The sequence below is a fragment of the Aestuariibaculum sp. M13 genome (assembly GCF_024723255.1).
Taxonomy (GTDB): domain Bacteria; phylum Bacteroidota; class Bacteroidia; order Flavobacteriales; family Flavobacteriaceae; genus Aestuariibaculum; species Aestuariibaculum lutulentum.
In genome coordinates this window covers 139,548-197,218 of record NZ_JANIAC010000001.1, presented here as the reverse complement: position 1 = coordinate 197,218, position 57,671 = coordinate 139,548, and the positions used below count along the sequence as shown (strand labels likewise).

Genomic DNA, 57,671 nt, shown 5'->3' with positions numbered 1-57,671 from the left:
TCCAACTAATATTTTGAATATCTCTATCAAAATCTTTAGAAATCAATTCAGAATCGGTTCCATCTATATTCATTACATGAAGGTTAACAATTTGATACCCTTGGTATGTGTCGTCAAATCCTAAATAAGCTATTTTTGTTCCGTCTGGTGATAACACAGGGTGATAATCAGGTCCATAACGTTTGGTTAATGGTTTAATAGTTCCATCATTTATGGTAATTTGATGAATTTCTCCATCTAGGGGTTCTATTTCTTCTGGTTTATGATAATTAGCACTGAAATAAAGAATTGTGTTGTCCTTAGACCAAATCGGTCCACTATGATTAAAATTAGTAAAAGTCAATTGTCTTGGGGTACCCCCTTCAATTGGCAAAGTAAATAATTGCACATTACCACTTTTTAAATACCCTTGTCCATCGCCACGATATCTAATATCGTCAATGTAAATAGGAGGTGTGTTCCATTTGGCACCTTCAGGTTTGTCTGGCATTTTTACAATTGACACGTGCTTTTTAGGTACAAACATGTTAAATGCTAAAGTCTTGTCGTCATATGACCATGTAATATCATTTGGTACCTCAGTTGTATTGGTCAGCGGGACAGATTCTTTTGTATCCACCCACATCATATAAACCTTCATTTTCTCATCGGCTTTATTCGATTTAAAAATTAATTTTTCTCCATCATGTGACCACCTTGGGTATAAGTCGTTGTGATTTCCGGTTGTAAGTGGTCTATTATTGGAACCGTCAAAATTCACAATCCATAGATTTGATAAGTTTCTATCTGTCATGACATCTTTAAAATTTCGAACATAGACAATTTTTGAACCATCAGGAGAAATTTGTGGATCAGACACATATTCCATATTAAATATGTCAATAAGTTCTAAGTTCGATTTTATTTGACTATGACTGAGTGGTACACTGGTAAACAAGAGGAGGACTGTGAAAAATAAATGTTTCATCATTTTAAGTTTTTATTTATTTCTGTGATCGGTTAATTAAGTTATTCTTGAATAGAGGTTAAGGTTTGTATAAAAGCAATTCAGTTACTCAATTCAGATTTATTGTACTAAATATAATAAATATTCTTACGATTTTACGTGTAATTATTTGATTTGTATGTGTTTATGGTTTTTGTGTTTCCGTTTACGCAGGTAAAGCGGTGTTCACTTATGGCTTCATTTAGTTCCATAAAACATATCTGCAAGCCCATTACATTAAACTTGCATATACCATATTCAGTACCACTACGGCGGCACGCCTTCGTTGGCAATGTCTATTTGTTTTATTTCACACAATACGCCAAAAGTTCACTCGTAGCTACTTTTGTACCCCAAGCCCATAAAGTATGCGCTTAATGCGCATGTCTAATTTTATTGGGGTACAACCGCTACTTAACAATTTGGCTCGCCTGCGGATCGCTGCGGGCCGTTCAGCTGTCACAATTTTTGATGGCCATCCGCATCCAGAAGCTATATTTTAGTTTCGTACCTCAACATAAAACAAAGCCTCTTCTTGCAACGTGTACAAGAGTTACAAATACACTACAGGCTGCAATACGCTATCGCATATGCACACTTCCATGTATTTGCAACCCTTGCTTTTTCCAACGCAGATCAAAAATAGCGCCATCAGGTGATAACATAGTTCTGGCAGCTTTCCACGGTGTTCCAAGCTATTGGCCAAAACACCCTGGCTCAACTCGCTGGCGGCTCGCTGTTTCCGCTTCGCTCCAACGCTGCGCTTGTTTACCTGCTAATAGTTTCTATCTCAACCCTAGTTTACGTTTCAATTCATAGTCATCCATATTAATAAGATCATTAAAGCTGAGTTCTCGTTTCGCTTCAGCTTCGCCTTTTCGAAAGTGCCAGAAAAGACTATATCGTCCAGAGTTTAAAATGATAAAAATGATGTGTTTACCTTGCTCATAGCAATGCCATACATCTTTAACATAAAATGAGGAAGCCCCGATTCTGCCTTCGAATAAGTCAAAAGTAACATCCTCTCCAATTTTAGGTATGGTGCCTAAACCCTTGACTTTTATTTGAGCACTTTTTTTACCGTCACTGGCGTATATGTAGTATTCGGAGTCTCTAAAATCAATAAATGGTTTAGCATAAAAGTCAAATACGTCTTCGTATAATTGGTTAATTCGTTTCTTAACTTGATAGTCATTTATACCAGTAGCGAGGCTGATACTTTTAAAACTGGGTATTGGAAGTTTATCGTCATAATAAAAATCCTTGCTTGATAAATAGGTTATAATGGCTGCGTAATCAGGATGCGTTCCATATTGTGAGTCTAAATCATTGATAATACTCAGTAGGGAAAATATAATTTTTTTTGGAGGTATTCTACGTGTCATAACGGTTGCTTTTAAGTTAACTATAATTTACCAAAAACAAGTAATACAATTTACTAGCTTTTATTTTACATGAGTAAGATGTGTTTTACATTATATTTGTAGAAAGCCCTTCAAATGAAACAAATCTACATTTACTTATTTCTGTTTTTTGTGTCTGCCATTCAGGCCCAAATCCCAACGTATTATAGCTCAATAGATTTTAACGGCACACCTTCAGAAATAAAAGACCAGATAGCAACATTAATTCAAACAACACATTCAACCGAATTACCTTATACTTCAAGTCAATTAGACACTTGGGATGCAGTAAAACAAACTGATGAGGTGGAAACGAATACAAGCAATGTTTACCTGTTTTATGGCTATGATAATACCGATAACGACAATCAAACCGATTACACAAGATCAAAAGATTTATCTTGTCATGTGAGCGGGTGTAGTGGCCTTTGGAATCGCGAACATGTTTATGCTAAATCACAGGCATCACCGGCATTGTCAACTTCAGAACCAGGTTCTGGTACCGATGTTCATAATCTAAGAGCTTGTGATGGCGACATGAATTCTTCAAGAAACAATCGTTTATTCGAAGAGGGTAGTGGTAATGCACATATTACCAATAGTGGTGAATGGTATCCTGGCGACGAATGGAAAGGCGATGTGGCACGTATCATTATGTATATGAACTTGCGTTATCCAACACAATGTCCGGCTAATAATGCGGCGTCAAGCGATAACACTTATAGTCAGGAAATGCCGGATATATTCCTAAAATGGAATAAAGAAGACCCAGTATCTAATGTCGAATTGCAACGTAACCAAGTATTGGAAGGCATTCAGGGCAACCGTAATCCTTTTATAGATAATCCTTACCTGGCAACATTGTTCTGGGGTGGAGCGACAGCAACTGATACCTGGAGCCTTTTAAGTATCGAAAAGGAAGAGCAACCAAAGTTAGAAGTATACCCAAATCCAGTGCAAGAAACTTTGTATATTTCAAATCCAACAAATCAGGTCATGGAAACAATGGTTTATACTCTGAATGGTTTAAAGGTTTTAATACCAGTAGAAAACAATCAATTGGATGTATCTAAGTTGTCAAGTGGTCTTTATATTCTGGAGCTCGTGGATCAAGGTCAATTAGAGCATATCAGGTTTGTCAAAGATTGATCTTAATTGATACCTTTATTTTATATGATAAACTCTTCTAACTTTTTAATGTAAAAGAAATTATAATACTCTGTTGATTTAACAGTTACAAATTGTATAGTAAGAAATTTCATTTATAATAAATTAAAATGCATTATTTTTTTACATTAGTCCTCATATAGTGTATTCTATTCAATTTAATTTTAAACAATAATGCCCAAATTTCTAAATACCCAAGGCCTTAACCTGTGGATACCTAAATTAATTCAGGAAGCTGAAAACGAATTAGTTTTGGTAGTTCCTTACATTAAAATATCAGCAAATATTTTTGAAGCCTTGAAGGTTGCAAACAATAATGGTGTAATAATTACAATAGTTTATAGAGAAAACAAACTTTCGCTCTCCGAGAAAGAGAAATTGAAGAAGCTTAATAAGGTAAACCTGTTACATCATCCTAATATACATTGTAAATGTTATTATAATGGAGAAGCTTTAGTAATAGGTTCCATGAATCTTTACGAGTATTCAGAAAAAAACAACCGTGAAATGGGGACTCTGTATGTTAGAAATTCTATTTTCTCAGAAGCACCAACTAAAAGTTTTGGAAGAATGTCTAGGCCTGAAATTGCAGGTGGTCCCAAGGAAGTTTTCGATGATATGTTACTCGAAATAAAAGAAATTATTAATGGGGCCAGTTTAGAATCTATATGCACCGAAACACAAGATTCAAATTTTGTAATCGACGTTTTAAAGACCGATGAAGATTTAGAACAAGATACATGTGATGAACTGAATTCCTATTTCTTGAATAAAAAATTTAAGGTGTTTGAAATCTCTAAAAACAAATGGATGTCACGTTGTGATAATTTTTTTGACAAAGTAGATGTCCTATTTTCTCATCGTCGTGTTGAGTTTGTCTTTAATTTAGAGGAAACTGAGCTAGAAGAGTTACACGCTTGTTGGATGGCATCCCATGATGGTTTTGAGTTTAATGCTTTTAAATATTATTGGAATTACCATAAATCAAATTTGTTATTATATAAAGATAATGATTCATTTGACTGGGATGCAATATTAGATAACGATGATGCATACTACAATAAATGGAAAGAAGGGATCAATAATATTATCGAAAAATACAGAAGCATTAAAGTTCAAGTATTTTAATTAAGGGTCATGCGTATCTTTATCTTAAACCGATTCCGGTAAAACAATTTAAACTATTATATGGATTGGTATAGCTGTTTTTATGTAGTATTAATGAGTTAGTTATTTTGTATGAGTCGACGATTTAATAGAATTTAAAACATAATTAATTATATTTAAGTGTTTTAATTTTAAGCTGATGTGTTTCCATACAGCCCAAACAAAATCTGTAGCAGCATTAGAAAAACGATACGATGCAGAACTAACTAAAAGTGACGCTCGCGATGTTTACGATATTCCGCGTTACCATATCAACGGTTTTTCACATCCCGATATGCTTATCATTCCACAGGAAGGACCAGCTGCTTTAGCGCCGGCATTATGGGGTATTGTTCCAGGAAATAAAAAGCCAGAACAGCTTAGCGACTATTATAAGGAATCTGTAAAATTTGGTGGAGGGTTAAATGCACAATCTGAAAAACTCTTCGATCATTTTCTATATAAAAACTCCGCATTCACCAGACGTTGTATTATACCAGTAACCGGTTTCTTTGAACCTCACGAGTACAAAGGTAAAAAGTACCCCTTCCACATTAAACAGAAAAATGATGAGGTCTTGTCTTTAGCAGGTCTCTATACTATTGTGGGTAATGTTGTAACCTTTACTATACTAACAAAAGCCGCTTCTCCTTTGTTTGCAAAAATTCATAACAAGAAGAATAGACAGCCTGTTATTCTACAAAAGGACTTTGAACAAGATTGGTTAAAAGACGACTTAAACCAAAACGGTATTACCGAATTGATCAACCTTAATTTCAATGAAGAAAATTTAAGTACCTATACCGTAAGCCGAGATCTGTTTAGTCCAAGAGTAAATTCAGATACCGAATCTATTATAGATGAGGTTAAGTATGAAGGTGTAGCTATTTAAAGTATATTCTCTTAAAATAATAAAAAACCAGGCAAAGGTATGTCGCTCCCTACCGCCAGAGCTTTAAGGCTATAAAGTTCAAGCCCTTCGGGTTTTTTGAAAAATCTCCACCTTTGATATTAAGAGGAGCAAACATGGTTTGCGGTAAAAACTTGGAAATCCTACTGTGTCAATCTGTACAAGCCTGCACTGAGCTTGTCGAAGTGTTGAGGGATCTTTTTTCTAATCGCAGCCAATATTCAGGTCGTATTTCCCAAAAAAAACTTGACAGCCTTACCCACGCTACAAAATAAAGTAGCTTTCTTTTTTATTGTTTTTCTTTTGAAAAATTATAGGCGCGAAGCGTAGCGAAGCAACTTTAAATTGGATAGCTATGCTTTATTTTGAAATCAAAACCCACCGCCCAGGAATCACTTATGTGAGACCTCATTTCTTTATTTTAAACAAAGGCCAGAACAGCGGAAGACCTATGTGCATACCTTGCCCGAATTGCTTTGTGATTACCACTAAAACCGAAGAAGATAAAACGACCTTATTCTATTTAACCATGATCTTGCAACAGGGCCAATACTTTGCATATTACCTAAAAGGTAGTGTCATCCCATTTATAACGATTAATGATTGTAAACGCACGATGTTAAGCTTGAGTAATCATAATCCGGAAAACCTTAAAAAGACGATTAAAGCAATCCGGTTAATCACTCAAAAGGAAGAAGCTTTAAAACAAAACATAATGAAGTTAAAACAATTAAAACAGGCGTTTATAAATGCTAGTTTGAAATCTAAAACATGGCGTTAAAAACAAATGTTTTGTTTAATACATACTATGTTGATACTGAAAAGATATGTAATTATGTAAGAATATTATGTATCTTTATTAACCTTTTAATGGTAAAATACATCTAATGTTTCAAAATTGTTCAATGTAAAACGGTTAGATATGAGGTTATTATATTTCTTAATTTTTTTATCCATTCATTCAATTGCCATATCACAAGTCTCAAAAGATTCACTCAATTCTGAGGTTTTTGGTAACAAAAGAACTTTTCAAGTTTATCATCCTGAAGTAAGTCACCCAACTCCATTAGTTATAGTTTTAGATGGTCATAATCTGTTCGATCTAGTAAAAACTAATGTCGACTATTTAACTGCCAATGATCAAATGCCCCATGTAACTATTATTGGTTTAAAGGGAGCCCCAAGGGAAATTGATTTCACTCCAATACCTTATAATCCATATGGTTCGAAGGAATCAATGGGTGGAGGAGCCCCGGCTTTTCTAAAGTTTTTGGATGAAGAATTAATTCCTTATTTGGAAAAGAAATATCAGTTAACATATAATAGAACTTTAATAGGACATTCTTTAGGAGGTCTATTTACATACTTTGTTATGATAGATAACCCCAATGTGTTTACTAATTATGTAGCAATTTCTCCTTCATTCTTTTGGGGTGATGACTACATGATTAGTAATATGGAATCTAAATTAGATAAGATAAACTTAAAAAATAAACATCTAATTCATTCGTATGAGAATCCATTTAATTCTGAGGAATATAGGTATAGGACTTTAGAAACATTGCCAGATTCCCTGTATATCAAAAAGACTGAAAAATTATTCGATGTAAACGATACAGGTTTAGAAAAACAATTTTTTTACTATCCGAATAGTAATCATGTGAGTATGGTTCCGATGGCAATTTCCGATGCAATTGTAAACCTGTTTTATTTTTATCCTGTCAACAATGAAGAATTAGCAGTGTTTTTAGAAAAATCACCTAAAGATTTAGTGCAATACATTGTTAATCATTTTAAAATGTTATCCGAAAAATTAGGTTATCAAATTCTTCCTTCAGAAAGATTTTTAAGAGGCTATGCTGGTTTTATCGATCATTTTATGAAAGATAAGAAAGCTTATTCAACAGCATTAAAGGAGAAGGCAGATGAATTGTATCCTGTTGATTAAAGTAAATGAGTAGTGTGAGGTAGCCTAAATATCTCAAGATATATGACAGAAGGTTTTTTAGTAATTAGCGATAAGATTAGATTAATTAGCTTAGCCATCCACCAGTTTTTGGTATTTTTAACCAGTAATACCACAACACCCAATCCATGACCGAATTCCAAATAAACGATCCAAGTCTCGAATCTCAATGGAGAGCGCTTATATTATTCGGTAAAAACTCAGCCACATATAAGTTTGCGTTTGCTAAAAGCCTGTTGGAACTAATCGATGAAGAAGTAACGATGGTATCATTGGCCGATTTAGCAAAGCCATTCTCCAGAAATATTACTGAACACTTAAAGCAAAGCGATAAGCAAGGGAATTCAAGCTCCAGTAGATTTTTAAATTATTGTCGAGATTTTAATAACGGACTAATAGAAGAATCGCAGCTGTTATTACAAACAGAAAAACTGGGTTTTGTTAATGTGGTAGATGCTTTTCAAAATGTAAACGGGGGACAGATACCAAACCTATTTTACGAGAAAGATTATGCTAACGGAAAAAAACAAATCGTAATTAAAGACGATTTATTAAAGCTGAAAGAAAGCTTCCATTTTCAGAATTTCGAACAGGAAACAGAAGCGCGATGGAACCTGGTCGAAACCGCCTGGAATCTTAATATTAATCCCAACCTCTTGGAAGTGAAATATGATGAAACAGCATCCTTGTTTTTCTTGGAAAGTGATTTCATGCGCCGAAAAGACATCACTTCAGTAAGAGACTCACTTAACGGATATCAAAAAGGAAAATGCTTCTATAGCTTTCAGGATATTTCAGTTAAAAAGGGGAGTGCCAACATCTGTGAAGTAGATCACTTTTTACCCCATACCAACAAAATCAACCACAGTAATGCCGGAGCCAATATTAACGGCGTTTGGAATCTGGTGTTAGCTGATGCATCTATAAACAACGAAAAAAGAGTCAAGGTGCCAGACATAAAGTTTTTACACCGCTTGTATAACCGAAATGAGTTTTACATTAGTAGTAAGCATCCTTTGGCAGAAACAATAATCAATCAAACCGGTCGCACCAAAGAAAAAAGGAAAGCATTTTTGCAAAAGCAATACGACATCGCCAAAGCAAACGCTATTCAAACTTGGTCGCCCAGTATCGAATTAATAGGAAATTTTTAATGAGTGTATTTTTAACCATTCCCGAAGACAGAATAATTCATAAAGGAAAAAACTTTTTCCTGATTTACGATATCTACCCGGTATCTCCGGGCCATATTCTAATCATTTCCAACACTGAAAAATTAGATTACTTCGCTTTAAATAATGAGGAAAAGGCAGAGCTAACAACCCTAATAGATGTCGCAAAAAACATCATAGAAAAGGAGCATAAGCCAGATGGTTATAACATAGGTATGAACTGTGGGGAAGTAGCTGGCCAAACTGTGATGCATTTTCATTGCCACGTCATTCCTAGATATCATGGCGATATGGATAATCCTCGTGGTGGAATAAGACATTGTGTGGAAGGAAAGGGCTATTATTAATTCTCCTGAAATTTCGAATCATTTTTCATATCATATTATGATAATTTGTATTACAAATATGGTTATTTTGTAAGAATATAACTTATATTTACTACATAAATATAATGTAGATAAACACAATAGTGTTTATTCAATTGTTATGCAGAATTAAACCCACTATATGACAGAATACGACAAAGGATATCAAAATCTACTTGAATTTGAAACCGAATACCAGAGCTATAAGACTTCCGATCTAACAGAATCTGATACTAGAAGTAAAATTCTTGACAAGATTTTAATTTCCGTTTTAGGTTGGACTGAATTTGACATTGAAAGAGAAGGCTGGGTTCGAGTAGGCTACTTTGATTATGAAGTAGGTACAGCAAATTTCAGATATGTAGTAGAGGCAAAGAAAAACTTAGTAGAATTCAAATTACCCAAGTCAGGTAATGAAGTTAAGTTGAAGTCTATCTACCAAGGAAATAAGGATGTAATTGATCAGGTTAGAAATTACCTCTTTCAAAAAGGACTTTCATTCGGAGTAATCACTAATGGTTCTCAATTTATCATCAGTAGATTTGTTAATACTCAAGGACTTGATTGGCTCGAAGAGAAGGCTGTTTTCTTTAAAGATTTCAATGATTTAAAAACGAATTTTGATCTTTTTTATGACTTAATCTCTCGTGAATCTGTCAGTAAATATGGGAAAATCAAAATTGTTCAAACGTCGAACACAGGAAAAACAATTGTAAAGGATCATACTCTTCGCAGACGAAACCAAGAGCTAGTACGTAATCAAATAAGTCAACACCTAATTCCTATAATAAATAAGGTGTTTGAAGAAATCTATAACACAGAATCCCTAGAAGGGCAAAAAATATTAAAGTACTGTTATGTTCAAAATGAGGATGTAAAAAAATATAATAGCGAACTTGGTTCTATTTTCTCAGATGACCCTCCAACATTTGATACTAGAATTGTTCCAGTACAAAATACAAGAGAGACACAGTCTCAATTAAAATCGAACATCTTCGATTCAGGGTCGAATCTGCCTGACCCAATCATTCTTATTGGCACCGCTGGAGCAGGAAAAACAACCTTCATAAAGTACTTTTCAGATATTCTACTAAATAAGAAGAATAAGAAAAACCGACCTTTAGTTTATTTAGATTTCAGACTTTATACAAGTCAAACAATAAAGGATACAAGGTTTATTTATAATGCAATAATTGAACAACTGGAAAATAACTACCCAGAGTTAAATTTGACAAAGTTTAACATTCTTAAAACTATTTATAGTGATTCGATTAAAAAGAAAAAAGAAGGTGCCTGGACAATCTTCGATGGCGATGAAAGTAAATTAAATAATGCCATTGCGCAATTGATTGAAGAGAAACAAAAAGACCCTATTATTCATTTAAAGAGTATTACAGATTACCTTCTTCATAGGTGCAATAAGCGAATATGTGTTCTTTTCGATAATGCCGACCAATTAGATGACAGTGATCAAAAAGAAGTCTTTTTATTGGGTAATGGGATTAATAGGAACTTAAATTCACTGGTGATAATATCACTACGTGAAGGATATTTTTACAAATGGAGAAATAAACCTCCATTCAATGCATATCAATCGGTGGTATACCACATTACAGCTCCACCCTATAAAAAGGTACTTGAGAAACGAATTAAATATGTTATGGACAATTTCGAATTTCAAGAAATGGATCTCCAAGCATCGAATAAAGTTGTAAAATTCCGAGAAGGAAACTTGAAACATCTTTTTAAAAATCTATACGACACACTTTTCAATTCAAAGACCAATGAAGTGATGGATTTTTTAGAAGAGACTTCATATCCAAATACTAGAGAAGGTCTCGAATTATTTAAGAATTTTTTGTTATCGGGTCACTCAAAAATCACGGAATATATGTCCTTTTCTTATGGCAATGGAGAAGGAATTCCTATTTGGGAGTTTTTTAAATCCATTGCTCTTGAATCGAACTACTATTATGAGACAAACAAGAGTAATGTTGTTAATTTATTCTACCCGAGTAAGTCAAATAAAAATCATTTTACAAAGATTCGCATACTCAACTATCTTAATTCAAGGCTATCCGCTTCATCAAAAAGAAAGGAATATTTTTCTGTGAAGGAACTTACAGATTTATTCTTGAAAGCTGGTTACACAATTGATATTGTTGAAGAAGAATTACAAGAATTATTTGATCGCAAGTTAATTTCTACATCCGATTATACAGAAGATATTGAAGAACAGGTTGAAATTGATTCTACTTCTATGATATCAATTACTTCTGTTGGTGTGTATTATCTAAATCGATTACTAGGAAGGTTTTATTATTTAGACCTTGTTGTTCAGGACACTCCAATCTATAACGATGATTACTACAATAAAATAGCACATGTCTTTCCTGATTCAGATGAACACGGGAATAGAAATTTAAAGGCTCGAAAAGATACAGTTGAAGAATTTGTAAACTACCTAATAAGTGAAGCGGCAAAAGACAAAAAATTTGAAAGTAATTTCTCAGACAATATTATAATGCTTGATATTGGTAAGATAATTCAGGAATCAGTTGAAAAAGACTTAGAACGTCTCGATAAAATAATCGAACGTATGAACTAATTAATCTACATAACACTTGCTAAGAAAAGTAGGGCTTTTCTAGAATACAATTGTGCCCTATTTTTCTTAGCACGACAACCGTCGTTGGCTACAATTAAAACTTACTAAATGAGATATCAAACAAAGTTCCAAATTATTCTCTTACTTCTTACACTAAAATTTTGCTTTATAAACGCTCAAAATAATTTTGACATACCTTACGGAAGTAATGAATCGGCTGGAAAGTTTGTTAAAATAAATGGAGCAAAAATATATTATGAAGAGTATGGTAAAGGAGAACCTTTATTATTAATTCATGGTTGTGGTGCTGACATTAAGTCTATGGAATATCAAATAGACTATTTTAAAAGCAAATATAGAGTTATTGTTGCCGATAGCAGAGGACAAGGGAAATCTGAATTAAAAACGGACTCGTTGACTTATTCACAAATTACAAAAGATTGGGAAGGTTTAGTTAGGCATCTAAAATTGGATTCCATTAATATTCTTGGATGGAGTGATGGAGGTATAATTGGACTTAAAATGGGTATTAGTAGAAAAACTAGAATTAAAAAAATAGTTGCAATGGGAGCTAACTTAAAGCCAGATACCACAGCAGTAAACAGTTGGGCTCCAGAAAAAGTTAGAAGAGACCAGGCTCAGGCAAAAGAAATGTTAGCTAAAGGAGATACTTCCCAAGATTGGAATCTCGAAATACAACTCGATGGACTTTTACTCAATCAACCGAATATAAGCCACTCGGATTTAAAGAAAATAACCGCTTCCGTTTTGATAATGGTTGGAGATAGAGACATTATTAAAAACGAACACGCAGTTGAAATTTTTAATAATCTGCCTAAAGGACAACTTTGTATTATGCCTGGGATAAATCATGGAGCTCCGAGGAATAACCCTATAATATTTAATGAGATTGCAAATAGATTTTTAACAGAACAATTTGATTATACACAAAGAAAATAACTATAGCCGTATTAAAATAATACTTAGTTTAGTCCTTAATCAAAAGTTAGTGCCCATTTGGTATCTTTGATTTTCCTGCGGAAAATCCTCGGACACAAAACCGCACTATTCTTATACCAACACTCGGCAATAATATTTAAATCCTAAAAGCTTTAATGAAATTTTATATTCCCCTGTATATTACTTTATCATTATTTATAAATGCAAATTCTCAAAACAATGAATACATAGTCACAAACAGTAATGATACAATTTATGGCAAAGTTATTAGGGGAACAAACTACTTAAATCCCTCTATAGTAACTTTTAAACTTATTGATGAAAACGATAACAAATTATTAATTAACCCTTCAGAAGTAAATACTATACGTTCTATTGATGGGCTTGATGGAGATTGTACAATCAGAACAGTATTTGATAAGTTCTTCATTAAAGAAATTATTAATGGTAGAATAAAAGTATATCAATTAGTGGATAATGCGTTTTTTTATACATCTAAAGACAACGGACAAATAACAATAGCAGATTTTGGTGGTTTTGGATCTAGAAAAAAAGCACATTCTCAAATTAGAGATTTAATAAAGGATAACCCACAAATATTAATAGAATTTGACAAACTCAAAGGAAGTGCGAAAAACATCTTTTATATTATTGAAAAGTATAACGAATCATACGAAACTATTGCTAACAGCGTATCCTATGAAAAGGACTAGTCTAGTCTCTTAATGTTAATTGTTGTAACTATCTCAATTTTATGTTTTTAAATAAGTTAAGTAATCTAAAGTATAAAAGTTAAACGCCCGATTTATGGGCGTTTACTTTTTAAGTAAAATCTTCAGCATGAATTTGGAAATACTTAAGGAATTCTCATTCCTTAAGGGATGCATATATATATACCAGCCTCTACATATTATTTTTATTGAAACATAATTGATTAATAGATTCTATGTTGTTTGTAATGTATTAGTTATGAGTATTTTAATCTAAGTTTCTTGTGTTTTGTCGAAAATTCTTTATGTGTTTATGCATAAAAGACTACTTTTTGTATCCGATATCACAAATAATGTTGTATTCCCGTTAAGAATAGTATGTTAACCTAAAGCCAGCCAATATGAAAGCTCTTTTATTTATAGTCTTAAGTCTTATTGTTTCAATTAATTGTATTGCACAAAAACCCGATTATAACACAACTTTAAATAGCTTTTTAGAAGAATATAATATCAAAAATCATGTTATTCAGGATACTTTGTTGAATGAAAATATTGCTACGGCTTTTAATTATGTGATATTTTCAGGTTCCGATTTAGTTAGTAATTCTTCAGCTTTTGGATATTCACAAAATGAAGAAAAAACGAATGTTTCAGTAAGTTCTAATTTACGATTGGGTAAAGAGTTATCGCCTCTTTATACTAGAATAGGAGCGAATGCATCAGGTAGTAAGAATGTGTTTGAATTTTATTCTGAAGGTTCATGGAGTAATAATGTGAGTTTTAATTTGGGATTAATACTTAAAATAGGAAACGCGAGTGTGTTTTTTAAAGGAGGCAAAAAAGAGGTGAAAAAGTTTAAGGAAATTAACGATAGACGTAAAATAAATGCTAGCGAACCTCTATACAAAACAGAAAAATATACTCAACAAACAATTGATACTATTGATGCTCTTAAAAAGGATATTTTGGATATTAAAGATGGTGGTTTAATACAAAGTAAATACTCAGGTTTATTAGTTCAATTTCCAGATATAAAAAAACTCATTGAAGGGAAAAAATATGAAGAGGCCTATTCTAGCCTAATTAGAGAAGAGAAAAAGATTCAGGACTATATAGATGCTCATAAATCGCAGAAGGAAATGGAAGATTACTTAAAGAATGATATTCTATACACATTTGATAAAGCCAATGACTTAACCTATGGTTATAGTTTAATGTGGTTTGACATCAATTTGAATTTGGGTAACAGTACCTACAAATTTTCAGAAAGCAATGTTGATGAAAGTATATTAGAAGAATTTGGTAATGTATATGATTTAACAAAAGATATAAATAAATTAAAGTCGGTATTAGCATTAAATTTTAATCATTCACATAATGCAGATAAAACGATATGGTTTTATCAAATAGGGTTATCAACAACTTCGAGTTCTTTTTTAGAAAATGTATTAATTAATGGAACTCCAAAGATAATCCGGAATGAAAGCCAAGAGTTTGTTTTTCAGGATGAAGACAATCAGGTGATTGGTGATTTTGTTAACGTTAAAGAAAATTTTAAAACAGGAGCTTTTAATGCTTACGGCGCCATATTCTTTACTGAAAAAAAGAATTTCGGATTTAATGTAACTATTGGTCATAATTATCTGATTGATAAGCCAAATGGTACGTTTTACAAAAATAATTTTACTACGCTTTTTGGCCCTGTATTCCGAAAGGAAAAAGATGGAGAAACTAAATTAACTTTTGGAATTGATTTAGGATGGTCAAATGCCATTTATAATACAAGAGTTTCAGATGACTTTACAGGTAGAATAAGAGTAGGGATTCCTTTTAATATATATTCTAAAAAGAAGAGCAAAATAGAAGCCTAACTTAATTTAAATAATAGATCAGAGTAACATCTATTTTGGTTTTTCAACTTAAAATTTTAATTAAAGTATACTAAATGGGGGGTAAAAATGATATAATTAATTTTTGGAATGAAAATTATTCAAAGTATGTAAAGGAATATAATCCTTATGATAAAACAAACATTATTGAGCAGATGGCTGGACTTTTCAGTCTAGGAGAGAATTTCTTTTATATTCTAAATTTTAGTGATTTAACTTTTGATTATGTATCATCTAGTATTGAATCTATAGTAGGATTAAATCGTGATGAAGTTAGTTTAGATAAACTTTTAGCAACGGTTTCAGAAAATGATTTGGATTTTGTACTGAAAAAGGAGAAAACTGTCAAAGACTTTTTCTTTAAATTTTTATCTCTAAAAGAAATTCCTTTATATAAATCAATTTATACATATAAGGCGCAATCTTTATCTGGTAACTTAAAAACGATGGTATTACAGGCTGTAGCTATAGGTTTTACTGAGGATATGTTTCCAAAACATGTCCTAAGTATTCATACAGATATAAGCCATCTAAAATCTCCTGTTTTAGATTCGGTTTCCTTTATTCATTTAAGAGGCGGACAGTCTTATTATAATATAAGTATAGACCATGATATTTTTTCATTAAAGAGTTATAATGTAAGCAAGGATAAGTGGATTTCATCAATTACTAAGCGAGAAAAGGAAATTATCTTTTACCTAGCCAAAGGACATAGTACAAAAATTATAGCCGATATCTTAAGCATCTCAATAGAAACAGTTAAAACACATAGGAAAAATATCTTAGCAAAGGTTGGTTCCAACAATACAGCCGAATTAATTTCTTTGTGTATTAATGCTGGGGTAATTTTTTAGTATCATAAGCATTAAATGGATATCTATTCCAGAACAACTTGTCCTTCAATTTTACTTACAAAAGTACCATCATATTTTCTTAGGTCTCCCGAGATTTTAATAAGTGTTTTGTTGCTAGAAATATCTATAACACCAGGGAGTAAAATGTGATCAGTTCTATCGTTATAAATAAGACTAGGGATGTCAAAAGAAACCTCATACCAGTTACAAGTGTTTATAATTCCGGGATCAGTATCTTTTACTGTAGAATAAGTGCCGTCAATAATTTCATTTTGCTGTACTAAAATAATATCTATTTGGCTATCAGAATCATTTTGACCTTCAATGGCGGCAAATTGAAAAACATAATAGTCATTTGAGTCATAGGATGTATTGCAATTAGCAATTTCGTCCCTAAATGCTGATTTAAAATTAAAATGTATATATTCTTCCGTATTTAAAATTTTTATGTAATTTTTTAATGATGCAGCACCAATCCCATCTATTAATGAAGCTTGAGTACTGTTAAATTCAGAATTATATTTATTTAATTGATTATCATAGGAATCTTCAATTAAAGTAGCAATATCAAGAAAGAAACCTATACAAGAGGAAACTCCGGTAACTAAACCAGATGCTCCTCCTATTCCTGCGGTTGCGCATCCTATACTATTTGAGTATAAGCCAAATCCTGTCGCTCCAGTGTCTAAATCCTTATCTAGGTCATAAATAAGCGCAAGTGTAGATGTTAAAGCACTTCCACATGTTAATAAAGCTAAAGAGCTAGTGAGCCCCAAACTAGGAATAATTGATGTTGCACTAAGGGCACATGCAAAAATACCAATCCCAACACTTGCTGCACTAAGAGCTTTGCTTAAATCTTGATTATTGCTATTTATTAATAAACTTTGTGAGATTTGATTTTTACTATATGATAATTTACTTTGTGAAATTTGATCTTGCTCAATTTCTAAGTCTCTAAAAATACGAGTTTCTCCATTAGGAGTAATAATCCCTATATCGATGGAGGTACCATTGTAATTTTCAAATAGTAATATGTTATCATTTGCGTAGCCGGAAATAGGAATACCTTCAGGTGTCAGTTCTAGATAAACTTTCAAATCTTGAAATACATAAGTAACCCCTTCTATTATATTAGTTTGTTCATTTACTTTAATACCAATATGTTCTCCGTTTTTATGGTTTGCAACAAGAGGCCATTCAGTATTGCCGGTAAAAGCTATAGCATAATCTTGGTCAAACTTCACTTCATTATTTTCTTTCTCACAGGAAGTGAAGCAAAGAAGGCACACAATAAAATAGATTCTTAAATTTCTCATTTTTTAATATGTTAATTATTAGCATGTTAAAATTATAAAGGGAAGCTGTTTTTGAAAATACCTATTTAGGGGTATTTATTGGTGTGATATATTGTTTTTATTTTGAAAAGTAACCAACCAATAAATTTTTAACTTATGAAATTGAAATCTATTCTAACAAGTCTATTGTTTATCATTTCTAGTTATACATTTAGTCAAAATTCTACAACAATAGAAGTATTTCGTATTGGGCGAACATTAGTAGATGGAGAATCTGTTTTCGACGTCAATGATTTTATTAATGTAAGGACTAAGGGACAGAGTTGTTTTAAATTTTTAGATGTTTTGGTTGAAATAAAAGCATCAAACACTAAAGATAAGAAATATACATATCGTGTAACAATTACGAACAATAGTGATTTTAATGTTGCTTTTTCAAGATATTTTTTAGGCAGTAGCATTGGAGGAAAAACCGCGATAGGGGCTGGATCTTCTGAAAAAAGGGAAATTGAGTATGCTTCACAAGATTTAAGTATTCTGATTGAAAGTGTGGCTATCGTTTTTAGTAGCGAGATTCAAGCAAAGTATCCATTTTGGAGTGAATATATGGATGTGAATTGTAATGATAATCTTTCAAGTATTATTGCAGAAATGGATAAGAGAAAAGCAAAAGAGGACGAAATAAATGGTATAAAAGACAAAATAAGATCTTTGGGAGAGAAAAATCAGGCTGATATGGAGGAAAGGTTGGTTTTATTTAAAGAATTAAAACGCCTGGATACTAAGGGAAATTATGACGATTATATACGAGACACAGAAGATTGGTTAAGTAGAAATTTAGAAGATAAACAAAATGAAAATGAATTTAATACTGACGGTGAGAATGAAATTTTAAAATCTGAAAAGTCTGAAGGGACAGATTCTAATAATAAAGCTACTATAATTGTAGAAGAATCTAACTCAGATTCAAGTGAAATTACACAACGAAGTAACGATCCACAGGAAAAAGAAAATTTGAATTCTAGTTCAAAAAGTACAAATGTCACAAATCAAAAACCAGATTCTCCGGATTATGCTAATCATAAAGCAGGGGTAGCTCTCGGAATGGCAACCGTTGCAGGATTAATGATAGCAGATGTAAGTAAAGATGAAGAAAGTCGTTTTGGCCTCGGTTTTATAGCTAAGTTAGCAGAAGTATATAGTTATGGTCCAGAAATAATATATATGATAAATGACAATTTTGGCATGAGTATTTATGGTGGATTATTAACTGATAATTCGGTATTGTATGAAGAGTATGATGCTTTTGAATTAGGTTTTGGGTTTGAATTTGATTTGGCTAGAAACAAAAATAAAAGGATAGATGGAATAGGCCTTGAATTAAATACATTTTATTCTGAATTTGAAGGTGTTGATAAAGATTTTAATGATAATTATTCTCAATATTCAGGAAGCTTTATAAGCTTGGGTATATCTGCCAGACTTTGGTTTTTTAAAATTGGTTACAGTTATCCTATTTCTTATAGTTATAGTGAAGAATTAGTAGATGCTGAATTTGATGACCTTGGAGGTCTTTATTTTGGAGCTTTTGTTATTTTTTAATTAAGATGAATACACATTATATACTTTGTGGTAATGAAAATTAATATTACTAATTCTTATTTTATAATTAGCATCATTTTAGTTTTTGTTTTAACTTCTTTTAATAAGAATATTAAAAGTGAAATTATTGTTCAAAATGATTGGAGTTTTATACAAACAACAAGCTGTTTAAAACTAATGCAATATCAATTTAAAAAGGATAAATATCCAGGTAAATGGTATATTCGTTTTATAAACAAATATAAGCAGAGTGTTTCTATGGATGTTAAGGTGAAAGGGAATATTGGAACAAAAGTTGATTACGGGCGGTTTACTGTTAAAGCAGGAGATACATTTACCCAATATTATTATGTTGATAGTAATTCTGATAAACTGAATTTTAGTATTAATAAAATAAAATTTGATGATACTAGTTGGGGTGAACCTTATTCTGGATGTGATAATGATTAAAAGAAGTAAACTGGACTTGCAACAAAAACCTGGAGTTAATCACTAATGTTAGTACTTAGTATAGATGTTATTTTACTAAAGCATATAAAAACTTAACGCCCAATTACGGGCGTTTATTTTTTATATAACGATGTACATATTTTATTGCCAAAGAAGCAAAATAACTAACCAGAGCACCAAAAATAGCCATTACACCAGTAGTTAAAAAATCTTCAGTCCCAATACTGGGTAAAGCAGAAAAGAAGGTGCCACCTATAATAGAGTATTTAGTATGTGCTTCAGGGTAGTTCATTGGTATTAATTGGTTTCATCGGTAACTACTGCTTGGCTTACAGCCGTAGCGACAGTACCGACCAGACTTACATAGGTCGCAATACTTATAACAATGCCAGGTAAAGCCACTGGAGCGGCAATAATAGCGCCTCCGGCAGTTGCTAAAGCAATGCCTATGTTTCTTAAGGTTCTAAAGAATTTGGGAGTTGGAGATTTATAGCGTTCAATAAGGGTCATAAGTTTAAGATTTAATAGTTATTAAAACAGGAATGTTGAGGTCATGGCTTTGGTAACAAAGCGAAACCAGTTGTTGTAATAAGGGCTGAGATTGTAAACCTTTACCAAGCCCGGTTAACTGCGTTACCGGAGCAATACAACCCCGTAAATCACGTTTGGCATCATTACCACCATGCAGTAAAATAAGACTTCGGTTCGGGACATCAATTAACTGTAAATGGTGTTTAAACCGTTTAGAATACCTCGGTTTTACTTCGTAAATACCTTCCGGTATACAAGATAGGTTTTTAGTGTTATCCTGCCAGGGCAGTTCAATGGTAAACCCAAAGAAAGAACCATTAATAAAGAGGACACCGTTGGTGCCCTCCTCAAAATAAGTTCTGTGTATCACCAGATCCATACTACACCGTATCAACAGTCGCAACCATTAAGGCATTGTAAGCCCCATTTTTAAGTGGGTACATTTGCCCGTTTACCTCTTGGTAAAACTCAACACCCACAACTTGAATCACAGGAAGTAAACTGTTAGGTGTAACGGTTACTGTTAAATCAATAGCAGCGGTGTCGGCAGCATCATAAGGTAAAATACCGGTTTCGTCACTCTCAAACACCGAAGCTTCATTCGGGAAATCCAGTTCGGCAGCACCAGTTACAATTTTAAAATGCGTGGCGCCAGCCGGTGCCGCAATTCTAATCGTTGGTGCAAAAGGAGCAAGGGATAAAGAAGCATCACCGGTAACACGATCAAAAGCCACATCAAACGGAGCAAATAGGGTAGCACCTAACTTTCCGTTGGTGTTAAATTCAAAGTTACTCAATAACCCCATATCTCCATCTTGGATGGTTCTCGAACCACGCTCATTAACCGGGTCGGTTTTAGTAATTGCAACTAAGGTTTTGGTTAATCGGCTAACCACCTTTTTGTCTTTAGCATTCTGCAGTAACACACGAATGGCGTTTCTAATCACTTTACCACCTTTACCTGCACGTCCAAATTCAGAACCGTTTTCACGTGTTCTCTGGAACGCTGGATCATTGGCAATTCTATTCGCATCCGGACCACCTTTAATTCGTGCTAAGTGTCCGTCACTCGATTTGTAAAAGGAAATATCACCAATAGTTCCTTTCAGTTTAATAATACCAGTCTGTCTAGCCATAATTATTCGTTTTTTTGATTTTCAACAAATCAAGCGATATTTGTCATGGCTGAAAAATGTCATAAGTCACTTATTCCGAATTGGATAACTTATGCCTTTTTAGTACTTTTAAGTAAAGATGAGGTATTCATAAAGTATGGATATAGTGTCACAATCCCCAAAATGAAAGTAGAACGAGCTTGCATATACCCGAAAGACATTCAGCGCATCACCGGCCGCAGTGAGCGCTATGGCCGCAAACTTCTTAATGACATAAGAGCCTACTTAGGCAAAAGCTCTCATCAGTTTATCACGGTCCAGGAATTCTCAGAATACACCGGTATTGAAGAAAGCATTGTATTAGAATATTTATAGTCTATTTAATACGTTTTGTATCAATGTAATATCAAATGGAATTAGTATTTTTGTAATAGAATGTTAGTTAAGAAATACTATTCTATTTTAAAATATATGTCTGCTAATAGGATACCTTGAAAATTAAAACACGGTTAATCCTTTTAGAAGTCACTAGTACAGGTCATAGGTTTGAATCCTGGCGTGGTCACTAAAAAAGCTTCACTAGAAATAGTGGAGCTTTTTTAATTTATGATATTCTCTATTTAAATAGACTACCAAAAGCCAGTGAATTAAACTTCACTTGGTAAAATCCCAAAATGATTTTTAAAGGCCTTGGAAAACTGACTTAAATTAGAATAGCCCATTAAAAACCCTGTTTCGGAAACCGAATGTTTGTTTTCCTGTAAAGTTTCCATCGCTTTTTCCATTTTCTGTTTTAAATGGTATTGATATGGTGTGGTGCCAAACACTTGTTTGAAAATGCGATTAAATTTAGAAAGGCTCATACTGGCTTGTTCAGACAGATTTACCAATTGTATTTCTCTGTGAGGATTGGTGTCTAAGATTTCACGAATTTTTAATAACTGATTTAAATCGTCAGGGTGGATATTGTTTTTACTTGATTCCAGTTCTCTTTTTCCGAACTTTAAAAAAAGATAGTTTATAATTTGTAATATCCCTGAAATCGATGTCAGTCTGTTGTTTTCATCAAAATTAATGTGATTAAGGAGTTTTTTTAAATTATAATCCAGATTTTCTGAAAGGCAAATAGGGTGGTTAGTATTAAAAAAACTGCTCAAATGCTCATAATCTGGAATAACGTTTTTAAATAACCATTCTTTGGAAAGAAGTAAATTAAAAATCAAGATAGTTTCGTTGGCAGGAACACAGGTTTGCGACGAAGTCATTGAAGAGTAAAATATCATATTTACATTTTCAATGGTCTGGCTTATAGTTTTCTTTTTAACGGTTTGTTTAATTTCCGCTTTAGAGAGGTAAAAATTTATTAAATACATATCATTATGATCGCTGGCGAGCCTTTCTAAAATCAAATCCTCGTTTAATATTACGTTGGTTGACTGGGCCCACAGACCATTTTGAACTTCAAGGTATTTTAGTTTTCCCTGTCCAAATTCAGGGTTTAATAAAAGTTGTGTGTCGTTTATGGTTGATGGAACTAAACTATTTATATGGGTATACCATTTACTCGGTGTTGTTAACCGAAATTGTATTTTTTTAAACGTCATGAGAGAAAAAAACGATTAATAGAATTAAGTAAAATAGAGGCTGAATTTTGTTAAAATAAATAAATTATGAGTAAATATTTTTCAGAATTCAGGCTTAGTTGATGAATCCTAATTTAGATAAATTTTTATAAAAAATTAGAGGATAGCAGCTAATCTTTAAAGCTTTTGAAAACTGTTTGAAATGGATTTAGAGTGTTATTTAATTTAAAATCCTCCAAAAGAATGACTTAGGAGGATTTAAATAACAAGCTTGATGTTTTGGTAAATTTGAGAATAATAATGGTTAAAACATTATTAATGAAAGGTGTGTTTGCTATTAATCACCTTGGGTCGCAAGTAAATGATGAAGAGCTTAATCGATATTAATAATCACATCTTCAATGCATCGTCGCGTTTTGGGTTTGTCTGTAGATTCGAAAAAGTCATTTTCGGTTTCAAAATTTATAGCTAGTGTTAAAATTGGTTTATAATCAACCATGTTTAAAATTTCAGTGTATTTCTCAGGTTTAATATCTTCTAGAGGCGTAGGATGCAAACCCAGAGAAACAGCTGTGCCTAAAGCAATGCTAAATGCGATGTAAACTTGTTTAGAAAACCAAATTTTCAAATCAGACTCCGAAGTGAAGTTTTTAATGTTATTGTAAAGTTCTTGCAGGCCTTCAGGAAGTTCTTTTTCGATGACTAATTGAAAGGAATCTAAATTATCAACAACACTAAAAACGATTAAAACATCGGCTTGATTAATATTTTCAGCATGATCAAGAGAAGATAATGCCAGTTTATGTTTAACACTTTTATTTTTAACAAAAGTAAACTGCCAGGGTTGCATATTCATTGAGGAAGGAGCCAGGTGAAGAATGCGTTTAAGTTCTTCAATTTTTTCATCAGGTGTTAAAGATTTGTCATTTTTTGAATTTGATTGCAGTGTTTGATTTAATTCCAGTTGGTTCATATTTTGATTTAGATATTCTTTGCTTTTAGTTGATTTCAGATACTACTTTTTGAGGGCTAAATAAGAATAGATGTGGGGAGCTTCAAAACTACAATGGTGATTGACTAAGTTTTACCCCAAGACATTTTTTTATTACTCCTAAACATTTAATACTAGTAATTGGTGTTTATGATTATTATTAAAAAACCTTAGCAATTATTTGGTTTAGGAACATAATATAACCCTTCTTTAGACAATACTTACCCCTCGAAAGGGGTTATAATAATTAACTTTGAAACTCCTTGAACCAACTAAAAAGACTGTTTAAATTGAATTATTTTCTAAAGACAAAAAAGCAAATTGCTTTTTACTGCTTATTGTGCGTCACTATATCTTTTGCTCAAAAAAGTTCTTCAGCGACGGACGTTATTGAAATACGGATTCATCCTGAAACTAAGTTTCAAACCATTCATAATTTCGGAGCTTCAGATGCCTGGTCTACTCAGTTTGTGGGCAAGTATTGGCCTGAAGACTCTAAAAAAGCGATAGTAAAATTACTGTTTAGCACAGAAAATAAGGAAGATGGAAGTCCTGAAGGAATTGGGTTAACAGCATGGCGGTTTAATATAGGAGCAGGAAGTACAGAACAAGGAATTAAAATTGGTAAAATTAGAGATGAATGGAGACAAGCAGAATGTTTTGTTACTGCAGATGGGACTTTCAATTTTAATAAGCAGGAGGGGCAGCAGTGGTTTTTAAAAGCGGCTAAACAATTTGGGGTAAAGACATTTATTGGTTTTGTTAACAGTCCTCCAGTATTCTATACCGAAAATCAAAGCGCCTGGTCAGATAACGGTATGCGTTCAAATCTTTTAGAGTATAATTATAAAGCATATGCCGATTTCTTGTCTGAAGTTGTAAAGGGAGTTTATGATAAAACAGGGGTTATGTTTGATTATATAAGTCCTTTTAACGAACCGCAGTGGGAGTGGGAGTGTTGTAAGCAAGAAGGTTCGCCATGGACTAACGAAGAAATGTTTCAGGCTATTAAAGCTATCGATAGTTCTTTTGAAGCTAATCGCATTTCAAGTCAAATAGAACTTACAGAAGCCGCGAAAATCAATTATTTATATACTACAGCAGATAAACCTCATAGAGGAAATCAAATCAATTATTTTTTCGATATGAAAAGTAAAGGCTATGTTGGTGATTTAAAATCGGTAGCCAAGAAAGTGGCCGGGCACAGTTATTTTACAACCTGGAATTCCAAAACTTTGATGAATACCAGAAAATCTTTAAATGATAAGTTGAGCCAAACAGATTTGGAATATTGGATGACCGAATATTGTGTATTAGAAGATAATTCTGAAATAAAAGGTGGTGGCAGAGATTTGGGTATTGATGCAGCATTATATGTGGCTAAGGTTATCCATTCAGACTTAGTGTTTGCGAATGCTTCGGCCTGGCATTGGTGGCTGGCCATAAGTCCGTATAACTATAAGGACGGTTTGATATATATTGATAAGAATCAATATGGAGGTCGTTTTTACGAATCGAAGATGTTATGGGCATTAGGGCATTATTCCAGATTTATAAAACCAGGAATGCAACGTATTGCTTCCCGCAGAGTGGATAATAAATCAGATGAAGAAACTATTTCAGAAGTGTTACATTCGGTGTATAAGTCAGATGATGAATTGGTTATTGTTTTTGTGAATCAACTTCACACGAATAAAACGGTTAAATTATCAGGATTGCCAAAAGGTTATATAGTTTCAGAAATGTATTTAACTAATACAGAGGTTGATTTTAATCTAAAAAAAATAAAGACTTCAAAAACAATAAATAACATTCAATTACCTCAAAGGTCCTTGGTGACTTGTATTCTTCAAAAGAATAAATCCTAAAATTTGGTTTTAGTATCTTTAATTATAAATTAGTAGCAATAATCTCTGGATTCCTAATTTTAGCAGCGTTTTTTTAATGAAACACTTTTTATTTTATATCACCTTTTTGTGTTTTGCCACGGGTACAGCTCAAAACTCTTTGCAGCAGTTTAATTCCATTGAACACGAGTTGTATTTTTATTTACTTGATGTAGAGTTAGGCTTGTCGAACAATGGCATTAATAGTATTGCTCAGGATTCTTTGGGCTTTATTTGGATTGGAACTTCTGAAGGTTTGAATAGATATGATGGGACGCAGTTTACCGTTTTTGAGAGAGATGAAGATCGCGGAAATCAAAGCTTGAGCGACGATTTTATTAATGAAATAAAAGCTTTTAAAGACCATAAATTACTAATAACAACATCAGAAGGACTGAATGTTTACGATGCTAAAACAGAAAAAATTGAGATTATTAATGAAGAGAAAGGTTTATTGGGTAAGCATATTTCACGGTTAGAGTTAGGTAGCAACGGAGAAGTGTACTTAGCTGTTTTAGAGCGTGGTATTCAGGTTTTCGATAAAAACAGAAAAACAAAGGTTTACAGTTATAAAGGAAATGACGAAGCGTCGTTGTCTTCAAATTATACCAGTAGTATGGCGCTTCAAGGAGATTCTTTGCTATGGGTTGGAACAGCAGGCAGCGGATTGAATAAAATTAATCTAAAAACCGATAAAGTCACTCGTGTCTCGTTACAAGGGAATGAGCAAGGGAAGTCTTTTTTAATTGAGTCATTATTTAATGATAAAGAAGGTAACTTATGGATTGGTGCAAATAATGGACTTCATGTGATAACTAATAAAAAAGACACCCTACATCTGGGAACGTCTTTAAAAGAAGGTAAAGGACTTAGTGACGATAACATTCTTTGTTTTGAAGAAGATCATTCTGGTCAGTTATGGATTGGAACTAGAAACGGAGGACTTAATATTATTAATAAATCTGATTTTTTACACCAAAAAACAGATTTTCAGGTAAAATGGTTTTTGCCAGCCGATGATGGTTCCAGTGTGTTTAACAGAACGGTTTCTGCCTTAAAAATGGATAAGGATGGTAATATGTGGATTGGAACCAGTACAGGTTTAAACTATGTAAATCCACAAGGAGAACCTATAAAATTATTGCGAAAAATAACAGGAGGCGAAGGACTTAGTCATGATCGTATTGGCGCTTTAGCAGAGCGTTCAGACAAACGCATATGGATTGGAACGGATGGTGCTGGTTTAGATTTGTTTGATCCAGAAACGCGGCAGTTCAAATATTTTAGGCATGACCCGAATAATCCTAATTCTATTAGTAATAACTACATTATTTCATTATTAGAAGATTCTAAAAAACGCCTTTGGGTAGGAACTTATCAGGGTGGTTTAAATAAAATGGATCCGGATACAGGCATTTGTAAGCACTATTTGCAAGGAGATATAACCTTAGGAAGTGATGTTCGGGTAATTTTTGAAGATAGGAAGCACCAGATATGGGTAGGGACCAATAGAGGTGGTTTATATATGTATGATGAAATCAATGATGCCTTTAAGTTTATAAATGTTTTAGGAAAACTTGATATTCGAGATATCAGTGAAGACGATAAAGGTCATTTTTGGATGGCAACCTATGGCGATGGTATTTTAAAATATATACCAACCCAAAACACGATGACATTTTATAATTCCAGCACTATTCAAGATTTTAAAAGTAATGTGATTTATAGTATACTGGCTCTGCCGAGTGGAGATGTGCTGGCGGGAACCCAAAATGAGGGGTTAATACGATTAAATCCAGAGAAAAGAGAAGTCATAGGATTTACTGAAAAAAACGGTTTAAGTAACAATACAATTACCAGTATAGTTATGGAAAATCAGGAGAATATTTGGTTAGGTACCCATAAAGGGATCAGTAATTACAATGCTTTAACCGATGTTATTCATAACTTAAACACCTATACTAATGTACAGCAAGGGAAATTTAATATTGGGTCGAGTTTATTCACTTCCTCGGGTATGATATATCTTGGAGGTGATAAAGGGTTAAATATTTTTAATCCTGATAATCTTCATAGCAAGCGAGAGACTTATCCTATTATTTTTAAAACTCTGGAAGTTTTGGATGAAAAGGTAGAAGTTTCTGAAAATGAAAAAGATGCAGTTATAGATGAGTCTATCCTTTTTGAAAATCAGATTTATTTGCAACCGGATCAAACCTTTTTTTCTATTGATTATGTGGCTTTAAAATATCCGTTTGCTAAAAATGTGAATTATTATTACCGTGTTGATGGTTATCACAACCATTGGATTAGTACAAATCAATATGGAAAGGTCAACCTAATTAATTTACCTTACGGCGATTATACTTTAAATGTTAAAGCAAAGTTTGGTTCAGGCGATGAAACTTTTAAAAAAATAAAAATAAAAGTTCTTCCTCCATTTTGGCGAACATCTTGGGCGTATATTGGTTATCTGGTTGTTTTAGTTTTGGGTATATATTGGTTTATGAGGTATTATGCCGAGCGTTTAAAGCTTATCAATTCATTATCTATAGAAAAGAAAGAGCGTCAGTTAGAGTATAATTTTAATGAAGAACGTATGCGCTTTTTTACAAGCTTTTCTCATGAGCTTAAGACACCGTTAACGTTAATTTTAGCACCGTTGGAAGATTTGATTTCCGAGGTGAAATCTATAAAGCACAAAAACAGTTTAACCTTAATTCAAAAAAACGCAAAGCAGTTATTACAAACTATTAATAAGCTGTTAGAATTTAGAAAAGCCAATTTAGGATTGAGTAAATTAAGAATTGAAGAACATAATTTAAATGCTTGTTTAGAACAGTGGGTTAATAACTATTTTCCGTTGGCTAAAAAACGAAATATCGCTTTAAGTTACGATTTACAGGAAGAACCTTTACTGGCTTGGTTCGATCTGGAAAAAATCCATATTATTTTCAATAATCTGTTATCAAATGCTTTTAAATACACTCCCGATAATGGTGAAATTTATGTGTCTTTGGTATATGATGAGGATAGTTTTGAAATCAAGGTTAGAGATACAGGTTATGGCATAAGTAAAACTGAATTAGAACATGTTTTTGAAAGGTATTATCAGTCAAATTCCGTTAAGAGTAAACAGGGTATTGGAATTGGCTTGGCGCTTTCTAAAAGTTTTGCCGAACTACACATGGGCAGTATTCAAATTGAAAGTGAGGAGAAAAAAGGAAGTACCTTTACAGTAATAATTCCTCGCGATAAATCTCTATTTGTGAATGCGGTTTTAGATACTTCAAATACGACAGATAAAGAGGAACATAACGAAATTGAAGATTGGGTGCCATTTACAGAATTAGACAAAACAACAAAAACGAATGCTAATTTAAATGTAACTGAAAATAAGGAATTGGTATTGCTAATCGATGATAACCCTGATATTTTAAAGTATTTAGATGGATTACTGGAGGGTAAATACGATCTTATTTATGCCAATAATGGAGAAGAGGGTCTTGAAAAGGCTAAACGTTACATTCCGGATTTGATAGTGTCTGATGTTATGATGCCTAAAATGAATGGTATTGAGCTTTGTAACATATTGAAGGAGACCACCGAAACCACACATATTCCAATTATATTACTTACCGCAAAAGGTAATGCGGAAAGCATTCAGGAAGGATATAAGTATGGTGCAGACGATTATATAGTGAAACCGTTTAGTGGCCAGATTCTACAAGCCAGAATTCGAAATTTATTAGACGTTAGAAAGCAATTACGCCATTATTTTTTAAATAAAGATGAAGTTAAACTGGAAGGATTAGAAGATAAGAATTCGTTATTAGATCAGGAGAAAGGCTTTTTGAATAAATTAACTCAAGTCGTGCTTAATAATCTCGATCAGGAAAAAATGGATGTTTGGGATGTTGCTCAACATATGGGCATGAGTCGTACGTCGTTGTTTAGAAAACTTAAAGCGGTTACAGGCTTAAATATTAATCAGTTTATTAGAAAGGTAAAGTTAGATAAAGCCGCAGAGTTAATAGAGAGCGGAAACTATACCATCGCTCAGGCATCTTACGAAGTTGGTTTCAATAATGTCAAGTATTTTAGAAAACTGTTTAAGGAACAGTTTGAAAAATTACCTTCGGATCTATCTAAAAATAAATAAACAACATTCTTCACATATTTGACTTTTGTTCATTTCAATTTGAAATAGAATATTCAATTTAATTGTTACAAATTTTACTTAAAAGTTAAATGAACACTTAAAAGCGGGAATCTTTCGATTTTATTGTGTTTTGGACGTTTTGTATCCCTGTTTTAGCCATTTTTTACCCGCATTGCAAGGTGTTTTTTGTCCAATTTTGAACTACCTGTTTTAATAAGTGCGTTTAGCACACTTATTAAGCGAAAATCAACAAAACTAAAACTCACATTTTACTATTAAAATGAAAAGAAGCATTTTTCTGAAGTTTAACTTGCTCATTATAGCAACAAGCTATTTGTTGTGTTTTTCGTCCTGTGCTCAAAACGTTTCATATAGTTATATCGGGGAAGGCTGGAGTAAGAATTCGGTAAATACTGTTAAATTCAGAAAAAATGCGATTACTACACATTCGGGTTATCAATTTGTAGCCTATTACAATCAAGACAGTTATTTGGTGTTGGGGAAACGAAAAGTTAATACTTCAAACTGGGAGATTGCTCAAACCCAATACCAAGGAAACACCAAAGACGCACATAATGATATTAGTTTGGCGGTTGATGGTGAAGGGTATTTACATGTTAGTTGGGATCATCATGATACCAAGCTCAGATATGCAAAGAGTAAAGCTCCGTTAAGTTTAAAATTGAGTGAAGAATTACCAATGACAGGTAAACAGGAAGACAAAGTTACTTATCCTGAATTTTATAATTTACCTAATGGGAATGTATTGTTTTTCTACCGTTCAGGACAATCAGGACGCGGTAATTTGGTTATTAATTCTTATGATATTCAGTCTGAAAAATGGACACAAATACAAAGTAATCTTATAGATGGAGAAAATCAGCGCAGTGCCTATTGGCAGGTTGCGGTAGATGGTCACGGTGTGATTCATTTGTCTTGGGTTTGGCGTGAAACCTGGGATGTTGAGACAAACCATGATTTATGTTATGCGCGTTCTTTGGATGGAGGAAAAACCTGGGAGAAGTCTACTTCAGAAGCTTATAATCTTCCTATTACCTTGTTATCAGCTGAGTATGCTTGGGAAATTCCTCAAAATAGTAATCTCATCAATCAAACTTCAATTACCGCAAATCATGAAGGTAATCCTTATATCGTAACGTATTGGAATGTTGATGATATTCCACAATATCAAATCGTGTATTTAAAAGATAATAGCTGGAAAAAAGTAAATACCGGATTTAGAACAGAATCCTTTGTTTTAGGGGGAGGAGGAACTAAAAGCATTCCTATTTCGCGACCAGATATTCTTATTAAGGATGATTTTGTAGCTGTGCTTTTTAGAGAAGCGTCCAGAGGAAGTAAAGTGTCTTTAACTTATTCTCAGAATTTAGAAAATAAAACGTCGTGGGAAGTTGTCGATTTGAGCGAAACCTCAGTCGGACAATGGGAGCCGAATTACGATATCAATTTATGGAACAGTAAAAGGAAACTACATGTGTTCTTTCAGAATGTAACACAAATAGATGGAGAAGGCGTTGCCGATAGAAATTCAACTCCTGTAAAAATGTTAGAAGTAAATAATTTAAAAAAGCTCATCAAGAGTAAAAAATAGGTAAAAAAAATGGTTAAAAAGATTTTAATAGTAATAGGGATTATCTGTTCTTTTAACTCGTGTAAAAAGGAAGATCCATTAATGAATAAAATTGATGAGACTTTAAAAATTGCAGAAACTCAATATGAGCATTTAAAGGAAGTTTTGCCAGAGGGGAGATATCCAAAAACATATCATGTAAGTCAGGAAAAGTTAGAAACCAGTCGCTCTGGTTGGTGGTGTAGCGGGTTTTATCCGGGATCGTTATTGTATTTAAATGAAAACGCCAGTAATCCGGTTTTTCAAGACGAAATAAAACGTGTTTTGGCAGATTTACAACGTGAACAATACAATACTACGACACATGATTTAGGATTTATGATGTATTGTAGTTTTGGAAATGCTGAGCGTTTAAATCCGTCACCAGAATACAAAACTATATTAATGAATAGCGCCAAATCCTTGGCTTCAAGGTTTAATAATACAGTTGGCTGTATTAAGTCTTGGGATGCTTCAGAAGATGACTATTTAGTGATTATAGACAACATGATGAATTTAGAATTATTATTCTGGGCCTCTAAATACAGTAAAGATTCTAAGTATTATAATATTGCTGTGACACATGCAAATACTACAATAGAAAATCATTTCAGAAATGATTATAGTTCTTACCACGTGTTAAATTACAGTAAAAATGATGGTTCGGTAAAGAAGAAGCGCACGGCACAAGGGTATTCTGATGATTCTGCCTGGGCCCGTGGTCAGGCCTGGGGTTTGTATGGTTACACGGTAATGTATAGAGAAACAAAGGATAAAAAATACCTGGCTCAGGCCAATGGTATTGCAGGGTTTATTCTAAATCATCCAAATATGCCAAAGGATATGGTGCCTTACTGGGATTTTAATGCGCCTGATATTCCTAATGCTTTAAGAGATTCATCAGCAGGTGCTATTATGGCATCGGCACTTTTAGAATTAAAACATTATGTAGAAGGCGACCTGGTAGAAAAATACGATTCTGCAGCCAAAACCATGATTACTACATTAACCTCTGATGAATATATAGCAAAGGACAATACCAATGGAGGGTTTCTTTTAAAGCATGGCGTTGGTCATATTCCGGAGAAAACAGAAATAGATGTTCCGCTTAGTTATGGCGATTACTATTTAATCGAGGCTATGATGAGGTATAAATATCACAGGATTTAGGGGTTTTTAAGTCAATAAATTGATTATGAATCTGTTGTTGTGTCTGAGGTATAGGGTATAAATTGTCATTTGGACATTTATTACCCTCTTTTTAGTCAATTTATCCCCTTATTTAAAGTTTTTAATTGTTCAGATTTGTAATATTATTATAAGTGTCTTTTGTACATTTTAATAAGCCAACCACTAAATATAAAATAAACTAATTATACAATGCGTAAACTAATTTTAGTTCCGTTATGCTATTTACTTGTCAATTTAGGTTTTGCTCAAAACAGTAAAAACGAATGGGAGAATCCTGGTATTATTGATAGAAATAAAGAAAAAGGCAGGTCATCTTTTGTGCTTTATCATGATGAAGCTTGTGCAGCAACTAGCCTGACAGAAACATCTGAATATTATCAAAGTCTTAATGGTACATGGAAATTTAATATTGTTAAAAAACCATCTGAAAGGCCATTAGATTTTTATAAAGTAGATTTAGATGATTCAAATTGGAACGCTATTAATGTGCCTTCAAACTGGGAAATTGAAGGATATGATACACCTATATATACCAATGTAACCTATCCGTTTCCCAAGAATCCACCTTTTATTGATGAAACTTATAATCCAGTAGGAAGTTACAGAACGACCTTTAAAATATCTAAGGATTGGGATGATAAAGAAGTTATATTACATTTCGGTTCTATATCGGGTTATGCCAGAATCTTTTTAAATGGTGAGGAAGTAGGTATGACTAAGGCTTCTAAAACAGCTGCAGAGTTTAATGTTACTAAATATTTAAATGAAGGAAATAATGTTTTGGCTGTGCAAGTGTTTCGGTGGCATGATGGAAGCTATTTAGAAGACCAGGATTTCTGGCGTTTAAGTGGTATTGAACGTGATGTGTATTTACAAGCCATGCCTAAAACCACAATTTGGGATTATTTCGCTCAGGCTAATTTAGATGATACTTACACAAACGGACTTTTTAATGTCGATATCGATTTAAGACAATTCGGAAAGAAGGCTGCTAAAAACCAAGTAGCATCCATTCGTTTACTTGATGCTAAGGGTAAGGAGGTGCATTCTGAAGAAAAGAAAATTTCAGGTTCAGATAAAAGCGTATATTTTTCTGCAACAATAAACAATGTTGAGAAGTGGAGTGCAGAATCACCTTATTTATATAGATACATCATCTCGTTAGTCGATAAAAAGAACACACAAGTTATTTCCAAGAAAATAGGCTTTAGAAAAGTTGAAATTAAAGAGGCTCAATTAATGGTTAACGGTGAGCCGTTAATGGTTAATGGCGTAAATCTGCACGAACATGATGGTATCTCCGGTCATAAGCCAAATAGGGAAACTATGCTTTTAGACTTAAAAGTCATGAAGCAAAATAATATTAATTCTATTCGTATGAGTCATTATCCGCATGATCCTTATTTATATGAGTTAGCTGATGAATACGGATTTTATATTGTAGATGAAGCAAATATTGAAACGCACGCCATGGGAGCCGAAAAACAAGGCTGGTTTGATAAAGAAAAACATCCAGCTTATTTGCCTGAATGGGCACCGGCACATTTAGACCGTATGAAACGTATGTTGGAGCAGGACAAAAATGCAACATCTATTATTTTATGGTCTATGGGCAACGAGTGTGGTAACGGACCTGTATTCTACGAAGGTTATAAATGGCTAAAAGAGCGTGATAAAACGCGTTTTGTTCAGTTTGAGCAAGCCGATGAAAATGCAGATACCGATATTGTTTGCCCAATGTATCCGGGAATAGATTACATGAAGGATTATGCAAAAAGCGATAAACAAAGACCATTTATCATGTGCGAGTACTCGCATGCTATGGGTAATAGTAACGGAAATTTTCAGGAATACCGAGACATTATGAACACCAGTAAAAAAATGCAAGGTGGTTTCATTTGGGATTGGGTAGACCAAGGATTAAAAACAGAAACCGAAGATGGAAGAATGTTTTGGGCCTACGGAGGCGATTTGGGAGGTGAAAATTTACAACACGATCAGAACTTTTGTGCTAACGGATTGGTGTCAGCCGATAGAACTCCTCATCCAGCTTTAGAGGAAGTAAAGAAGGTTTTTCAAAGTATTGCTTTTAAGTTAAACGGAAATAAACTTCAAGTTACTAATGAATACAATTTCACCAATTTAGATCAATATACTTTTAAATGGGTACTGAAAGCTAATGGAGCTAAGGTTGATGAAGGTAGTTTTGAGATATCAGCATTACCAAACGAATCTAAAGATGTGATTTTAAATCTACCAATGTTAGATGGTGATAAGGAATATTATTTAGATGTATATGGGTATACCAAAAATGAAGCGCCTTTAGTTCCTGCAGGTCATGAAATAGCAAGAGAGCAATTTAAATTAGGAAGCTATTCTTACTTTGATAATATTTCGACTTCAGAAGGAAAGATAATTTATGAAGTGTTTAGAGATGTACTCCATTTTGCAGCAGGAAATATTATTGGGGATCTTGATTTAAAATCAGGTAAATTATTTCAGTATCGATTTGCAGATAGTCATTCAAAAATAATTTCACAATTTCCTGAGCCATTTTTCTGGAGAGCTCCAACCGATAATGATTACGGTAACAAAATGCCGGAACGTTTGGGTGATTGGAAATTCGCGCATCAGGATTTAAAAGTGAAACGTGTAGAAGTTGGAGAAAAAACAGTGAGTGGTTTACCTGTAAAGGCAGAATTTATAATCAGCAAATTAGATGTGCCTTATACTGTTGAATACCTTATTCAAAATGATGGTTCAATAAACATCACAGCAAGTATTGATATGGAAGGTAAAGAATTACCTGAATTACCAAGATTTGGTATGCGTATGGTGCTAGATGGAAGCTTCGATAATTTAGCCTATTACGGAAGAGGGCCATGGGAAAATTATTCAGACAGAAACACCTCTTCGTTTTTAGGTATGTATAACGATACAGTTAAGAATCAATACACTTGGGAATATATCCGTCCACAAGAGGCTGGTTATAAAACCGATGTACGTTGGTTAACCCTTGAAAACTCGGCAAATCAAGGATTGCAAATTATAGGTGCACAACCATTAGGCTTTAGTGCATTACACATGTCTACAGAAGCTTTAGACGGAGGAACCTTCAAAAGTCAGACCCATCCAACAGATATTGTTGTAGAGAACGATAAAGTGTATTTACACATCGATTTAAAACAACGCGGCGTTGGGGGAGATAACAGTTGGGGAGCTTATCCTCACAAACCATACCGATTGCACGATAAACAGTACACGTATAGTTACCAAATTAAACTGATCAAAGAGTAAGAAAAAAAAATCACCAATAACTAACTAAAATAAAACTAAACTAAACAATTATGACATGAGAACTAAACCAAACCAACATTTTTTGATATCTAGTTTCTTAATAGAAATAACGAATATTAAAACCACTTAAACAAAAACTAATTAATATGATAAAACTAATTAAAATGAGGAAAGTCTTTTTTTCTTGTCCTGAATTTGATTTTAAATTCAAACTGGTGGTGCTCCTGTTGTGTGTGACCGCTTATCAAGTTCAAGCTAACGAAGGAAAAACAGTAGATTTCAATAGTGAAATCCAGAAGCGCATTATTACTGGTGTGGTTAAAGATGCATCAGGAATGCCTTTACCAGGAGCTAACGTTCTCGTAAAAGGAACAACAAATGGAGTTGTAACAGATTTCGATGGTGAATTTCAACTTGAAATAGAAGCTTCAGCTACTACTTTAGTCGTATCCTATGTTGGGTACGAAGAGCAGGAAGTTGTAATTGGCGAAAAATCGGTATTTAGTATTGTACTTAATGAAAGTCAGGAAGCTTTAGATGAAGTTGTTATTGTAGGTTTTGGTACTCAGAAAAAGGCAAGTTTGGTAAGTTCCATTACTACAATTTCACCTAAAGAAATTAAAGGACCTACAAGTAACTTAACAACCATGATGGCTGGTCGTGTATCAGGTATGATTGCCGTTCAAAGAAGTGGTGAGCCAGGAGCTGATAACTCCGATTTCTTTATTCGTGGTTTAGGTTCTTTCGGATCCGGTAAGGTAAATCCATTAATTTTAATTGACGGTATCGAATCTACTACTACCGATATGGCGCGTTTGCAACCTGACGATATCGAAAGTTTTTCGGTATTAAAAGATGCAGCAGCAGCAGCAGTTTATGGTGCTCGTGGAGCTAACGGAGTAGTATTAATTACCACTAAAATGGGTAAAGCAGGAAAAACGCAATTCCAGTTACGTAGTGAAACAAGAATATCATCAAATACCAGGAATTTTAAATTTGCTGATAATATTACTTACATGCAATTGGCAAATGAGGCTGCTTTAACTCGCGATCCTCAGGCAACATTGCCTTATACGCAAAACAAAATTTACAGAACGTCTATCGGAGATGATCCCTATTTGTATCCAAGTAATAACTGGATTGATGAACTTATCAAAGACTATACAGTAAACCAGGGATTAAATTTTAGTGCACAGGGTGGAGGAGAAAAAGCCAAGTATTATATCGCAGGTACATATAATGTTGATAATGGTGTTTTGGATGTAGACCCGATTAATAATTTTAATAATAATATCAAACTTAGAAATTATTCAGTACGTAGTAATTTAGATATGAACTTAACTCCAACAACTAAAGGTATTGTTCGTGTTTATGGTCAGTTCGATGATTATAATGGACCTGTTGGAGGTCGTGATGTTAACGGTAACTGGGTAAATGGAGGTGCTCGTATATTTAATTTAACGTTATGGTCAAACCCAGTAAAATTCCCTAAAGTATATCCGTCTAGTTATTTACCATTTATTGATCACCCATTATTTGGTGGAGCACAGGCTACAAATAATAGTGGCTCAGCAATTTTAATAAATCCTTATGCCGAAATGGTTAGAGGGTATCAAACAAATAAAGCGTCAACAATTCAGGCTCAGGTTGAAATTAAGCAGGACTTGGCTGGGATAACTGAAGGTCTATCAGCACGAGCCATGGGGTATGTAAGACGTTATTCATATTATGAAGTGGCCAGACAATATAATCCATTTTATTATGAAGGATATATTAGTCCGTTTTCAGGTGAATTGGAGCTAAATGTACTTAATGACGGAGGTCAGGGTAGTGTAGGTGTAACAGGAACAGAATATTTGGATTATTCTGAGGGTAGAAAGGATTTAGATTCCAGAATTTATTTAGAAACAGCTATCAACTATAACCGAGTATTTAATGAAAAGCATGCGGTTTCAGGGATGTTAGTAAATCTTTTATCAAGTTATGAAACGGGTAATGCAGGATCAGTTCAAAGTTCTTTACCAAATAGAAACCACAGTTTATCAGGACGTTTTACTTATGGGTATGACGATAAATATTTATTTGAATTTAACTTCGGTTACAATGGATCTGAGCGTTTTGCAAATGGCGCCCGATATGGTTATTTTCCATCTTTAGGTTTAGCTTATCGTATATCTAAAGAAGATTGGTGGGACGGTTTAAGAGATGTCGTATCTGATTTTAAACTTCGTTTTACATATGGTCTTGTGGGTAATGATGCCATTGGTAATGTAAACGACCGTTTCTTTTATTTATCTAATGTAAATTTAAATGACGGAAGATACGGAACCTCGTTTGGAGAGCAATTTAATAATTCCCGACCTGGAGTTTATATCGATCGTTACGCTAATCCAAATATTGGATGGGAAAAATCGAGACAAACCAACGTTGGTTTCGATTTAGAGTTATTCAATTCCCTGAATATTATAGTTGATGTGTTTAAACAAAATAGAACAAATATTTTACAAGAGCGTTCTAATATTGGAGCAACCATGGGATTAACGGCGATACCAGCAACCAATTTTGGTAAAATGGAAAGTAAAGGTTTGGACGCTTCTTTAACTTACGATAAGTCTTTTAATCAGGATTGGTACACGCAATTAAGAGGTAATTTTACGTTTTCAACCAATGAAGTTTTAGAGTTCGATGAAGTAACATATCCAGAAGAATTATCATACCGCTCACGTGTAGGACAAAATGCAAGCCAATGGTATGGGTATATTGCAGAGCGTTTATTTATTGATGACAAGGAGGTTGCTAATTCACCAACACAATTTGGAGAAGTTAGAGGTGGAGATATAAAATATCGTGATGTTAATGGAGATGGTCAAATTTCTAGTTTAGACATGGTACCTATTGGGCATCCAACAGTTCCGGAAATTGTTTATGGATTTGGAGGAACTTTAGGTTTCAAGAATTTCGATTTTAGTATATTTTTCCAAGGTGTGGCTCGAACCTCATTCTTTATTAATCCATGGAATATTTCACCATTTGTTATTAATGGATCTGCTCAAAATGGGTTATTAAAGGTAATTGCGGACGATCACTGGTCTGAAGATAATAGAGATTCTTACGCATTTTGGCCTAGATTAGGAGGAGAGTTCAATGAGAATAATAACGTTTTCAATAGTAACCCAGGAGCAAACCAGGCGCCGTATGCTTCAACCTGGTGGATGCGTGATGGTTCGTTTTTAAGATTAAAAACCATTGAGGCAGGTTATAATTTTCCTGAAAAGTTTGTTACTAAGTTAGGCATGCAATCAGCACGACTTTACTTTAGTGGCAATAACCTGGCAGTGTGGAGTCCATTTAAATTATGGGATCCTGAGATGGGAGGTAATGGCTTAGGTTACCCAATTCAGTCGGTATATAACTTAGGTTTAAAATTAGATTTTTAAAGAAAAAGGTATGAGAACTATAAAGAAAAAAATATTAAAACAAGGAGTTCAAAGGCTTTATAAAGCTTTAGGAATGTCCATCATGGTTTTTTGCCTTATTGGTTTAGAATCATGTGAAGAAACATTTTTAGATGTTGTTCCAGACAACGTAGTGACTATAGATCAAGCGTTTAAATTAAGAAACGAAGCGGAAAAATATTTATTTACCTGCTATTCATATTTACCTCAAAATGGGGACGCTATCTATAATATTGGTTTTTTAGCCGGTAATGAAACCTGGATAGCTCCTAACGATGCAGCTTTAAACAGTTATGCATTCGATATTGCTAGAAGTTTGCAACGCACATCAAATCCATATATGGATGCGTGGGAAGGACGTTTTCAGGCAGCCGGACCTGGTGATTTATATCCGTTATATGATGGTATTCGTCATTGTAATGTATTCATTGAAAATATGGAGGATAGAAGCAATGTGCCAGATATTAGTGAAGCCGAGCGTTTACGTTGGATTGCAGAAGGGAAATTTTTAAAGGCATATTATCATTATTACTTAATGCGTATGTATGGTGCAATACCAATCATCCGTAATGTGATTCCGGTGGATGCACCAGAGAATGAAATTCAGGTATCGAGAGATCCTATTGATGAAAGTGTGGATTATTTAGCCAATTTATTAGATGAAGCTTCGGTACATTTACCGCCACAAATTGTTGATACTCAAAATGAATTAGGACGAGTAACCAGACAGGCAGCTTTAGGAATTAAAGGGGAACTTTTGTTAATGGCTGCTAGTCCATTATTTAATGGCAATACGGATATGGCAGGATATACCAATAACGATGGGACGCCATTATTTAATACTACTTATGATCCAACTAAATGGCAAAGAGCAGCAACAGCAATTAAAAATGCTATTGATGTAGCCGAAGCTAACGGACATAAAATTTATTATAAAAACGATTTTACTTTCGATATTTCTGAGACTTCAAAAACGAAAGTTCAAATAAGACAGGCCCTTTGTGAACCTTTTAATGAAGAGGTTATATGGTCTAATACAAAAAGTACAACCTATTGGTTACAACGTATTTGTATGATGCCGCTATCTAATGTGGTGCCAGCTAGAGAAGCAAGAATGATTTTCTCTCCAACAATAGGATCAGCATCTAAGTTTTATACTAAAAATGGGGTGCCAATTGATGAAGATAAAACTTTAGATTTTTCAGATATCACGAAACTTAGAGAAGCGGGGCCGGATGATGCACTAAATATTTTTCAAGGCTATAGAACCTCTATTTTAAATTTCGATAGAGAACCTCGTTTTTATGCCGATTTAGGATTTGATGGTGCTGTTTTTTACAAACAAGATAGTTATGCTGATGAAACTAAATTCCATATTGAGTCTAAGTTTCAGGATTATGCAGGTAGTTTTGATGCATTCGATTTTAACATCTCAGGATATTTTATAAAGAAAGTCGTTAACTGGGAGTATAACTTTAACAGCGATGGTGGCGGATCTTATAAAATTTACGCTTGGCCAGAATTACGTTTAGCAGATATGTATTTACAGTACGCCGAAGCTTTAAATGAGGTGTCAGGCCCTACCGCAGAAGTATTAGAATATGTAGATGCTATACGTGCTCGTGCAGGTCTTGAAGGTGTTGCAGCATCTTGGCAAAATTACTCTACGAGTCCAAGTAAATACACAACCAAAGAAGGTATGCGAGAAATAATTCATAGAGAAAGAACTATTGAGTTGGCTTATGAAGGTAAAAACTATTGGGATGTTAGACGATGGAAAAAAGCCGTTAGAGAATTTAACAATCCAATAAAAGGATGGAATGTTTTTGGAACGACCGAGAGTTCATACTATCAGGTTTTAACGCTTCACCAACAGCGTTTTGTGTCGCCAAGAGACTATTTCTGGCCAATTAATGAAAATACTCTAATTCAAAACCCTAATCTGGTACAAAGCCCAGGTTGGTAAAAACATAACAATTATGAAACAAAATATAATAAAATTCTCTTGGATTGCGATGTTGGCTCTAATTGTTGTTTTTTCTGCGTGTTCAGAGGAACAAGGCCCATCACCATTAGAAAATAATACAACACCTCCAGGAATTGTTGAGAATGTTGTAGTTGAAAATTTACCTGGTAAGGTAAAATTAGAATATACACTACCAGATGATAAAGATCTATTATACGTGGTAGCCCGTTATACATTAGAAAATGGAACACCTATGGAGGTAAAGGCTTCCTATTATCAAAACTCTATGCTTTTAGAAGGTTTTACAGGGCAGTCTGAAGAGGAAGTGGAAATTTATGCCGTTAATAGAAGTGAAACGGAATCTGATCCTGTTACGGTAACGGTGGCTCCATTGGAAGCTCCTATTTACGAAATTTTCAGATCTTTAGAAACAAATGCTGATTTCGGCGGAGTTCGTATTAATGCATTAAACCCGACAGAAGAGGATATTGCCTTATTGGTAATGCAAAAAAATGTGCAAGGCGATTGGGAACCACTTTCTACAAGTATTTATACATCAGTTGATACCATTTCCAGAAGTATTAGAGGATACGATCCCGTACCACAGGATTTTGCTTTTGTGGTTAGAGACCGTTGGTTAAACACAACAGATACTTTATTTGCTGAAATTACACCTATTTTCGAAATGTTGATGCCAAGAGAGGAAATGCTTCCGATTACCTTACCAAACGATGCTGAGTTAATTGCAGCTCACACCGAGGTAAGAGATTTATTTAACGGAGGTACTTTAGAGTGGTATGATAGTTTCTTTACGAGTAGAACCATTGATGTGGGTAATCATTTAGTAACTTTTGATATTGGTCGCCAGACTAAGTTAAGCCGTTTGCACATCTGGAATTTCTCAGAACCTATTGGAGGACAGCGTTTATACTATTATTTAGGAGCAATGAGAAAGTTCAGAATTTGGGGAGCTAACGAACTAAATGATGGTAATTTAGAAGATGGTACCTGGACACTTATGGGGGAGTATGAAATTATTAAACCTTCAGGTTTACCTTATGGTCAGGAGGATAATAACGACTTAATAGCTGCTCAAGACGGTGCAGATTATGAAATTGATATAGAGAAGCCAGCAGTACGTTTCCTTCGTATAGAATGTTTGTTAAACTGGGCAAATGGCCAATATATGGCAGTATCTGAGGTACAGGTATTTGGTAATCCAAACCTTTAATTTAAAATTATGAAGACAATGAAAAAATTAAAGCATATAATTATAGCAGTATTTGCTATTAGCATTGTTCTGGGAATTTATTCTTGCACCGACGATACAGAATATCTTAAATTCACAGAAGGAGGAGAGATTTCATATACAGGAGCTATTGATTCTTTACAAATTTATCCGGGACAAAATAGAGTTAAGGTAGAAGGTTTAATAATAGGAGACCCCAAAGTATCTGAGGTTCGTGTATATTGGAATAATAATAGAGATTCCATTTCAGTTCCCGTGAATAGAACCCAAGGTGTAGATGAGGTGTCGTTTATTATAGACGGTTTAGAAGAAAATGTATACAATTTCACTGTAAGAACCTTGGATGCTGATGGAAATAAATCTATTGCAGTTTCTCAGTCAGCCGAGGTGTATGGCGATCGTTACATAGCTTCCCTATTCAATAGACCTTTAGAAAGAAACGTTCTTGTAGAGAGTGTATTAGAAATTGGATTGGCAGATATGGATTTAAGTTCTGGAGTTTTAGGTTCTGAGTTTGAGTATATGTCTACGTCAGGAGAAACAAAAACCATTTATGTTGATATAGCTGAATCAAATGTAACTATTTCAGATTTTGAAAGTGGGTCTACGTATCGCTATAGAACGGCATTTATTCCTGATGAGGATTCTATCGATAACTTTTTTACGGCTTTTGAAGATGTGACACCTATTCCAACCCCAGTATTGGGTAATGCAGCAGTGCCATTTATTGCATCTGCAACAGATGGAGGACGTTGGGGAACATTGGCAGGGCCATGGATAACTAACGATGTTGCTAAAAACCACGGTGGTTATGGTGGCTGGGATGAATGGAACGGGAATGTTTTCAATTTAGAATCAGGCTGGGGATCACCATCGATTACTAATGGTAAAATCTATCAGGTTGTTCATGCCGAAGCAGCAAGTTATATGTTAAGAGTTCAGGTGTTAAGTACAAATCACAATGCTAATCCGGACGGTGCATATTTTGTTATAGCTAAGGGAGGTAATGGTTTACCAAATGTAGAAGATGTTACAACAGCTTCTGAAGTTATTGGTTACAAACGTATTGGTGCAGCAGGAACTTACACAGTTTCATTTACAGTTGATGAAGCTACAGACATTTCTGTAGGTGAGATAACAACACAAAATGGAGATTACTTCTGTAATATTACGTCTTGGGAAATACAGGTGGCAAATTAATTTAATGTTGTTTATATTTTAGTTTAAAGAGAAGGGGGTGTTTTTTCGTCTTCTTCTCTTTTTTATTAAAACAATGCCTATGCTTTCAATTAAGGTTTTATTTATCAGTTTGTCATCATTAGTATCTGTTTCTATTGTAACCGAAACATCCGTTAAATCAAACATCAAAATCAATCAAAAAAACATAAAATTCACAGATACAATTAAACCAATTGTTTATCTCGATTCCACAAGTTTTAAAGATGATAAAACGTTTAAAGATAACTGGAACATGTTCTATCCTTGGGGAACAGACCATAATGGTACAGCGAGTATGTTTCCTGAAAATGTAAAATTAAAAACAGGTGGGATTCTTGAAATTACAGCTGATTGGAATAAAGGTAAAGATGAAGGTAAAAGCACATCCGATCCGCATTTGCCTATCGCATTTCATTCAGGAGCTATTCATTTAAAAAGACAAATAACAGTTTCTCAACAATTGCCAAATTGGGAAATAAGTGGAGATTTTCAGGCACCAACCCTTTTTGGTAGCTGGCCAGCTTTTTGGATTACAGGAGCAAAATCATGGCCTCCGGAGATTGATATGCTGGAATTTAAAGGCAATACTTTCTGTTGGCAAAATACAGTTACAGGAAAAGATTGGAGGAATACTATTTGGACTACCGAAAAAACAAATTTACCAGATGCGGCATTAGTATGGCATAATTATAAGGTGACACTAGAATACATTGATGAAGCAAATTCTAAAGTAAAAATGTACATTGATGGAATTCTAAAATCTGAGGAGATAAAAGATTATACCAATAAGCCATTTTGGTTAATTATGAATTTACAAATGGAAGGAGCTAGTGGCCAAACTGACGATACGGCAATTATAAAGAAACAATCAACAAAATTTAGAGCAAAGAATGTTTACGTTGCTGCAAAGCCCAATAAATGTAATTAGAATGAGATTTCTAAATCCAAAATATTTGATAAAAATTACAAGCATATTTCTGGTCCTGTTAACCATTTGGTCATGCTCTTCAGAAGATACAAGAGGAGACAATAATCAAGAGGAAACGACAAAGGAAATTAAAATCCCAATTCTGGAAACGAATACGGTTGAAAGTCTGGAGTCCTTTAAAGCGACTTTATGGGGTAAAGTTTTAGATAATGGAGGCAGTAGTATTACAGAGCGAGGTATCTGCTATAGTGTAACTGAAAATCCGACATATAATAATAGTTCTGAAAAGGCATCTGTTGTTAAGGGAAGTGGTGAATTTCAAGTGAATTTACAAAACCTGATGTCTGGTATAACATATTATGCTAAAGCTTATGCAATAAATGAAAAAGGAGTTGGTTACGGAAATGAAGTTAGTTTTTCTACTCTAGATATTATCGCCCCAACTTTAAAGATAGGAGATACTAAAGTTGCTGGAGCTCATGATATATGGTTGGATGTAACTGTGCCAAATCAGGGAGATATGGAAATTGAAGAGATTGGGCTTGTTTACAGTAAAACAAGTAACCCAACCACAGATAATAATGGGGTTACAAAAGAAAATGTAGTAATGGCATTCAAGGAAAGAATTACAGGATTAGATCCTCAAACCTTATACTATTTCAGGGCATATGCAATAACATCAAATGGTATTACCTATAGTGATGAAATTACCATGAGTACCATAAAGAAAGGAAATTTCACCTGGTCTTTTTGGTGGGAGGATAACTCAGATCCTGCTTTTGACCGTCTAAGAGTAGCCTTTGATAAAGCAACTTGGTATTATAATAATTTCACCTCAATTGAAAAACATGTAAATGTGAACTATAATACAGGAACACCAACCGCAGATGCCAATTTTGATGGCTGGATTAATTTTGGAGCAAATCCAGATTATCAGCGAACGGGAACAGCTATGCATGAAATGGCACACACGGTGGGAGTTGGAACTCATGGAAAATATTGGGAACTCATGAAGGAATCTTGGCAGGGAAATAGAGCTAATGCCATATTACAAATGATGACAGACGACCCTAATGCAAAAATATATGGAGATAATACTCATTTTTGGCCTTATGGTATTAATGGGGCGCATGAAGATGATGGTTCAGAAATGTTGTATATAATACATGCTTTAATTCTTCAAGGAATGAAAACAGATGGTTTACCTAACCAATAAATCATGATATAAATTATTGAACAAAATAAAACTTAAAACTAATGAATAACCAAAAACGAAATTTCTTGAAGCTTGCACTGATGAGTTTTTTATCAGTTAGTTTGTTTTCATGTAAAACACAGGAAAAGTACACCACCTATTTGTTTACCTATTTTACAGGGAATACAGGAAATGAAGAAGCTATAAGATATGCTTTGAGTCAGGATGGGTATAATTATTATGCGCTTAATGGTAATAACCCGATTATAGATTCCAAGGATATCAGTTCTACGGGAGGCGTTCGCGACCCTCATATTTTAAGAGGAGCTGATGGAAAAACCTTTTACATGGTAGTAACCGATATGGTTTCAGCCAACGGATGGAGTTCTAATAGAGCTATGGTTTTAATGAAATCAACCGATTTAATTAACTGGACATCTACGGTAATCAATATTCCTAAAACTTATCCAGAGGAATTTGGTGATGTTGTACGTGTTTGGGCACCACAAACCATTTATGATAGTAAGACAAAGCAGTATATGATTTACTGGTCAATGTTGGGAGCCGAAGGCCCGGATATTATTTATTATGCGTATGCCAATAAAGATTTTACCGGTCTTGCAACAACACCAAAGCAATTATTCTTTAGCCCGACCAATAGTGCATGTATCGATGGTGATATCATCTATAAAGATGGAGTGTATAATTTGTTTTTTAAGAATGAAAGTCACGGCGGAGGTATCAGAAAAGCCGTTTCCAATACCTTAACTGAAGGTTATGTTCAACAAGAAGGCTTTTACGATCAAACGGATGCAGCCGTTGAAGGTTCAGGGATTTTTAAACTTATAGATTCTGATGAGTATATTTTAATGTACGATATGTATACTTCGGGAACCTATCAGTTTACAAAATCAAGCGACTTAGAACATTTCACAGTGGTTGATGATGCCATATCAATGAATTTTCATCCACGTCACGGAACCGTAATTCGTATTACAGAAAGTGAGAAAAATGCTTTGTTGGAGAAATGGGGAACTTTAGATAAAAGTGCTTTTGTAAGTTTTAATGGTGAAGGTGTCAGACAAAACAATGTCGATGTAAATGATGAAGATCAAACCATTTATATACCTGTAGTTCTTGGTACTGATATCACTAATTTAGATTTAAAAATTGAAACGCTTCCTTGGGTAAATATACTAACTACAGGGGCTCAGGATTTTTCAAATGGAGCAGTAGATTATATCTTCGAAACTGCCGATAAGCAAAAAACATATAAAGTCTCAGTTCATGAAGATAACAATCCGGTGTTAAGCGGATTCTATGCCGATCCGGAAATTATTTTTTCTCATAAAACAAATAAGTATTATATCTATCCAACCAGCGACGGATTTCACGGCTGGTCTGGGACGTATTTTAAAACCTTTTCATCACCAGATTTAGTAAACTGGACTGATGAAGGTGTGATTTTAGATCTTAAGAAAGATGTGAGTTGGGCAGACCGAAACGCCTGGGCACCTTGTGCTATTGAGAAAAAAGTAGATGGGGAGTACAAGTATTTCTATTATTTCACAGCAGCTCAAAAAATAGGGGTAGCTGTAGCCGATAATCCGGAAGGACCTTTTGTCGATTCAGGTCAGCCTATCATAGGAGAAAAACCGGAAGGAATCAATAGAGGTCAGGAGATTGATCCGGATATTTTTACCGACCCTGTTTCCGGAAAGAGTTATTTATATTGGGGTAATGGTTATATGGGCGTTGTTGAATTAAACGATGATATGATTTCCGTAAAACCAAATAGTTTTAAACGTTTAAATCCGGGAGGCACGTTTAGAGAAGGTACTGAAGTATTTTACAGAAACGGAACATACTATTTTTTATGGTCTGAAGACGATACAAGAAGTCCGAATTATCGCATACGATACGCTACTGCCGATTCGCCTTTGGGGCCTTTAAATATTCCTGAAAACAATTTAATTTTAGAAAAAAGACCAGAAAAAGGAATCTACGGAACAGGACATAATAGTGTAATTCAAACGCCAGGAACCGATATTTGGCATATTGTTTATCATAGATTTAACCGACCTAAAGGCATTACTATGGGTGGTGCAGCAGGGTTTAATCGTGAGGTCTGTATCGATAAATTGGAGTTTAACGAAGATGGAAGTATTAAACCGGTAGAACCAACTGTTTCAGGAATTCTATCTTTAAACTAAACCTGAAATTTGTCAATCTGAACTTGTTTCAGATTCCCACTTAACAAGTTAAGATGAAGTGGAGTTTTGTTCTAAAAAAAGGAATGATGCTTAGATAATGAATAACATAACAGCAAATTGGCATATGAAATTTTATAAACACATATTAACTTTATTTTTAGTGGCGATATTTGGGCTTTTCGGTTGCAAAACCTCTAAAAACTCGATAAAAGAAGAAGATTTTAGTGCTTATTTGATGACCTATTTTAAAGACGATGACCATAGTTTACATATGGCTTTAAGTGCTGATGGTTATACGTTTACAGATATAAATAAAGGAAAAGCCATTGTTGCAGGCGATACTATTTCCAGCCAGAAAGGTATTCGCGATCCGCATATATCAAGAGGTCCCGATGGAGCGTTTTATGTAGTCATGACCGATTTACATATTTTCGGAAAAGAAAAAGGGATCCGAAATACCCAATGGGAGCGTCCCGGGGAGCAATTTGATTGGGGTAATAACCGAGGCTTTGTTTTGATGAAATCCTACGATTTAATCCATTGGACGCACAGTAACTTCCTATTTAATGAACATTTTGAAGGCTTTGAAAATATTGGCTGTGCCTGGGCGCCTCAAAGTATTTATGATCCTAAGGAAAAAAAAATGATGGTATATTTTACCATGCGAATGGGGCATGGGTTAACGAAATTGTATTATGCCTATGCTAATGAAGATTTTACCAAATTAATCACCGAACCAATACCGTTATTTGAATATCCTGATGAAACCATTCAAATTTTAGATGCTGATATTTCTCGAATGTCAGACGGACGTTATTGCATGACTTACGTAGCTCAGGAACGCCATATTGGTGTAAAAATGGCTTTTTCTAACGAGATTAATTCAGGCTATGAATACAATCCGGAATGGGTTGATAAGGAACCGGGTTCTTGTGAAGCCCCAAATGTTTGGAAGCGTTTTGATAAAGACACTTGGGTGTTGATGTACGATATTTATAGTATCAATCCGCATAATTTCGGATTTGTAGAAACATCAGATTTTAAAAACTTTAAGGATTTAGGTCATTTTAATGAAGGGGCAATGAAAACAACTAATTTTTCATCGCCTAAACATGGCGCTGTAATTCATTTATCTAAGAAGGAAGCAGTTCAGTTAGCTAAACATTGGAATTATAATTTAACTTTTGAAAAATGAAATTAATAAATAGCATTTTAGTATCAACATTAGGAACAATTGGTTTATTACAAAACACATTTGCTCAGGAATCTGAACAGTTGAAAAGTAGTAGTGTCGTGTATAAATGGGAAGCCAACGGCAACCCAGTGGTAACTCATAAATATACTGCTGATGCAGCGGCTTTGGTACACAACGACACACTTTTTATTTATACGGGAGAAGATTTTAAAGGCGGTCAAACACGGTATAATATTTTAAACTGGTGTGTATTTGCAACTACCGATATGAAACATTTCTGGGAGTATAAAACGCCATTGAAAGCATCAGATTTTTCCTGGGGCGAGCAAAATGCGGCCTGGGCAAGTCAGGTGATAGAACGTAATGGTAAATTTTATTGGTATACGAGTTCTCAAACAACGGGTATTGGGGTAGCTGTTTCCGATAGACCGGAAGGCCCTTTTAAAGATGCTTTAGGAAAAGCTCTGTTTACTAACGAAGACAGCTTTGGAAAAACACACAGCTGGAGAACTATTGACCCTACGGTGTTTATTGATGATGATGGACAAGCATGGATTTACTGGGGCAACGGGGCCTGTTGGGTTGCCAAGTTGAATGAAGATATGATTTCATACGATAAAGATTTTGGAATTAAAATGGTGGATATTCAAGGCGACATGGATTTCCCATTCACCGAAGCGCCATGGATTCAGAAAAGAAATGGCAAGTATCTATTGTCTTTTGCTGTTGGGTTTCCGGAGCGTATCGCTTATGCCATAAGTGATAAACCTGAAGGCCCATATCAATATAAAGAAGTGATTAATGAAATTGCCGGGAATAGCAATACCAACCATCAGGCCATTATTGATTTTAAGGGTGAATCGTATTTTATTTATCACAACGGCGGGATTCAAACCGATGGCGGAAGTTTCAGCCGTTCAATATGTATTGATAAACTGGAATATAAAAAAGACGGTACTATTAAACCGGTGGTCATGACGACAAAAGGCGTAAGCAATTAAGCGATATAAACTAAACAACTAAAATGAAACACCCATTATTAAAATTTAATCACACTGCAGCATGTTAATTTGGGTGTTCCATGTGACCATTAAAAAACAATAAATATTGACACATGAAATTAATTAACGTATTCAAGGTATTCGCTATTACTATATTACTAGTAGCTTGCGGAACCAGTAAGCAGCAGAAACAAACCGATTTTAAATTCTGGGCTTTAACCCCTCCAATGGGTTGGAACAGTTGGGATTGTTTCGGGCCTTCGGTGGTTGAAGATGAGGTAAAAGCCAATGCCGATTATATGGCTAAACATCTTAAAGATTATGGTTGGGAATATGTTGTGGTTGATATTCGTTGGTATGCCGATAACCAGACATCAGGGCACTATAATAAATATGATCAAACCGATTTTATTATCGACGAATATGGCCGATATATGCCCTCAATAAAACGTTTTCCGTCCTCAGTAAATGGAGCAGGTTTTAAACCTTTGGCCGATTATATTCATAGTTTAGGGTTAAAATTCGGAATCCATATTATGCGAGGCGTACCAAAGGAAGCGGTGTTCAATAAAATGCCTGTTAAAGGAACCGGTATTACAGCCGATCAAATTTATTCAACTGAATATGAATGTACTTGGTTACAGGACAATTATACAGTTGTAAAAGATAAACCCGGGGCACAGGAGTATTATAATTCTATCTTCGATATGTATGCTTCCTGGGGACTGGATTTTGTAAAGGTGGACGATTTATCACGTCCGTATCACACTGATGAAATTGAGATGATTCGGAAAGCCATCGACCAAACAGGAAGACCAATTGTTTTAAGTATGTCGCCGGGTGCAACACCTGTCGATGAACACGAACATGCTACAGCAAATGCCAATATGTGGCGTACCATTGATGATTTCTGGGATAACTGGGCACAGTTAAATTATTCTTTTGAAAAATGTGCCGAATGGGCACCTTATATTTCACCCGGAGCCTGGCCAGATGCCGATATGTTACCCATGGGGAAATTTATTCGTGGCGAACGCGCAACAAACCGTTATACTAAATTTACTAAAGACGAACAGTACACTTTAATGACCTTATGGACCATGTTCAAATCACCTTTAATGTTTGGTGGTAATCTGCCGGATAACGATGAATTTACAAACATGCTGCTAACCAATAAAGAAGTGCTGGAAGTTCACAGTAAATCAATAAACAACAAGCAATGGTTTGATGAGGATGATATAATTGGATGGACAGCCGATGATCCGGATAGTGATGATAAGTTTGTAGCGGTTTTTAATAGTGCGGGAGACGGGTTTGTGTCAACAAAAAGTTTGTTGTACAGAAGTGGAACCGTGTCGCATTTAACCGATGGTTTTGGTGAAGATATTGATGTCGAACTCCCGGAAGGAAGTACCGATTTATATTTAATTGTAAATGATGGCGGCGACGGGTATTCGTGGGATCATGCCAACTGGATTAACCCAACCATTCATTTAGACAATGGAGATAAGGTAAAACTAACCGATTTAACTTGGGAAGAAGGCTTTGCGGGTTGGGGAACCATAGGTGTCAATAAAAGTGTATCTGGAGGTCAATTGAATGTTAAAGGAACAATTTATGACAACGGCATCGGGACACATTCTCAATCTATAATTCACTACAAACTTCCTGAAAACAGTAAACGATTTACGGCTTTTGGAGGTTTAGATATTGTTGGAACGAATGACAAATCAGGATCAACCGTAGAGTTTATGATTTCAACTGAGGATCCCAAAATTATGAATGAAGATCCAACGGCGATTCCTGTTGATTTGGAAGCTCTGGGTTTTAATGGAGAGTGTACAATCAGAGATTTATGGAATCATAAAGATTTGGGAACCTATTCAGGTTTAGATTTTGCACCGACCATTAATTACCATGGCGCTGGATTGTATCGAATTTCAAAAGCTAAATAAAACATGTTGCTAAATTTGAATTTTAAAAAGACTGGTTTCACTATAACAGTGGTTTGTCTTTTCGTCTGTTTAAACGTTTTTGCTCAAAGAGAAGTAAAGCATAATATTCCTTTAAAAAGTATTCGTTTGAGCGATCCGGCGATTCTAGCTGATAAAGGGTCTCAAACCTATTACATGACCGGAACGGGAGGTCTGTTATGGAAGAGTAAAGATTTAAAATTCTGGGAAGGTCCGTACCACGTGGCTAAGACCAACCCGGATTCATGGATGGGGTCAAATCCCATGATTTGGGCAGCAGAACTTCATCAGTATAAAAACAAATATTACTATTTCGCAACGTTCACCAACCGAGATGTTAAAATTGATACTGTAGCTGGAAATGTAATTGAACGTCGCGCCAGCCATATTCTTGTTAGCGATAAACCCGAAGGACCTTACGTTCCTATGGCAGATGATATTTATTTGCCAGCCAATAAACCAACTTTAGATGGTACTTTTTGGGTAGATACTAATGGAAAACCATATATGGTGTATTGTTACGAGTGGTTACAAAATGGGAATGGTACCATGGAAAAAATTGAATTAAAACCTGATTTAAGTGGTTCGATTGGAGAAGGGCAATTATTATTTAAAGCCAGCGATTCGCCATGGAGTCGGGAAAAAGATGAATACGGTAATGACAAGCCGAATAAAGTTACCGATGGTCCTTATTTATTTAAAACGGGCACAGGTCGTTTAGGGATGATTTGGACCAGCTGGATCTATGATGTATACACACAGGGCGTAGCCTATTCAGAAAGCGGGACGCTTGATGGGCCTTGGATTCAGGAAAAAGACCCGATTACACCACCTAATTTTGGGCATGGTATGTTGTTTAAAACTTTCGAAGGAAAAACCTTAATGTCTGCGCATAGTCATAAAAAAGTAAATGACAGAACGGTTAGAATTCCACATTTGTTTGAAGTGGATTTAACATGGGAAAAACTAATTGTAAAAAAAGAGTATTTAGTTGAATAATATGAGTTTTATAAAGTCTTTATCGTGGGTTTTTATGTTTTTTGCATTGGGTAGTTTTGTAGGATTTTCACAAACCACTAACAATGTTTTTGAGATAGAAAACCCCGATTATAATCTAAGTCCGTACACAGGAATGACAAAGCAGCACTGGAAAGATGCTGCTTTGTACTTGCTTGAAGGTGCATTTAGTTATATCCAAACTTTGGATGACCCGATGAAGTTTCCAAAGCAACCGGGAAAAAGTTATCCTCATAATGAAAGTCGTGTACCAACCGAAAAACTGGAAGGGTTATGCAGAACTTTATTTGTAGCAGCACCATTGCTTAAGGATAATCCCGATTTAAAGGTTAACAACATAAATGTTGCAGATTACTACCGTTATCAAATCGGTAAATTAACAGATGTGAACAGCGAATCCTATATTGTACCTAGACCAAAAAATGGAGGGGCAAGTCAGAATCTGGTAGAATTTGGAGCTTTGGCATTATCGATGCTTATCAGTCCGGATGTGCTTTGGGAACCGTTAACACAAGAGACTAAAGATAATTTGGCGAGTATCATGTTAAGTTATGGTGATGGACCTACGGTAGATTCTAACTGGAAGTTTTTTAACATTTTTGTATTGAGTTTTTTTAAGGAGCAAGGCTACGAGGTTAACGAAGATTTATTGGTAGAATATCTGGAAAAATCCTTGACGCATTATCGCGGGCAAGGCTGGTATAACGATAGCCCGGCATACGATTATTACAGCATGTGGGCGTTTCAAATGTATGGTATGATTTGGTCAGAATATGTTGGAAAACAATATTACCCGGAAATAGCCTCAAAATTCATTAATAACTTTAAAGATTTAAAAAATAATTATCCATATCTGTTTAGTGAAGATGGTAAAATGATTATGTATGGAAGGAGCATTAGTTACCGTATTGGATCTATTATTCCGTTTCCATTGATGGGATTAGAAGATGATAAACAAGATATTAATTTTGGCTGGATGCGTCGTATTTCGTCTGGGGTTATTAAGCAGTTTTTTACGCATCCCGATTTTATGAAAGATCGAGTGCCAACACTTGGTTTTTATGGTGCCTTTGAACCTGCGGTACAAAATTATAGTTGTCGTGGCAGTGTGTATTGGATGGGGAAAGCCTTTTTAGGATTGTTAGTGCCGGATGACAATCCGTTTTGGACAGCGACTGAGAATAATGGCGCATGGGATGAGACCTTCAAAAAGGATAAAGTTTACAATACATTTCAGGAAGCTTCAGAGATATTAATTACCGATTACCCAAATAGTGGTACTTCCGAAATACGTGCCTGGTGTCATGAAAAGGTAAAGGACGACTGGCAGAAATTCCGATCTACCGAAAATTACAATAGACTGTCTTATAACAGTGATTTCCCTTGGCAAGCCGATGGGGAACATGGTGAAGTGGCCATGAATTATGTGATAAAAAATAAGAATAACGATTGGGAAGCCTTCCGTTTATACAATTTTAAAAAGTTTAAAAATGGCGTATATTATCGGGATGTGGTATTAGAAACCGACGAGAAAATTAAATTTAGTTTAGCCGATATTCCTTTAGCCAATGGTATTTTAAGGGTAGATAGAAATGAAAGTGATAAGCCTATCTCTATGCGTTTGGGGCATTATGCTTTGCCGCAATTGGAATCAGAAATCATAGTTAAAAAGAAAAAAGTAAAAGGCTATGAAGCTACCATAATTGATAATGGAAGATATAAATTGGCTATGATTCCAATAATGGGATGGGATAAAACTGAGGTTATTGAAACTAAAGACTTACATCCTGAAAGTGAATATAGTAAAGTTATAAATGTTGAAAAAAATGAAAGTGTATCTAATACACTTAAATCGAAAATTTATATTACCTTGATGCTCTGGAAAAAGTCCGGCCATAAATGGACAACCAACCAACTAATACCAATTAAGAATATTAAGCTTTTAGATGATGGAGGTATTGATATCGAAATTAAAGGCTCAGAAACTAAAACTGTTAACTACTAAATGTCATGTCTGTTTAAGTATTTGTATTGTTTTTAGTTTCTTAACTAACTTAAACGCACAAACTTTTGAGCGTATAGAAAACTACGCCGGATTGGGTACTGCCACCCAAAACAATGGAACAGCCTTGGCCGATTACGATGCCGATGGCGATCTGGATATTTTTGTAGTAGCGAAAGCTCAGGATGTTACAGGTAGCTCAAATACACACAGTAAGCTATTTCGTAACAATAACGATGGTACATTTACAGATATAACCAATACTACAGGCTTGGTTAATTTATTTCCTGTCGATGAAGCCAGTGATTATACCGATGCTTTAAACGGATTTAAATATGGTGCTTTTTGGGGCGATTATGATAATGATGGTTACCCGGACATATTTTTTACACATATTTTCAAAGTTCAGCTTTTTCATAATGAGGGAGATGGTACTTTTAAAGAAGTTACTCAGGAAGCTGGTTTTAAAAAATACAATCAGAATGTTAATACAGGGGCAACCTGGTTTGATTACAATAACGATGGATTTCTTGATATTTATATTTCCGATTGGGGATCAGAAGATGAAGGGAATCGACTTTTTAAAAATAATGGAGATGGAACGTTTACTAATGTAACGAGTATTATTCAGGGCGTTTTAGTTAATAAACATTCATACCAAAGTGTACCTTTTGACTTTAATGGAGATGGTTGGATGGATTTATATGTCGCTAATGATTATGCTACTGAATCTAATGACTTATACATTAACAACAAGGGCTTAGGTTTTACAGAAGAAGCTGCTACTTATGGTTTAGATTTCTCTAAGGACGATATGGGTATTGCTGTTGGAGATTACAATGGTGATGGTGCTTTCGATATGTATATCACTGCTATTGGTGATAATCAACTTTTTGAAAATCAAGGAAACAATTCATTTGTAAATAAAGGGCGAAGTTTAGGGGTTTATAATACTGGCTGGGCCTGGGATGTTGTTTTTTCAGATTTTGATTTAGACCGCGATGAAGATTTGTTTGTTGTTAATGGCTTTGAATTTGGTAGTTCTGGGAGATATAAGAATACCTATTATGAAAATTCTATAGAAAATTTTGTGTCTCGATTGGTTGACAGTTCAACCCGAGTGGGATTAGGTGAAGAAACAATCAGTGTTACGGAAGCTGTATTTGATTATGATAACGATGGTGATTTAGACATATTTGTAACCAATAATGACGGACCGTCCTATTTTTATGAAAACAAACTTACCGATGTTAATCAGCCTGCCAAGGATTTGCATTGGTTCAAAGTGAAGCTTGAAGGTACGACGTCTAATCGTGATGCGATTGGTACCACATTATCTGTAAAAACAGCCAGAGGTTTGTTGCATCGCTATTATAGCGGAAAAGGTTTTTTGTCTCAGCACTTAAAACCAGTACACTTTGGGTTAGGATCTGATACCGAAATTCTTGAACTTAAAATCACCTGGCCATCTGGTCTTGTGGAGACCCATACCAATATTCCGGCAGACAAAACGATTTTAGCTAGAGAAGGTAATGGTTATCAGATTCTCGATGTTCAGCCTAGCATAAAACCTTATGGTTGTATGGACCCTAATTCCTGTAATTATAATCCTGATGCGACAGTAAATACCTGGAGTTGTAATTATCTGGAAACTTCTAAAATTACCGGAACCATTAAAACGCATAAAACCAGTATTGAGTCTTACAGTTACCCTGTGACAACTGATATATCTTTAACATGGAAAGTGACCGGAGGAGAAATAATAGAAGAACCAGGCATTGGTAATATTATCGTAAAATGGGGAACAGGGAGCACAGGAACAATAACTTTAACAGCGTCCAATGCAAAATGTATTAGTGAACCTGTTGTGTTATCGGTAACCTTGTTGGATGAAGAAGTGAATTTTAAGGAACAGTCCATCGCTCGCTTATGGAATGAAACGTTACTATCATTAATCCGAAAAGACTATGCACGGCCTACGGTTCATGCAAGAAATCTGTTTCATACCAGTGTGGTGCTGTATGATGCTTGGGCATTATACGACGATAAAGCCTCAACGTACTTAATTGGGAATAACTTGCATGGTTTTAATAGTAATTTTGAAGGATTTAAAACCACCGAAAACCTTATTGAAGCCCGAAAGAAAACGATAAGTTATGCCGCATATCGATTATTAAGCGAACGTTTTGCTCATGCACCAAATCCGAGTTTATCACAAAGTATTTTGGACGAAGTGATGGCAGGATTAGGGTATGATATTTCCAATACCGATACAGATTATACCACAGGAAACCCCATAGCCTTAGGAAATTTTATTGCCAGTGAGATGATTGCTTACGGACTTCAGGACGGCTCGAATGAAATCAATCAGTACGCCAACCAGTATTA

42 protein-coding genes (1 of these 42 only partly in view) are annotated in these 57,671 nt (G+C 34.4%); 33 read left to right on the top strand and 9 right to left on the bottom strand.

Annotation, left to right across the window (positions count from 1 at the left end; genetic code table 11):
* Positions 1–970: the beginning of a S9 family peptidase gene (locus NO995_RS00815; protein WP_258225886.1), read on the bottom strand. 1,064 nt of this gene lie to the left of the window's left edge; only the first 970 of its 2,034 coding nucleotides appear in the window; its start codon is at positions 968–970; its stop codon lies off the left edge, out of view.
* Positions 971–1,770: 800 nt separating this feature from the next.
* Entirely contained in the window at positions 1,771–2,370 is a 600-nt protein-coding gene (locus NO995_RS00810; RefSeq protein WP_258225885.1) for a hypothetical protein, read from the bottom strand.
* Positions 2,371–2,484: 114 nt separating this feature from the next.
* Between NO995_RS00810 and NO995_RS00805 the strand changes: the two genes are divergently transcribed.
* The 12 genes from NO995_RS00805 (at position 2,485) to NO995_RS00750 (ending at position 16,135) form a co-directional block, all read left to right on the top strand.
* A complete protein-coding gene (locus NO995_RS00805; protein WP_258225884.1) occupies positions 2,485–3,537 on the top strand; it encodes an endonuclease in 1,053 nt (350 codons plus the stop codon).
* Positions 3,538–3,729: 192 nt separating this feature from the next.
* Positions 3,730–4,683 carry a phospholipase D-like domain-containing protein gene (locus NO995_RS00800; RefSeq protein WP_258225883.1) on the top strand — a complete coding sequence of 318 codons (954 nt, stop codon included), beginning with the start codon at positions 3,730–3,732 and terminating at the stop codon, positions 4,681–4,683.
* A 178-nt stretch (positions 4,684–4,861) separates the two neighbouring features.
* A complete protein-coding gene (locus NO995_RS00795) occupies positions 4,862–5,593 on the top strand; it encodes an SOS response-associated peptidase (RefSeq protein WP_258225882.1) in 732 nt (243 codons plus the stop codon).
* Positions 5,594–5,966: 373 nt separating this feature from the next.
* Positions 5,967–6,392 carry a DUF6943 family protein gene (locus tag NO995_RS00790; RefSeq protein ID WP_258225881.1) on the top strand — a complete coding sequence of 142 codons (426 nt, stop codon included), beginning with the start codon at positions 5,967–5,969 and terminating at the stop codon, positions 6,390–6,392.
* A gap of 141 nt (positions 6,393–6,533) precedes the next feature.
* Entirely contained in the window at positions 6,534–7,559 is a 1,026-nt protein-coding gene (locus NO995_RS00785) for an alpha/beta hydrolase (RefSeq protein WP_258225880.1), read from the top strand.
* 146 nt (positions 7,560–7,705) lie between these two features.
* Positions 7,706–8,731 carry an HNH endonuclease domain-containing protein gene (locus tag NO995_RS00780; protein ID WP_258225879.1) on the top strand — a complete coding sequence of 342 codons (1,026 nt, stop codon included), beginning with the start codon at positions 7,706–7,708 and terminating at the stop codon, positions 8,729–8,731.
* The gene (locus NO995_RS00775; RefSeq protein WP_258225878.1) at positions 8,731–9,096 is read left to right on the top strand and encodes an HIT family protein; all 366 of its coding nucleotides are present in this window, start codon (positions 8,731–8,733) and stop codon (positions 9,094–9,096) included. The genes NO995_RS00780 and NO995_RS00775 overlap by 1 nt, the downstream gene beginning before the upstream one ends.
* Positions 9,097–9,256: 160 nt before the next feature.
* Positions 9,257–11,722, top strand: coding sequence for a KAP family NTPase (locus NO995_RS00770; protein ID WP_258225877.1), 2,466 nt, complete (start codon positions 9,257–9,259; stop codon positions 11,720–11,722).
* Positions 11,723–11,830: 108 nt separating this feature from the next.
* Complete coding sequence (locus NO995_RS00765; RefSeq protein ID WP_258225876.1) at positions 11,831–12,682, top strand: alpha/beta fold hydrolase; 852 nt, start codon at positions 11,831–11,833, stop codon at positions 12,680–12,682.
* Between the two features lie 155 nt (positions 12,683–12,837).
* A complete protein-coding gene (locus NO995_RS00760) occupies positions 12,838–13,395 on the top strand; it encodes a hypothetical protein (RefSeq protein WP_258225875.1) in 558 nt (185 codons plus the stop codon).
* Between the two features lie 398 nt (positions 13,396–13,793).
* Positions 13,794–15,263 carry a hypothetical protein gene (locus tag NO995_RS00755; protein ID WP_258225874.1) on the top strand — a complete coding sequence of 490 codons (1,470 nt, stop codon included), beginning with the start codon at positions 13,794–13,796 and terminating at the stop codon, positions 15,261–15,263.
* A gap of 74 nt (positions 15,264–15,337) precedes the next feature.
* Entirely contained in the window at positions 15,338–16,135 is a 798-nt protein-coding gene (locus tag NO995_RS00750; protein WP_258225873.1) for a helix-turn-helix transcriptional regulator, read from the top strand.
* Between the two features lie 23 nt (positions 16,136–16,158).
* Here the strand turns inward: NO995_RS00750 and NO995_RS00745 are convergent, their stop codons facing one another.
* The gene (locus tag NO995_RS00745; protein ID WP_258225872.1) at positions 16,159–17,454 is read right to left on the bottom strand and encodes a hypothetical protein; all 1,296 of its coding nucleotides are present in this window, start codon (positions 17,452–17,454) and stop codon (positions 16,159–16,161) included.
* 135 nt (positions 17,455–17,589) lie between these two features.
* Here NO995_RS00745 and NO995_RS00740 point away from each other — a divergent pair, with 135 nt between their 5' ends.
* Together NO995_RS00740 and NO995_RS00735 are read left to right on the top strand one after the other, a co-directional pair.
* Positions 17,590–19,035, top strand: a complete 1,446-nt coding sequence (locus NO995_RS00740; RefSeq protein WP_258225871.1) for a hypothetical protein — start codon at positions 17,590–17,592, stop codon at positions 19,033–19,035.
* 33 nt (positions 19,036–19,068) lie between these two features.
* Complete coding sequence (locus NO995_RS00735; protein ID WP_258225870.1) at positions 19,069–19,485, top strand: hypothetical protein; 417 nt, start codon at positions 19,069–19,071, stop codon at positions 19,483–19,485.
* Between the two features lie 103 nt (positions 19,486–19,588).
* Here NO995_RS00735 and NO995_RS00730 read toward each other — a convergent pair whose 3' ends face one another.
* The 4 genes from NO995_RS00730 to NO995_RS00715 are packed head-to-tail and all read right to left on the bottom strand — an operon-like array spanning position 19,589 to position 21,152.
* Entirely contained in the window at positions 19,589–19,777 is a 189-nt protein-coding gene (locus NO995_RS00730; protein ID WP_258225869.1) for a hypothetical protein, read from the bottom strand.
* Positions 19,778–19,782: 5 nt separating this feature from the next.
* Positions 19,783–19,995, bottom strand: coding sequence for a hypothetical protein (locus tag NO995_RS00725; protein ID WP_258225868.1), 213 nt, complete (start codon positions 19,993–19,995; stop codon positions 19,783–19,785).
* 4 nt (positions 19,996–19,999) lie between these two features.
* Complete coding sequence (locus tag NO995_RS00720; protein ID WP_258225867.1) at positions 20,000–20,395, bottom strand: DUF5675 family protein; 396 nt, start codon at positions 20,393–20,395, stop codon at positions 20,000–20,002.
* Position 20,396: 1 nt separating this feature from the next.
* Positions 20,397–21,152: a hypothetical protein gene (locus NO995_RS00715; RefSeq protein ID WP_258225866.1), complete on the bottom strand. Its 756-nt coding sequence runs from the start codon at positions 21,150–21,152 to the stop codon at positions 20,397–20,399.
* A 45-nt stretch (positions 21,153–21,197) separates the two neighbouring features.
* Between NO995_RS00715 and NO995_RS17795 the strand changes: the two genes are divergently transcribed.
* The gene (locus tag NO995_RS17795; protein WP_308813186.1) at positions 21,198–21,506 is read left to right on the top strand and encodes a hypothetical protein; all 309 of its coding nucleotides are present in this window, start codon (positions 21,198–21,200) and stop codon (positions 21,504–21,506) included.
* A gap of 272 nt (positions 21,507–21,778) precedes the next feature.
* On the opposite strand, the gene NO995_RS00705 is transcribed toward NO995_RS17795, so the two are convergent.
* Together NO995_RS00705 and NO995_RS00700 are read right to left on the bottom strand one after the other, a co-directional pair.
* Positions 21,779–22,735: an AraC family transcriptional regulator gene (locus tag NO995_RS00705; protein WP_258225865.1), complete on the bottom strand. Its 957-nt coding sequence runs from the start codon at positions 22,733–22,735 to the stop codon at positions 21,779–21,781.
* Between the two features lie 352 nt (positions 22,736–23,087).
* A complete protein-coding gene (locus NO995_RS00700) occupies positions 23,088–23,687 on the bottom strand; it encodes a nitroreductase family protein (protein ID WP_258225864.1) in 600 nt (199 codons plus the stop codon).
* A gap of 356 nt (positions 23,688–24,043) precedes the next feature.
* Here NO995_RS00700 and NO995_RS00695 point away from each other — a divergent pair, with 356 nt between their 5' ends.
* From NO995_RS00695 to NO995_RS00610, 18 genes are all read left to right on the top strand, one after another.
* Positions 24,044–25,573 carry a glycoside hydrolase gene (locus tag NO995_RS00695; RefSeq protein ID WP_258225863.1) on the top strand — a complete coding sequence of 510 codons (1,530 nt, stop codon included), beginning with the start codon at positions 24,044–24,046 and terminating at the stop codon, positions 25,571–25,573.
* 76 nt (positions 25,574–25,649) lie between these two features.
* Positions 25,650–29,753 (top strand): two-component regulator propeller domain-containing protein, encoded by a 4,104-nt coding sequence (locus NO995_RS00690; RefSeq protein WP_258225862.1) that lies wholly within the window; start codon positions 25,650–25,652, stop codon positions 29,751–29,753.
* A 280-nt stretch (positions 29,754–30,033) separates the two neighbouring features.
* Positions 30,034–31,365, top strand: a complete 1,332-nt coding sequence (locus tag NO995_RS00685) for a BNR repeat-containing protein (RefSeq protein ID WP_258225861.1) — start codon at positions 30,034–30,036, stop codon at positions 31,363–31,365.
* A 9-nt stretch (positions 31,366–31,374) separates the two neighbouring features.
* The gene (locus NO995_RS00680) at positions 31,375–32,553 is read left to right on the top strand and encodes a glycoside hydrolase family 88 protein (RefSeq protein ID WP_258225860.1); all 1,179 of its coding nucleotides are present in this window, start codon (positions 31,375–31,377) and stop codon (positions 32,551–32,553) included.
* Positions 32,554–32,763: 210 nt separating this feature from the next.
* Entirely contained in the window at positions 32,764–35,871 is a 3,108-nt protein-coding gene (locus tag NO995_RS00675) for a glycoside hydrolase family 2 TIM barrel-domain containing protein (protein ID WP_258225859.1), read from the top strand.
* 164 nt (positions 35,872–36,035) lie between these two features.
* Positions 36,036–39,308: a TonB-dependent receptor gene (locus NO995_RS00670; RefSeq protein WP_240571274.1), complete on the top strand. Its 3,273-nt coding sequence runs from the start codon at positions 36,036–36,038 to the stop codon at positions 39,306–39,308.
* Between the two features lie 10 nt (positions 39,309–39,318).
* Positions 39,319–41,292, top strand: a complete 1,974-nt coding sequence (locus NO995_RS00665) for a RagB/SusD family nutrient uptake outer membrane protein (RefSeq protein ID WP_258225858.1) — start codon at positions 39,319–39,321, stop codon at positions 41,290–41,292.
* A gap of 13 nt (positions 41,293–41,305) precedes the next feature.
* Complete coding sequence (locus tag NO995_RS00660) at positions 41,306–42,523, top strand: DUF4959 domain-containing protein (protein ID WP_240571270.1); 1,218 nt, start codon at positions 41,306–41,308, stop codon at positions 42,521–42,523.
* Positions 42,524–42,541: 18 nt separating this feature from the next.
* Positions 42,542–43,741: a DUF4998 domain-containing protein gene (locus NO995_RS00655; protein ID WP_258225857.1), complete on the top strand. Its 1,200-nt coding sequence runs from the start codon at positions 42,542–42,544 to the stop codon at positions 43,739–43,741.
* A gap of 79 nt (positions 43,742–43,820) precedes the next feature.
* On the top strand, positions 43,821–44,687 hold the full coding sequence (locus tag NO995_RS00650) for a hypothetical protein (RefSeq protein WP_258225856.1): 867 nt from the start codon (positions 43,821–43,823) through the stop codon (positions 44,685–44,687).
* Between the two features lie 25 nt (positions 44,688–44,712).
* Positions 44,713–45,903 carry a hypothetical protein gene (locus tag NO995_RS00645; protein WP_258225855.1) on the top strand — a complete coding sequence of 397 codons (1,191 nt, stop codon included), beginning with the start codon at positions 44,713–44,715 and terminating at the stop codon, positions 45,901–45,903.
* A gap of 80 nt (positions 45,904–45,983) precedes the next feature.
* A complete protein-coding gene (locus tag NO995_RS00640; protein ID WP_258225854.1) occupies positions 45,984–48,095 on the top strand; it encodes a family 43 glycosylhydrolase in 2,112 nt (703 codons plus the stop codon).
* Positions 48,096–48,219: 124 nt separating this feature from the next.
* Positions 48,220–49,290, top strand: coding sequence for a glycoside hydrolase family 43 protein (locus NO995_RS00635; RefSeq protein ID WP_258225853.1), 1,071 nt, complete (start codon positions 48,220–48,222; stop codon positions 49,288–49,290).
* On the top strand, positions 49,287–50,291 hold the full coding sequence (locus NO995_RS00630; RefSeq protein WP_258225852.1) for a glycoside hydrolase family 43 protein: 1,005 nt from the start codon (positions 49,287–49,289) through the stop codon (positions 50,289–50,291). Before NO995_RS00635 ends, NO995_RS00630 begins: the two co-directional genes overlap by 4 nt.
* Before the next feature lie 113 nt (positions 50,292–50,404).
* Positions 50,405–52,246, top strand: coding sequence for an NPCBM/NEW2 domain-containing protein (locus NO995_RS00625; RefSeq protein ID WP_258225851.1), 1,842 nt, complete (start codon positions 50,405–50,407; stop codon positions 52,244–52,246).
* Between the two features lie 15 nt (positions 52,247–52,261).
* Positions 52,262–53,263 (top strand): glycoside hydrolase family 43 protein, encoded by a 1,002-nt coding sequence (locus NO995_RS00620; protein ID WP_258225850.1) that lies wholly within the window; start codon positions 52,262–52,264, stop codon positions 53,261–53,263.
* 1 nt (position 53,264) lies between these two features.
* Positions 53,265–55,286, top strand: coding sequence for a DUF2264 domain-containing protein (locus tag NO995_RS00615; protein WP_258225849.1), 2,022 nt, complete (start codon positions 53,265–53,267; stop codon positions 55,284–55,286).
* A partial coding sequence (locus NO995_RS00610; RefSeq protein WP_258225848.1) for a CRTAC1 family protein occupies positions 55,228–57,671 on the top strand: 2,444 nt, incomplete at its 3' end. The genes NO995_RS00615 and NO995_RS00610, both read left to right, overlap by 59 nt.

Coding starts and splice junctions, on each gene's coding strand:
- NO995_RS00765 (WP_258225876.1), top strand. CDS start 11,831: ATGAGATATCAAACAAAGTTCCAAATTATTCTCTTACTTCTTACACTA.
- NO995_RS00655 (WP_258225857.1), top strand. CDS start 42,542: ATGAAAAAATTAAAGCATATAATTATAGCAGTATTTGCTATTAGCATT.
- NO995_RS00660 (WP_240571270.1), top strand. CDS start 41,306: ATGAAACAAAATATAATAAAATTCTCTTGGATTGCGATGTTGGCTCTA.
- NO995_RS00770 (WP_258225877.1), top strand. CDS start 9,257: ATGACAGAATACGACAAAGGATATCAAAATCTACTTGAATTTGAAACC.
- NO995_RS00715 (WP_258225866.1), bottom strand. CDS start 21,152: ATGGCTAGACAGACTGGTATTATTAAACTGAAAGGAACTATTGGTGAT.
- NO995_RS00700 (WP_258225864.1), bottom strand. CDS start 23,687: ATGAACCAACTGGAATTAAATCAAACACTGCAATCAAATTCAAAAAAT.
- NO995_RS00615 (WP_258225849.1), top strand. CDS start 53,265: ATGAGTTTTATAAAGTCTTTATCGTGGGTTTTTATGTTTTTTGCATTG.
- NO995_RS00785 (WP_258225880.1), top strand. CDS start 6,534: ATGAGGTTATTATATTTCTTAATTTTTTTATCCATTCATTCAATTGCC.
- NO995_RS00720 (WP_258225867.1), bottom strand. CDS start 20,395: ATGGATCTGGTGATACACAGAACTTATTTTGAGGAGGGCACCAACGGT.
- NO995_RS00810 (WP_258225885.1), bottom strand. CDS start 2,370: ATGACACGTAGAATACCTCCAAAAAAAATTATATTTTCCCTACTGAGT.
- NO995_RS17795 (WP_308813186.1), top strand. CDS start 21,198: ATGGCTGAAAAATGTCATAAGTCACTTATTCCGAATTGGATAACTTAT.
- NO995_RS00725 (WP_258225868.1), bottom strand. CDS start 19,995: ATGACCCTTATTGAACGCTATAAATCTCCAACTCCCAAATTCTTTAGA.
- NO995_RS00625 (WP_258225851.1), top strand. CDS start 50,405: ATGAAATTAATTAACGTATTCAAGGTATTCGCTATTACTATATTACTA.
- NO995_RS00740 (WP_258225871.1), top strand. CDS start 17,590: ATGAAATTGAAATCTATTCTAACAAGTCTATTGTTTATCATTTCTAGT.
- NO995_RS00800 (WP_258225883.1), top strand. CDS start 3,730: ATGCCCAAATTTCTAAATACCCAAGGCCTTAACCTGTGGATACCTAAA.
- NO995_RS00790 (WP_258225881.1), top strand. CDS start 5,967: ATGCTTTATTTTGAAATCAAAACCCACCGCCCAGGAATCACTTATGTG.
- NO995_RS00685 (WP_258225861.1), top strand. CDS start 30,034: ATGAAAAGAAGCATTTTTCTGAAGTTTAACTTGCTCATTATAGCAACA.
- NO995_RS00630 (WP_258225852.1), top strand. CDS start 49,287: ATGAAATTAATAAATAGCATTTTAGTATCAACATTAGGAACAATTGGT.
- NO995_RS00705 (WP_258225865.1), bottom strand. CDS start 22,735: ATGACGTTTAAAAAAATACAATTTCGGTTAACAACACCGAGTAAATGG.
- NO995_RS00665 (WP_258225858.1), top strand. CDS start 39,319: ATGAGAACTATAAAGAAAAAAATATTAAAACAAGGAGTTCAAAGGCTT.
- NO995_RS00750 (WP_258225873.1), top strand. CDS start 15,338: ATGGGGGGTAAAAATGATATAATTAATTTTTGGAATGAAAATTATTCA.
- NO995_RS00730 (WP_258225869.1), bottom strand. CDS start 19,777: ATGAACTACCCTGAAGCACATACTAAATACTCTATTATAGGTGGCACC.
- NO995_RS00795 (WP_258225882.1), top strand. CDS start 4,862: ATGTGTTTCCATACAGCCCAAACAAAATCTGTAGCAGCATTAGAAAAA.
- NO995_RS00780 (WP_258225879.1), top strand. CDS start 7,706: ATGACCGAATTCCAAATAAACGATCCAAGTCTCGAATCTCAATGGAGA.
- NO995_RS00670 (WP_240571274.1), top strand. CDS start 36,036: ATGAGGAAAGTCTTTTTTTCTTGTCCTGAATTTGATTTTAAATTCAAA.
- NO995_RS00635 (WP_258225853.1), top strand. CDS start 48,220: ATGAAATTTTATAAACACATATTAACTTTATTTTTAGTGGCGATATTT.
- NO995_RS00775 (WP_258225878.1), top strand. CDS start 8,731: ATGAGTGTATTTTTAACCATTCCCGAAGACAGAATAATTCATAAAGGA.
- NO995_RS00745 (WP_258225872.1), bottom strand. CDS start 17,454: ATGAGAAATTTAAGAATCTATTTTATTGTGTGCCTTCTTTGCTTCACT.
- NO995_RS00650 (WP_258225856.1), top strand. CDS start 43,821: ATGCTTTCAATTAAGGTTTTATTTATCAGTTTGTCATCATTAGTATCT.
- NO995_RS00680 (WP_258225860.1), top strand. CDS start 31,375: ATGGTTAAAAAGATTTTAATAGTAATAGGGATTATCTGTTCTTTTAAC.
- NO995_RS00805 (WP_258225884.1), top strand. CDS start 2,485: ATGAAACAAATCTACATTTACTTATTTCTGTTTTTTGTGTCTGCCATT.
- NO995_RS00690 (WP_258225862.1), top strand. CDS start 25,650: ATGAAACACTTTTTATTTTATATCACCTTTTTGTGTTTTGCCACGGGT.
- NO995_RS00735 (WP_258225870.1), top strand. CDS start 19,069: ATGAAAATTAATATTACTAATTCTTATTTTATAATTAGCATCATTTTA.
- NO995_RS00760 (WP_258225875.1), top strand. CDS start 12,838: ATGAAATTTTATATTCCCCTGTATATTACTTTATCATTATTTATAAAT.
- NO995_RS00640 (WP_258225854.1), top strand. CDS start 45,984: ATGAGTTTTTTATCAGTTAGTTTGTTTTCATGTAAAACACAGGAAAAG.
- NO995_RS00755 (WP_258225874.1), top strand. CDS start 13,794: ATGAAAGCTCTTTTATTTATAGTCTTAAGTCTTATTGTTTCAATTAAT.
- NO995_RS00675 (WP_258225859.1), top strand. CDS start 32,764: ATGCGTAAACTAATTTTAGTTCCGTTATGCTATTTACTTGTCAATTTA.